The organism is Anaerobacillus sp. (genome assembly GCF_046314235.1).
Taxonomy (GTDB): Bacteria; Bacillota; Bacilli; order Bacillales; family Anaerobacillaceae; genus Anaerobacillus.
Genome location: NZ_JBKBWN010000023.1, coordinates 1 through 46577, shown reverse-complemented (window position 1 = coordinate 46577; position 46577 = coordinate 1). Strand labels below are relative to the sequence as shown.

At 35.4% G+C, this 46577-nt stretch carries 47 protein-coding genes, 1 tRNA gene, 2 pseudogenes and 1 other annotated feature; of the genes and pseudogenes, 28 read left to right on the top strand and 22 right to left on the bottom strand.

What is annotated here, in order from left to right; translation table 11 throughout:
- From ACK4M9_RS20610 to ACK4M9_RS20595, 4 genes are all read left to right on the top strand, one after another.
- Positions 1 to 1578, top strand: a 1578-nt coding sequence (locus ACK4M9_RS20610) for a type IA DNA topoisomerase (protein ID WP_409854627.1), incomplete at its 5' end; no start/stop codon positions are given.
- 103 nt (positions 1579 to 1681) lie between these two features.
- The gene (locus tag ACK4M9_RS20605) at positions 1682 to 2524 is read left to right on the top strand and encodes a DUF2268 domain-containing putative Zn-dependent protease (protein WP_409854625.1); all 843 of its coding nucleotides are present in this window, start codon (positions 1682 to 1684) and stop codon (positions 2522 to 2524) included.
- A 155-nt stretch (positions 2525 to 2679) separates the two neighbouring features.
- The gene (locus ACK4M9_RS20600; protein WP_409854624.1) at positions 2680 to 2889 is read left to right on the top strand and encodes a YuzI family membrane protein; all 210 of its coding nucleotides are present in this window, start codon (positions 2680 to 2682) and stop codon (positions 2887 to 2889) included.
- Between the two features lie 107 nt (positions 2890 to 2996).
- Positions 2997 to 3743, top strand: a complete 747-nt coding sequence (locus ACK4M9_RS20595; protein ID WP_409854622.1) for a DUF3603 family protein — start codon at positions 2997 to 2999, stop codon at positions 3741 to 3743.
- Between the two features lie 98 nt (positions 3744 to 3841).
- Here the strand turns inward: ACK4M9_RS20595 and trpS are convergent, their stop codons facing one another.
- The gene (trpS, locus tag ACK4M9_RS20590) at positions 3842 to 4828 is read right to left on the bottom strand and encodes a tryptophan--tRNA ligase (RefSeq protein WP_409854621.1); all 987 of its coding nucleotides are present in this window, start codon (positions 4826 to 4828) and stop codon (positions 3842 to 3844) included.
- A 54-nt stretch (positions 4829 to 4882) separates the two neighbouring features.
- Positions 4883 to 5138: a binding site (T-box leader), on the bottom strand.
- A 169-nt stretch (positions 5139 to 5307) separates the two neighbouring features.
- Here trpS and ACK4M9_RS20585 point away from each other — a divergent pair.
- A complete protein-coding gene (locus ACK4M9_RS20585; protein ID WP_409854620.1) occupies positions 5308 to 5880 on the top strand; it encodes a TlpA disulfide reductase family protein in 573 nt (190 codons plus the stop codon).
- Positions 5881 to 5979: 99 nt separating this feature from the next.
- On the opposite strand, the gene ACK4M9_RS20580 is transcribed toward ACK4M9_RS20585, so the two are convergent.
- On the bottom strand, positions 5980 to 6519 hold the full coding sequence (locus ACK4M9_RS20580; protein WP_409854631.1) for an HD domain-containing protein: 540 nt from the start codon (positions 6517 to 6519) through the stop codon (positions 5980 to 5982).
- 330 nt (positions 6520 to 6849) lie between these two features.
- Here ACK4M9_RS20580 and ACK4M9_RS20575 point away from each other — a divergent pair, with 330 nt between their 5' ends.
- The 3 genes from ACK4M9_RS20575 (at position 6850) to ACK4M9_RS20565 (ending at position 8755) form a co-directional block, all read left to right on the top strand.
- Positions 6850 to 7080 (top strand): excisionase family DNA-binding protein, encoded by a 231-nt coding sequence (locus ACK4M9_RS20575; protein WP_409854619.1) that lies wholly within the window; start codon positions 6850 to 6852, stop codon positions 7078 to 7080.
- 23 nt (positions 7081 to 7103) lie between these two features.
- A complete protein-coding gene (locus ACK4M9_RS20570; protein ID WP_409854617.1) occupies positions 7104 to 8303 on the top strand; it encodes a putative glycoside hydrolase in 1200 nt (399 codons plus the stop codon).
- A 323-nt stretch (positions 8304 to 8626) separates the two neighbouring features.
- Complete coding sequence (locus tag ACK4M9_RS20565) at positions 8627 to 8755, top strand: hypothetical protein (protein WP_409854616.1); 129 nt, start codon at positions 8627 to 8629, stop codon at positions 8753 to 8755.
- A 124-nt stretch (positions 8756 to 8879) separates the two neighbouring features.
- Here ACK4M9_RS20565 and ACK4M9_RS20560 read toward each other — a convergent pair whose 3' ends face one another.
- Complete coding sequence (locus ACK4M9_RS20560; protein WP_409854614.1) at positions 8880 to 11942, bottom strand: efflux RND transporter permease subunit; 3063 nt, start codon at positions 11940 to 11942, stop codon at positions 8880 to 8882.
- A gap of 1 nt (position 11943) precedes the next feature.
- A complete protein-coding gene (locus ACK4M9_RS20555; protein ID WP_409854613.1) occupies positions 11944 to 13158 on the bottom strand; it encodes an efflux RND transporter periplasmic adaptor subunit in 1215 nt (404 codons plus the stop codon).
- 347 nt (positions 13159 to 13505) lie between these two features.
- On the opposite strand from ACK4M9_RS20555, the gene spxA reads away from it, so the two are divergent.
- Entirely contained in the window at positions 13506 to 13904 is a 399-nt protein-coding gene (gene spxA / locus ACK4M9_RS20550) for a transcriptional regulator SpxA (protein WP_409854611.1), read from the top strand.
- A 187-nt stretch (positions 13905 to 14091) separates the two neighbouring features.
- Here spxA and ACK4M9_RS20545 read toward each other — a convergent pair whose 3' ends face one another.
- On the bottom strand, positions 14092 to 14769 hold the full coding sequence (locus tag ACK4M9_RS20545) for a TerC family protein (RefSeq protein ID WP_409854610.1): 678 nt from the start codon (positions 14767 to 14769) through the stop codon (positions 14092 to 14094).
- A 404-nt stretch (positions 14770 to 15173) separates the two neighbouring features.
- Here ACK4M9_RS20545 and mecA point away from each other — a divergent pair, with 404 nt between their 5' ends.
- From mecA to pepF, 4 genes are all read left to right on the top strand, one after another.
- Entirely contained in the window at positions 15174 to 15836 is a 663-nt protein-coding gene (gene mecA / locus ACK4M9_RS20540) for an adaptor protein MecA (RefSeq protein WP_409854609.1), read from the top strand.
- Positions 15837 to 15986: 150 nt separating this feature from the next.
- Complete coding sequence (gene cls / locus ACK4M9_RS20535) at positions 15987 to 17498, top strand: cardiolipin synthase (protein WP_409854607.1); 1512 nt, start codon at positions 15987 to 15989, stop codon at positions 17496 to 17498.
- A gap of 84 nt (positions 17499 to 17582) precedes the next feature.
- The gene (locus tag ACK4M9_RS20530; protein WP_409854606.1) at positions 17583 to 18770 is read left to right on the top strand and encodes a competence protein CoiA; all 1188 of its coding nucleotides are present in this window, start codon (positions 17583 to 17585) and stop codon (positions 18768 to 18770) included.
- Positions 18771 to 19000: 230 nt separating this feature from the next.
- Positions 19001 to 20818, top strand: a complete 1818-nt coding sequence (gene pepF / locus ACK4M9_RS20525; RefSeq protein ID WP_409854605.1) for an oligoendopeptidase F — start codon at positions 19001 to 19003, stop codon at positions 20816 to 20818.
- A 712-nt stretch (positions 20819 to 21530) separates the two neighbouring features.
- Here pepF and ACK4M9_RS20520 read toward each other — a convergent pair.
- The 4 genes from ACK4M9_RS20520 to ACK4M9_RS20505 form a co-directional block, all read right to left on the bottom strand.
- On the bottom strand, positions 21531 to 22370 hold the full coding sequence (locus ACK4M9_RS20520; protein WP_409854629.1) for a ClpXP adapter SpxH family protein: 840 nt from the start codon (positions 22368 to 22370) through the stop codon (positions 21531 to 21533).
- Between the two features lie 91 nt (positions 22371 to 22461).
- Entirely contained in the window at positions 22462 to 22845 is a 384-nt protein-coding gene (locus tag ACK4M9_RS20515) for a globin domain-containing protein (RefSeq protein ID WP_409854603.1), read from the bottom strand.
- Positions 22846 to 23119: 274 nt separating this feature from the next.
- Complete coding sequence (locus ACK4M9_RS20510) at positions 23120 to 23770, bottom strand: lytic transglycosylase domain-containing protein (RefSeq protein ID WP_409854601.1); 651 nt, start codon at positions 23768 to 23770, stop codon at positions 23120 to 23122.
- Between the two features lie 30 nt (positions 23771 to 23800).
- Positions 23801 to 24385: a CYTH domain-containing protein gene (locus tag ACK4M9_RS20505; RefSeq protein WP_409854599.1), complete on the bottom strand. Its 585-nt coding sequence runs from the start codon at positions 24383 to 24385 to the stop codon at positions 23801 to 23803.
- 156 nt (positions 24386 to 24541) lie between these two features.
- Here ACK4M9_RS20505 and ACK4M9_RS20500 point away from each other — a divergent pair, with 156 nt between their 5' ends.
- The 4 genes from ACK4M9_RS20500 to ACK4M9_RS20485 all read left to right on the top strand — a co-directional run bounded on the left by ACK4M9_RS20500 (position 24542) and on the right by ACK4M9_RS20485 (position 27557).
- Complete coding sequence (locus ACK4M9_RS20500; RefSeq protein ID WP_409854598.1) at positions 24542 to 24928, top strand: UPF0738 family protein; 387 nt, start codon at positions 24542 to 24544, stop codon at positions 24926 to 24928.
- Positions 24929 to 25057: 129 nt separating this feature from the next.
- Entirely contained in the window at positions 25058 to 25690 is a 633-nt protein-coding gene (gene yjbM / locus ACK4M9_RS20495) for a GTP diphosphokinase (protein WP_409854597.1), read from the top strand.
- 87 nt (positions 25691 to 25777) lie between these two features.
- Positions 25778 to 26569, top strand: coding sequence for an NAD kinase (locus ACK4M9_RS20490; RefSeq protein ID WP_409854596.1), 792 nt, complete (start codon positions 25778 to 25780; stop codon positions 26567 to 26569).
- A 103-nt stretch (positions 26570 to 26672) separates the two neighbouring features.
- Entirely contained in the window at positions 26673 to 27557 is an 885-nt protein-coding gene (locus tag ACK4M9_RS20485; RefSeq protein WP_409854595.1) for an RluA family pseudouridine synthase, read from the top strand.
- A 34-nt stretch (positions 27558 to 27591) separates the two neighbouring features.
- Here the strand turns inward: ACK4M9_RS20485 and ACK4M9_RS20480 are convergent, their stop codons facing one another.
- Both ACK4M9_RS20480 and prpE read right to left on the bottom strand, forming a co-directional pair.
- Positions 27592 to 28038, bottom strand: a complete 447-nt coding sequence (locus ACK4M9_RS20480) for a hypothetical protein (protein ID WP_409854593.1) — start codon at positions 28036 to 28038, stop codon at positions 27592 to 27594.
- Positions 28039 to 28109: 71 nt separating this feature from the next.
- Positions 28110 to 28850 (bottom strand): bis(5'-nucleosyl)-tetraphosphatase PrpE, encoded by a 741-nt coding sequence (gene prpE, locus ACK4M9_RS20475; RefSeq protein WP_409854591.1) that lies wholly within the window; start codon positions 28848 to 28850, stop codon positions 28110 to 28112.
- Between the two features lie 244 nt (positions 28851 to 29094).
- Between prpE and ACK4M9_RS20470 the strand changes: the two genes are divergently transcribed.
- From ACK4M9_RS20470 to ACK4M9_RS20455, 4 genes are all read left to right on the top strand, one after another.
- Positions 29095 to 31164, top strand: coding sequence for a cation:proton antiporter domain-containing protein (locus ACK4M9_RS20470; RefSeq protein WP_409854590.1), 2070 nt, complete (start codon positions 29095 to 29097; stop codon positions 31162 to 31164).
- Positions 31165 to 31200: 36 nt separating this feature from the next.
- Entirely contained in the window at positions 31201 to 31344 is a 144-nt protein-coding gene (locus ACK4M9_RS20465; RefSeq protein WP_409854589.1) for a hypothetical protein, read from the top strand.
- A gap of 141 nt (positions 31345 to 31485) precedes the next feature.
- Positions 31486 to 32271, top strand: a complete 786-nt coding sequence (gene fabI / locus ACK4M9_RS20460; protein WP_409854587.1) for an enoyl-ACP reductase FabI — start codon at positions 31486 to 31488, stop codon at positions 32269 to 32271.
- A 252-nt stretch (positions 32272 to 32523) separates the two neighbouring features.
- Positions 32524 to 32880, top strand: coding sequence for a DUF1360 domain-containing protein (locus ACK4M9_RS20455; RefSeq protein WP_409854585.1), 357 nt, complete (start codon positions 32524 to 32526; stop codon positions 32878 to 32880).
- A 34-nt stretch (positions 32881 to 32914) separates the two neighbouring features.
- Here the strand turns inward: ACK4M9_RS20455 and ACK4M9_RS20450 are convergent, their stop codons facing one another.
- From ACK4M9_RS20450 to ACK4M9_RS20440, 3 genes are all read right to left on the bottom strand, one after another.
- Entirely contained in the window at positions 32915 to 33724 is an 810-nt protein-coding gene (locus ACK4M9_RS20450; protein ID WP_409854584.1) for a glycosyltransferase family 2 protein, read from the bottom strand.
- Positions 33725 to 33810: 86 nt separating this feature from the next.
- A complete protein-coding gene (locus ACK4M9_RS20445) occupies positions 33811 to 34443 on the bottom strand; it encodes a hypothetical protein (protein ID WP_409854582.1) in 633 nt (210 codons plus the stop codon).
- Between the two features lie 274 nt (positions 34444 to 34717).
- Entirely contained in the window at positions 34718 to 35428 is a 711-nt protein-coding gene (locus tag ACK4M9_RS20440) for a BMQ_0737 family morphogenetic spore coat protein (protein WP_409854581.1), read from the bottom strand.
- 184 nt (positions 35429 to 35612) lie between these two features.
- Here ACK4M9_RS20440 and ACK4M9_RS20435 point away from each other — a divergent pair, with 184 nt between their 5' ends.
- Together ACK4M9_RS20435 and ACK4M9_RS20430 are read left to right on the top strand one after the other, a co-directional pair.
- Positions 35613 to 36176 (top strand): hypothetical protein, encoded by a 564-nt coding sequence (locus ACK4M9_RS20435; RefSeq protein ID WP_409854580.1) that lies wholly within the window; start codon positions 35613 to 35615, stop codon positions 36174 to 36176.
- Positions 36177 to 36603: 427 nt separating this feature from the next.
- A complete protein-coding gene (locus ACK4M9_RS20430) occupies positions 36604 to 36792 on the top strand; it encodes a hypothetical protein (RefSeq protein ID WP_409854579.1) in 189 nt (62 codons plus the stop codon).
- Positions 36793 to 36921: 129 nt separating this feature from the next.
- On the opposite strand, the gene ACK4M9_RS20425 is transcribed toward ACK4M9_RS20430, so the two are convergent.
- Both ACK4M9_RS20425 and ACK4M9_RS20420 read right to left on the bottom strand, forming a co-directional pair.
- A complete protein-coding gene (locus ACK4M9_RS20425) occupies positions 36922 to 37380 on the bottom strand; it encodes a 3'-5' exonuclease (protein WP_409854577.1) in 459 nt (152 codons plus the stop codon).
- A complete protein-coding gene (locus ACK4M9_RS20420; RefSeq protein WP_409854575.1) occupies positions 37381 to 39201 on the bottom strand; it encodes an ATP-dependent helicase in 1821 nt (606 codons plus the stop codon). It lies immediately after the preceding gene.
- Between the two features lie 197 nt (positions 39202 to 39398).
- Here ACK4M9_RS20420 and ACK4M9_RS20415 point away from each other — a divergent pair, with 197 nt between their 5' ends.
- A complete protein-coding gene (locus ACK4M9_RS20415) occupies positions 39399 to 39653 on the top strand; it encodes a hypothetical protein (protein ID WP_409854573.1) in 255 nt (84 codons plus the stop codon).
- A gap of 23 nt (positions 39654 to 39676) precedes the next feature.
- Here ACK4M9_RS20415 and ACK4M9_RS20410 read toward each other — a convergent pair whose 3' ends face one another.
- From ACK4M9_RS20410 to ACK4M9_RS20395, 4 genes are all read right to left on the bottom strand, one after another.
- Positions 39677 to 40810, bottom strand: coding sequence for an MGDG synthase family glycosyltransferase (locus tag ACK4M9_RS20410; RefSeq protein ID WP_409854571.1), 1134 nt, complete (start codon positions 40808 to 40810; stop codon positions 39677 to 39679).
- Positions 40811 to 40998: 188 nt separating this feature from the next.
- Positions 40999 to 41427, bottom strand: a complete 429-nt coding sequence (locus ACK4M9_RS20405) for a GNAT family N-acetyltransferase (RefSeq protein ID WP_409854569.1) — start codon at positions 41425 to 41427, stop codon at positions 40999 to 41001.
- A gap of 5 nt (positions 41428 to 41432) precedes the next feature.
- On the bottom strand, positions 41433 to 41942 hold the full coding sequence (locus ACK4M9_RS20400) for a YjcG family protein (RefSeq protein ID WP_409854567.1): 510 nt from the start codon (positions 41940 to 41942) through the stop codon (positions 41433 to 41435).
- Positions 41943 to 42003: 61 nt separating this feature from the next.
- A complete protein-coding gene (locus ACK4M9_RS20395) occupies positions 42004 to 42726 on the bottom strand; it encodes an alpha/beta hydrolase (RefSeq protein WP_409854566.1) in 723 nt (240 codons plus the stop codon).
- Between the two features lie 167 nt (positions 42727 to 42893).
- Between ACK4M9_RS20395 and ACK4M9_RS20390 the strand changes: the two genes are divergently transcribed.
- Entirely contained in the window at positions 42894 to 43451 is a 558-nt protein-coding gene (locus ACK4M9_RS20390; RefSeq protein ID WP_409854565.1) for a phosphatidylglycerophosphatase A family protein, read from the top strand.
- 119 nt (positions 43452 to 43570) lie between these two features.
- Positions 43571 to 43747, top strand: coding sequence for a hypothetical protein (locus tag ACK4M9_RS20385; RefSeq protein WP_409854563.1), 177 nt, complete (start codon positions 43571 to 43573; stop codon positions 43745 to 43747).
- Positions 43748 to 44049: 302 nt separating this feature from the next.
- Here the strand turns inward: ACK4M9_RS20385 and ACK4M9_RS20380 are convergent.
- A tRNA-Val gene (locus tag ACK4M9_RS20380) sits at positions 44050 to 44124 on the bottom strand.
- Positions 44125 to 44591: 467 nt separating this feature from the next.
- On the opposite strand from ACK4M9_RS20380, the pseudogene ACK4M9_RS20375 reads away from it, so the two are divergent.
- A pseudogene (locus tag ACK4M9_RS20375) lies at positions 44592 to 44726 on the top strand (ATP-binding protein); the annotation flags it as partial.
- Between the two features lie 237 nt (positions 44727 to 44963).
- Here the strand turns inward: ACK4M9_RS20375 and ACK4M9_RS20370 are convergent.
- Positions 44964 to 46018, bottom strand: a pseudogene (locus tag ACK4M9_RS20370) (YheC/YheD family endospore coat-associated protein).
- A gap of 192 nt (positions 46019 to 46210) precedes the next feature.
- Between ACK4M9_RS20370 and ACK4M9_RS20365 the strand changes: the two are divergent.
- On the top strand, positions 46211 to 46577 hold a 367-nt coding region (locus ACK4M9_RS20365; RefSeq protein WP_409854562.1), incomplete at its 3' end, for a collagen-like triple helix repeat-containing protein.

The following is a 46577-nucleotide window of genomic DNA, read 5'->3' as shown; positions in this document are numbered from 1 at the left end:
ATTAGGGATGTTTTTTCGGCTGGTCGAGTGCAAACGCCAACACTAGCACTTATTGTCAAACGAGAGATCGAGATCGAGAAGTTCACTTCGAAAGATTTCTGGGAGGTTGTTGCCACATTTTCGATGAATGGGAAAGAATATGAGGGGAAATGGGAGTTAGATAATAATTCAAGGATTGACGAAGAGGTACTTGCAAAGAAAATTGCTGCGTTTTGTGAAGCAAAACAAGCAGAAGTCACTCAAGTTGATAAAGACCGAAAGAAATTTGACCCACCTCTATTGTTTAACCTTTCGGCACTTCAGGCAACGGCCAACACTATTTATAAATTTTCACCGAAGAAAACGTTAGATATTTTACAAAAGCTATACCAGAAAGGAATTGTCTCTTATCCACGTTCAGATTCTAATTATGTAACAGAAGGAGAAGCACTAACATTTCCGCAAATTTTAAATAAGTTAAGTGAATTTGCCCAATACAGCGAGTATTTTCCAACACCAACTACTTCAATAATGAACAATAAAAGGTATGTAAATGAAAAAAAGGTAACAGACCATTATGCGATTATTCCTACAGAACAAGTAACGGATCCTAGTAAACTACCAAGTGATGAAGCGAAAATTTATGACTTAGTCGTTCGTCGTTTAATTGCAGCCCATTATCCAGCGGCTATTTTTGATTATTCGACGATCACAACTTTAGTAGATAAGCGAGCAAGGTTTATCTCGAAAGGTAAACAACAAATCAATGAAGGCTGGAGAAAAATTCTTTATAAGCAAGACGATGACCAGGATGTTATTTTACCTAATCTAGAAGAAGGCGAACAGGGAAAGGTTACAAATGTTAAAGTGAAACAGGGCAAGACACAACCACCGAAACGATATACAGAAGGACAATTAATTACGTTAATGAAAACCGCAGGCAAATACTTAAATAATGACGAGCTAGAGAAAGTATTAAATAAAACTGAGGGCCTAGGAACTGAGGCGACTCGAGCCGGTATCATTACGATGCTCCAAGACCGAAAATACATTGAAGTAGAAAAAAATAAAGTGTTTGCGACGAAAAAGGCGAGAATTTTAATTGAAGCTGTAGGAGAAAATATTTTAGCTTCACCTGAGATGACTGCCAAATGGGAGCAACGTTTAGCTGAAATTGGTCAAGGAAAAGCGTCCCCTGTAACCTTCATGGAACAAACGAAACTCTTATCAAAGAAGATCATTGAAGATGCTTCTAGGAAAGCAAGCGACTGGAACTTTCAAGAGCTTCAATATGAGGTCGAAAATAAATATGCAACAAAATTTACCTTAGGGAAAAAGCTAGGGAAATGCAAATTATGCAGTGGTGATGTTGTTGATAAAGGGAAGTTTTATGGATGTTCTAATTATAAGAAAACAGCCTGTACTTTTACAATTTCAAAGTCAATTCTTGGGAAGAAATTAACTGAAACGACGGTGACCAAATTACTTAATACAGGAAAAACAAGTGTCTTAAAAGGGTTTAAAAGAGGAGATAAGACTTTTAGCGCTGCCCTAATTTGGGATGAGAAAGAGCAAAAGGTCAGTTTAAATTTTGAATAATATTAATTAATTTTAGTAGTATGGAAAAAGTTTTCCTTATATAGTGGCATTGCCTCCAAGATTACATACGTATAATGTGTAGGAAAAGTTGGAGGTGTCACATTTGGGTGTTTCGAAAACGAATATATTGTTAAGGGATTTTATTAAACGTCGAAAAGAAGTCTCGCCTAAGCATTACTTTCAAGTTCAGCAAGAGTTGTTATGTGAGCCGATCGCTGAATATTTTGAAGAGTTTGGGGCTTCTCAACTCCATAAATATTTTTTAGAAAATGGTTTGTTCTATCCAGATTCCAAAATATTAAATGAATTAAAGCAATTAGAAAAAAAACAGGTTTGGAATCTAATTAAAGGACAATATGAAAAATTAAAGAAAGCGTGGGATGGCGAGGAAGCAGAAATTTTTATCTTTCCTGTCGAAAGAAGAAATGAATTTATCATGAAAGAACTAAAAGGGAAAATGGGAGTTAGCTTTCATCATGTTATCATTATATTTTTATCAAAGGAAAGCACTCCAAAAGAAATCGAGGCATTATTTACCCACGAGTATAATCATGTTTGTCGACTTTCTAGATTGCAAAAGGAATTTCAAGAATTATCTTTATTAGACTCGATGATCATTGAAGGGATGGCTGAGGTTGCTGTAGCAGAAACAGTAGGCGAAAAGTTACTAGCACCTTGGGTATCACTTTATTCAAAGCAAGAATTAATACCTTTTTGGATTAAAGCGAAAAGTTACCTCGACCTAAAAGGAAAGATGGAGCATGACCGATTTTTATATGGTGATAACACTAGTCGTGGATTTCCGAAATGGTTTGGATATAGTGTAGGATATTTAATTGTTAAAGCCTACTTAGAGAAAAATAAAGACATTTCAATGAAAGAGTTACTGAAAATTGAAACTGCAGAAATACTAGCAAAATCCGGATTTGATTCTAATATAAAATGAACAATGCCTGAGAAGTAGTTTACTATTACTTCTCTTTTACTTTTTTAAAGGATTTTTGCCTTTTTAGAAGAAGTAAATAATATAGAAACTAGAAAATGAAGTGGAGGACTACATATGCAGACATTACAACTTCATAATCGTTGGTGGGACAAGCTATGATTTTCCGCTTTTTTCTTTTACTCATTGGTTTTGGACTTGCTGTAACAGGGGGAATCAGCATAATTGCTTATTTAAACTATGTTACAGCAGGGTACACGTTTATCTATTATTTGAAATTTATTGGTTTAAGAGTGGAATTCCATCTTTTTCTGATTGGCATTATTATGATAATTGTCAGTATTTACACACCATTTTCAAAGCGTTAGACGAATTCAATATAGGAAAACTTATCCCGAATACACAGAGGGTGGAATAAATTTCCTCAGCTATGCCCATACTGTTTGTACAAGATTTAGTGCAAGGGGGCTTAGTAATGGTCCACATTCGGGACGTATGGATTAACTGGTTTGAAGGAGAAGAAAATGGATATAATGTCTGCGAATTTTTTGAGTGGCGAAAAGATGATAAGATTGAATTACTTGATCAGGTTGTGATTGTAAAAGTCACAAGTAAGCTTTTCGATTATATCGAAAATAATTTAGCCGAACTACCGGAAGAGCTTTTAAACGATGTCCACCAGCAAAGTTTTCAACGGAAAAATAATCAACGTATTCAATTAGACTATTGTTTCATAGCTACTGATGGTAAAAAGGTACTTGCAGTAGATACTTTAGGGTATCAAACACCAATTAGAAAAAGTCGATTAATGCCAAGACAAGAAGAACTCGTTTTAGAACTGTCAATGAACGAGTATAAAAAAAATTATTATGTCGAGTATATTGATTTGCCACGAGAGTACCACATTTTGTCACCAGAACCTGAGCTCATGAGTGGCCTTATCCGTAAAGAACGGCAACTAAAGCAGCTATTATTTATGGTTTTGGATCAGTTACATTCCACTAATAATGTAGCTGAAGTTCGCTATTGGTACACTGAATGGGCGCCTAATCATTATGAAAGAATTCAAACAATGAATTTTGAAGAAGCTTGGCAAGGACTTTTTAATGAGTTGAAGTTTGGTTGGACAACTTTTCATTACCAGCTTTGTGAGCGAATGGTTAAAGGCCAGCCTTTTTTTGAAAAGCTTTGGGAGCTTCAACATGCTGAAAGTGTAAAATAAGAGGCTGGGACAGAAGGGGTCTGATACCTTCTGTCCCAACCTTTTTCTTCGTTTACGCAAAGGAAAAGGATGAGGTAAGGCTTCGATCGTAATCTAGATTATCTTTTTCTTCCTAGTCCCATGGCTCTTTTGGCTTTTGCTAATGTTTTTGTTGCTACCGAATTTGCCTTCTGGGCACCTAAGTCTAAAATGTCATCAAGTTCTTTTGAGTTAATAATTTCGTTGTAACGATCATGGATTGGCTTCAATGTAGCAACTACTGCTTCACCAACAGCTTGCTTAAATTCTCCGTAACCAATTCCAGTAAAGGCTGCTTCCAATTCTACAATGGATTTCCCAGAACATAGTGAATATATTCCTAAAAGGTTGGTTATGGCTGGTTTATTTTCTTTGTCATATTTTACGATGCCATCTGAATCTGTGACTGCACTTTTAATTTTTTTCAAAATCGTTTTTTCGTCATCTAGCATCGAAATATAACTCTTAGGATTAGGATTTGACTTGCTCATTTTTTTAGTTGGATCGTTTAATGACATGATCCTAGCGCCTACTTTTGGAATGCGGACTTCAGGTATTGTGAAGATGTCATTGAACTTTTTATTAAATCGCTCAGCTAAATCACGTGTTAATTCTAGATGCTGTTTTTGATCTTCACCGACTGGAACAATATCAGTATTATATAGCAAAATATCGGCTGCCATTAAAGGTGGATAGGTAAGTAGTGCACTTGAAACCGCTTCTTTCCCATCTGATTTATCTTTAAATTGAGTCATCCTTTCTAATTCGCCAATATATGCGACACATTGCATCATCCAGCCTAGCTGTGTATGTGCTCCTACTTCTGATTGAATGAAAAGTGTCGACTTATTCGGATCAATTCCAGCAGCAATATAAAGAGCAGCTAAGCTCCTAATGTTTTTTCGCAGTTGGATCGGATCTTGAGATACGGTAATAGCATGTTCATCAACAATACAGAAGTAGCAATTGTGATGATCTTGTAGCTCTACAAAATGTTTCATTGCACCTAAATAATTGCCTAATGTTAATGTTCCGCTAGGTTGAATACCTGAAAAAATCGTCTTCATTTCTTTTACTCCCTTTCTAAAATAAAATACAAAAAAGCCCACTCGTCCCCTATCAATAGGGACGATGGACCGTGGTGCCACCCTAATTATTCTAAATTGTTTAGAATCACTTATGCCGTACAGCTAATGAAGCGATACGGTGTCCAAGATAACGTTAGGACATACGCCAAAGCCTACTAATAATACTAAGAGCTAAGTTCGGTTTGGATGCTCAAAAGCCCATTCCACCTTGCATTACTATCTGTGTCCCAGCAATCACAGACTCTCTATAAGCTAAACAAGGTGTACTCTTCTTTATCATCGCGATGAAAATACCAAATTTTTTCTAATTATACTCAATCAAAACAAAAAAAGCAAATTGTATTTAGTTTTCATCTTAGCGCAATGCTTTTTCTCTACATAGTAATTGAATAGACAACCATGCATATACATGTACTATTAATTAGTATTAAATTTAAACTTTAGAGGTGGTGCTCGTATTGTTTATTAGAAAGAAGTTCTTTTACTTGGCAATCATCTGTTTCATTTATTTGTTTTTGGCGATCAATTATGAACGTTCAGATAGTACTTTAAAGCAAATGGAGCAGGAGGTAGTAGCTGCAGCAACAAAAACGGGAGTTTATCAAGGGAATTTAGCTGAAGATTTCCAACTAATTACTACTAGTGGTGAAAAGCGCAAGCTATCAAATTTTCGCGGGAAAAAGGTAATCGTCAACTTTTTTGCCACTTGGTGCGGACCTTGCCAAGAAGAGATGCCGATTTTAGTGGAATTAGATAAACGGACAAGTAAAGAGCAGATGATTATTTTAGGTGTGAACGTAACGAAAGAGGAGTCTAGTCCGACTCAGGTTCGTGATTTTATGAAACAGTTTCAAGTACAATTTGATGTTCTATATGATGGTGACGGAGAAGTGATGAAGACTTATCAATTAATTGGAATACCTACAACAATTTTTATTGATGATAAAGGGAAAATTGTTGAGCGTCTCAATGGCATAATTACGATGGAAATGATTGAAACTCATCCTTTTTTTAAAGGCATGCCTCATTAATTAAAGATAACCAGCTCATTTTTTTCAAATTAAAAAAGCTGCAAAACAGCTTTTTAAAGTGATAAGTCGTGTTCAACTCAAGCTTTGGGTTAGTTCTTTCTATAATGAAGCTAAACGGTTCTTTTGTTCGTACAACTCGTTGTCGATCATTTGGTCTAGCTTGGCAATGAGTCGTCTAGCTCTTTCATCTGCGATTTGTCTGTAATGATGGTTACCACTCGGTTCTTCATCCATTTCGTCTGCAAGGGCAACGATTTTTTGGAGGGGATCTAAATAAATTTCCCCTTCTGGTAAATAAGAATCGGTGTGTAATAAAATCGCTAAAGCAATTTTTTTTGCTTTTTGAGGATGTTCACCTAGCCTAATTAAGAGTTTATGTGCTCTTTCTGCACCTTTAATTGCATGGATATCATTTTGTTTATAAAGCTCGTAATCCCATTTTCCATTTCTATACCAAGTATAATGACCGATATCATGCAAGAAAGCGGCTTTTGTAGCTAAATCTGGATCAACCTTATAATCTTTAGAGAGGTTAAATGCATGATAAGCTGCAGCAATTGCATGGGCCATCCCGGATCTTTTAACGTATTTTTGGGTAATCCTGTGTTCAAATATTGATAATAAAGTAATTTCTCTCATCATGATTCCCTCCTTTTTTTATTATATCTAATAACAGTATTTTTGGATATTTAGACGATTATACACACATTTCAGAAGAGAGGCAAGTATGACGATTTTTACGACAATAGAAATTGCTTGAATGTTTTTTGCTGGGCTTATTTGGTTATGATCACTTATCTTGCACGATACAAAGTAGGTTGAAGCAATGTTAAAAGGGGAATACTAATTGTAGAGATTGTTGAATAAGCTCAAAGGATGTCAAATAAATATTATGAAGTTATTGGTATTCATCGTGAACAAATGTATAATCCTAATTATAGGATTGCTGAGCGGATAGGAGGGGTATAAATGTATGTAACAATTAAAGAATTGGCTGAGTATTTACACTTGTCACCTGACTTCGTTTTTCAGCAAATAAAAGCAGGGAATATACGCGCTGTACATGATGGGGACCAATATTTAGTGAATAAAGATCAGTTTACTTCAACTAAGGACAAAATTGAAAAAGAAATTTTATTATGGCGTGAAGAACAACTACAAGAAATACCTACAGATATTGATGTGAAAGATGAAGATTAATAGATTATGAATTGAGGTGCAAAATGGGGAAGCCGTTACTAAAATGTTTAACAATTTGTTTCATCATGATAATGACACTAGGAGTACCCGAGGCAACCCATGCAGAAAAATTAGCTTCGGCGCATTCCATTAAAATAACAGAACTACGAAAACTTGAAATTCCTGCCAATTTTTTAAGGTTTACTTTTCAATCAGGCTATCATTTTGAATATCCAGATGCAGTTCGAGGAATTTATGTAACAGGACATTCCGCAGGTGGCGAACGATTTAATTCACTCATTGACTTACTTGATAAGACGGATTTAAATACAATGGTTATTGATGTGAAAGATGATCATGGGTATTTGACTTATGTTCCAGAAAGTGACTCTCCGTTTAAAGATATTAGCCAGCGCTATATAAAAGATCCAGAAGCAATGATGAGACGGTTGGAAGAACATAAAATATATCCGATTGCCCGGATTGTTGTTTTTAAAGATTCTGTACTGGCAGAAAAACGTCCAGATTTATCATTCTTAGAAAATGGAAGAGTATGGAAAAATCGAAGGGGTGAAGCGTTTGTTAACCCTTTTCTAAAGGAAGTTTGGGATTATAATATTGCAATTGCTGAAAAAGCTGCAAAACTAGGATTTAAAGAAATTCAATTTGACTATGTACGTTTCCCAGAGGGGTTCGAGCGTAGAGATGAAGATTTAATCTACAGTACAGGCGAGTATAAAGATGGAAACAAAGATAATGTTCAAAAAAGAGTTGATGCAGTAACGGATTTTGTAGCCTATGCTAGAGAAAAGCTACAACCATATGATGTTGATGTATCTGTTGATATTTTTGGTTATTCTGCAACAATATCAGAAGCGCCTGGGATTGGTCAGAACTTTTCTCGAATAGCTGAAAACGTCGATGTGATCTCGTCGATGATTTACCCAAGTCACTGGACATCATATTTTGGGATTGCAAAGCCAGATCTACATCCATATGAACTCGTTACTGCTTATGCAAAAGTCGAAAATGAGGTTTTAGGAAAGTTAGAAAATAAACCAACTTCAAGACCATGGCTTCAAGATTTTACCGCATCTTATTTAGGGGCAGGAAATTATAAAGTTTACGGTAAGGAAGAAGTAGAAGCTCAAATTAAGGCTCTATATGAAAACGGCATTAATGAGTTTCTTTTATGGAACGCTGGGAATCGTTATACACAAAATGTAAATTACAAAATGGAATAGGAGTAATATGCACAAATGGTGTCGATGAATGTTCTTACTAGGGAGCAATTTATCTTGCCGTTTGTGCTTTTTTTAATACATTTCTTTATGGAAATGTCTATCGTGTCTATATAATTGGGCTACGCTTTCTGACTTTAGTAACATCTTTTCGAAATCGACAAGAACATAGTTTAACAAAGAACGAAAAACGCATATACTAATAGTAGAGACATGTTGGTTTTTAGGAGTTATCAAAATGTTGATGAAGTTCTTTCTTTTGACGAAGATTGAACTTAGCAATAGAAGTTCCTTAATTGAAGTCTAATGTGAGGAAGGTGTAAAAGATGAAGGAAAGAGATAAGAAACGCAAAAAGAAAAGAGACATTTTAAAAGAACTAAAAAAGAAATTGCCTGGTTGGCAGAAACTACCTGGAAGAAACCCGGTTTCTTCTAACTCGAAAACAACTGCATAATATTAAAAAGATGTCCCAAAAGTGACTGTTTATCAAAATACCCTATAAGTATTTTGTAACTGATCTTGTTTTTGGGACATCCTTTTTTTATTAAAGCAATAATTTTAGGAACCTTGCTGTAATCTTAAACTTCAATAACATGTTTTTTCTTTGCTCTTTTATCCCGCCATTGATCAAATAGGAGGAATATTGAAGGTATTAACACAAGAGTAATAAATGTAGCAAAACTCAATCCAAAAACAATAACGATCGCCATCGGTTGTTGAATTTCTGTTCCCTCGCCAAAGCCGAGTGTTAATGGGATTAAGCCTAGGATGGTCGTTAATGCTGTCATTAATATAGGTCTTAGTCGAGTAGGTCCTGCCTCTAAGATTGCCTCGTACGTGTCTATACCTTTAGATTTCAAAAGGATAATATAATCGATTAAAACGATAGCATTGTTAACGACAATCCCCGTTAAAATTAAAATTCCTACTAGTGAACCAACACCTAAGGGTTGGTAAGTGATAAAAAGTCCAACTAAAATTCCTATGACAGTTACCGGAACTGAAAACATAATGATGAACGGATAAAAGAATGATTCGAAACGAGCAGCCATTACCATATATACAAGGACAACTGCTAGTGCTATTGCTCCACCCAACTTGAAAAACGCATCCTGCATTTGCTCGTTTTGACCGCCGAAGGAAATTCTGTATCCAGCTGGGAGTGTCATATTCGTTCGTAAAGTTTCTTCAATATCATTCGTAATACTACCTAAATCTCGCTCTACGATCGAAGCTCTAACCGTAACTTCGCGTAAGCGATCTGCTCTTCGAATTTGGTTTGGACCTTGATCTCGATCAATTGATGCAATCGCGTGTAGAGGAACTTTCTCTCCTGTTGGAGCATCAATTAATAATTGAGATAAATCCTCAATGGAAGTAGTGAAACGATCTTCTACAATTAGACGAACGTCAATTTCATCGCCACTTCTAGCAAGTCTAGTTGTAATTAACCCCCTAGTAGCGTCGTTAATCGTAGCTGCGATTTGGGCACTACCAATTCCGTAAGTTGAGGCTCGATCGCGATTTATATTTACAGTGATTTCTGGATTTCCAGCCGTAAAGTTAGATGCCGGTTCTCTTACACCTTCTACTTTTGAAATCAATTCAATTACTTCATCGGAAATTGTTCGTAACACTCCCGTATCAGATCCTTTAATCGTGATCGACACTGGATCTCCGGTAAAACCTGAATCACTAGCAGAAACTCGGATCTCTGCGTTTGGAATACCGACTAATTTAGTACGAATGTCCTCAGCAACTTGAACATCACTTCGATTTCGGTCAGATAGCTCTTTTAACAGAACGTTATAATTGGCTCTATTTGTTTGAGTACCTGCGGCTAACGAAAAATTATCGGATCCACCAACAGTAACATAAGACAATTCAATATCACTGATATTCTCTAAAACCCGATCAATATCTTGCACCATCTCAAACGTTGCATCAAGGGAGCTTCCGGCGGGTAATCTTGCATCTATACCAACAAACCCCTGATCTTGAGCAGGTAAAAACTCCTGACCAATAAATGGCGTAAGTGCGAAAGATGCTAAAAACGTGATTAAGGTAACGATAATTGTTAGCTTCGGACGTTTTAACACTTTTTGTAAAATCCCTCTATACCAATCGGTCATTCTAGTAAAACCATGTTGGAAAGAGGAAGCTTCATCATTCACCTTCAAAAATGTTGACGATAGAAGGGGAACGATAATTAAAGCTGTAAAAAGACTAGCAAGTAATGAAAAAGCAACACTTAGTGCTAGCGGTTTAAATAATTGTGCGGCTAACCCTTCAACGAAAACAATTGGTAGAAAAACGACTACGGTTGTTAAGGTAGATGCTACAATCGCTCCACCAATCTCACTTGTTCCTTCAATTGCTGCATCTTTTAAGGAATAGCCTAATTGTCTAAGGCGATAAATGTTCTCTAAGATGACAATCGCATTGTCGACCATCATTCCAATCCCTAATGCTAATCCTCCTAGAGTTAACACATTTAACGTTTGACCACTAAAGTACATGAATAGAAACGTTGTGATGATCGAAATAGGAATGGAAAATCCAATAATAAGCGTACTGCGGATGTTTCTTAAAAACATATACAGGACTAGTGCAGCTAGGAAACTTCCCAATAACATGTTCCAAGCAACCGCTCGAATCGATTGTTCTATGAATTTACTTTGATCAAAAATCGCTTTTATTTCTACTCCTTCAGGTAAGTTCCTTTTTATCTCATCTAATCGTTTATTAATCGCCCGCGAAACTGTAACCGTATTAGCTCCAGATGCTTTTAAAATAGACAAACCAACGCTAGGCTCACCATTTAAATAGCTTTCTTGTAAGACAGGTTTTGTAGTGTCTTTAATCTCTACTAGTGTCCCAAGAGGAATTGTTCCTTGTCGTGTTGGAATTGGCAATGTTTCTAAATCATAAATAGAAGTAAATTGACTTGTGATACGAATTGGTAAGTTTTGATTTTGATCCTGTAATGACCCACCAGGAATATTTAAATTTTCACTACCAATGATTTGTTGTAATTGGCTTAAGCTAACGCCAAAACTATTAAGTCTATTTGGATCAACTAAGAGTTGAATTTCTTGTTCTGTTCCACCCTCTACGGTTACTGCAGCAACACCATCAACTGAGTCAAGAAACGGTTTAATCTCATTTTCAACAATTTTTTTAGCGGTAATTAAATCTGCATTTGGCTCAGTAATTGCTAACTGCGTAATTGGTAGTAAACTTGGATCAAAGCGAAGAACCATTGGCATTGGAACCTCACGAGGTAACCCATCTCTTATCAAGTCAAGACGCTCCCGCATGTTCAGGGTAGCAAAGTCCATATCCGTCCCCCAACCAAATGAGACAAGAATTAAGGCACCTCCTGTTCTAGAGGTAGAAGATACAGATTCGACGTTTGGGATACTTGACATAATTTCTTCAATAGGTCTTGTAATAAGTTGTTCAATCTCTTCAGGACCAGCCCCATTATAGGTTACGGTTACTGCAGCAACTGGAAACGTTAGTTCGGGAAACAAATCTACTGGTAAATCACGTAGTGAAACTAAACCTAATATTAGAATTAATACGATCACCATAGACATTGCTACGGGTCTCAAAACGGATAAGCGTGCGATTTTCATTTTAGTCCTCGTTTCGTACAGTTATTTCTGCCCCATCAGTTAAACGTTCTTTGCCCTTATTAACAACTAAATCATCTTTTGAAATACCTTCATGTACTTGAATAACATTCCCACTTCGAATGCCTAATACAACATCTTTTCGCTTGGCAATTCCATCTTTAACAATAAACACGTAAGGGGAGTTTTCATCATAAAGAATAGAATCAATTGGGATGACATTTGCTCTCTCAATTCCCCCTAAATTGATAAAAGCAGTAACTCGCATCCCACCTTTGATACGCTCATCATCATTTGGAATCGGAATCTCTACTTTAAAAAGGTTGGTTTGAGGGTTAATTGTTGGTGAAACAACATCAATCTTACTGTTGATTTCGTTTTGCAAACCTTCGACTAGTATAGTAGCTTGCATTTTTTCTTGTAGCTGGACTACTTGAAAGCTATTTACATTAAATGTAGCGATAATTGGATTTAAGTTTACGACTGTAGCTAGAGCGTTATTTGGTGGAGCAATTTGATTTTCAGTTACATTTAGTTCAGCAATTGTTCCGTTAATAGGTGAGGTAATGCTAGTTGCATCAACAGCCATTTGAGCTTGACGCGCATTTTGTTTAGCTACTTCGAGTTGCATTTCTAATTCACCTACATTTATTTTCGGTAAACTACCCATTTGACCAGCCGCTTGTGTAAGTTCGGCCTGTTTCAGAGAGGTTTCTAAAGATTGCTGGATGACCATTAATAGGGAAACCTCTTCAGTTTCATCGGTTAATCCAGAAATAAGCTCTCTCGACTTTTCTAAAGATCCTTCTAACTCCCGTTGTAGTTTTTGTATTTCAGCTAAGCCAGATTCAGTATTTTTTTGTAGTTGTTTCGCAGCTGAAATCCCTTTTTCAAGTTCCGATACTGCTTTTTGGGCCTGCCTTACTTGATTTTTTAAGATTTCATCATCCAACTTTAGTATTTGCTCACCTTCATTGACGATATCTCCTACTCTTTTGTTAACTTCAATCACATTAAACGGGGTTGAAGTAAAAAGTGGGATGATTGCATTAGGTAAGGCTTGACCAGTTATTTCTAACTTTTGTTCTAAGTTGATTTCTTGAACATAAGTTACGTCAACCGGGATTTTTTGACCGACCGCAGTTTCACTTGTGATGTCCTCAGTTGAACATGCACCTAAAAGTAGTAATGAAGCAATAAAAAATCCGAAACGTTTCAAGGTTTTTTCATCTCCTAATTAATCGACTATGTTTAATATTTGTTAAGCACCTGTATCTATACAATATCAAGTCTAAATGTACTATATTTTTATAGATTAGACAAAGAAAACAACTGTAAACTTTTAGTCCTATTTTGAAAAGAAGTTTAACAAAAAAATATGAGGGTATATAGTTTAAGTAATGGATAATTAAGTTATTCCTATGTACAGAGTGTATAAACTTTGTTTATTTTTTTTCTAATCAGGGGTGTTCAAATTAGAATTATTATTGTATAATTTAGCTAACAACTAACATTTCACATAATAATTATAGATTAGATAAAGAAATTTGAAGGGAGAATTGGAAAATGGTAACTCTATTTACATCCCCAAGTTGTACATCTTGTAGAAAAGCAAAAGCATGGTTAGAAGAACATAACATTGATTTTGTAGAAAGAAATATTTTTGCTGAACCTTTAACGATTGAGGAAGTTAAGGAAGTAGTACGGATGACAGAAGATGGAACTGATGAAATTATTTCCACTCGTTCTAAAGTGTTTCAAGAGTTAAATGTAGAGGTAGAATCTTTATCCTTACAACAATTGTTCAAGATTATTAGTGAAAATCCTGGTCTTTTACGCAGACCTATTATTATTGACGAGAAACGGCTACAAGTAGGTTATAATGAAGCTGAAATTCGTCGTTTTTTACCACGTAAAGTTCGAACATTTTTCTTACAAGAGGCGCAAAGAGCTGCAAACGAATAATATAGCTATGTAATGAACAAGTTGAAAGAGGCAGTCGAGACTGCCTCTTTCTGGTTTCTGTAATCGTTTTTATCAGCCACTCAGTAAGCCTTCCATACAAGAACGAACTGGATAACTGGGAGGCAAAAGCAGCGACTGGTATTTAGATTATGGATTTAGATAAAACTAATTTATGTTTTTTGTTGACCTAAAATACAATGCTATTTTTTCTTAGCTTTTTCATGAACCAACCAGAGAAAAGTACTGCAATTATTAAACTGATTTGCAGAAAAGTGGAGATGAAAGGATGACTAGAGAACAGTTGTGTTAACATTGGTTCATGGATAATCATCTTTGTAGCTGTAAAAGCAAGAATTGCTGCACCACCATAAATAATAATTGGAAATCGATCCATGGCTAATAGAATAATTTTACTTCCCCAAATAATGATGGGTACAGATACTAATAGGCCGACTATAACGAATGTATTGTTCCCATGTGCGGCTCCAGCAACAGCTATTACGTTATCAAATCCCATGACAATATCTGCTATTATAATTGTCTTTATAGCAGCAAGCATTGTTGTTTTCCCTTCTATCTCACGTTCATCCTCCAATTCGGTTATTAGGTGATAGGAAATATATAATAGTAAGGCTCCACCAATAGCCATCAGCATTGGGATTTTAAGTAGATGAACTGCAACCAATGTTAAACTAATTCTAGCGATAATTGCGATACAAATACCAAAGAATATTGCTTTGTTTCGAAGCCTATCAGGTAAGTTACGACATGCTAATGCTACAACGATTGCATTATCCCCACCTAAAACAATATCAATACTAATAATGGTTAACAATGGAATGATTAATTCAAAATCTAGGCTCATGGACACACCTCTTATTTCTTTATTGAATAAATAATTATTATTACCAGTTTCATCATGGCGACATTTTTTAATAAATAATATGACAAAGGGACAACTTATTAACTAAACATATCGCTATCACAAGTAATTCATTCCATTTTTCGAAAAAAAGTTTAGGGAAAATTTCTGTATAAATTTGCTTAGCATATAATTTCCATTCTTAATTGATTTATCATAGAATAGAAGTATAATATATGAAAAGGAAATGCTTTTTAAAGAATAATCTAGGGAATATTGCTTAGATAGTTAGAGAAATTCTAAACCGTTTAACTCTTAAGGGAAAAAGATGACGGGACTGTTACGGTTAAATTTTGAGGGATAATCATCCCTTCCGCCATTGAAATTCGCCAGAAGGGAGAAAAATTATGGAGATTGAAAGATTAAACGAGTCAACGATTAAATTTTATATTACGTATAAGGATATTGAAACTCGGGGCTTCGATCGTGAGGAAATATGGTATAACCGTGAGCGCGGTGAAGAGCTATTTTTTGAAATGATCAACGAGGCAAACGATAAGGAAAATTTTGAACTTGAGGGACCTTTATGGATACAAGTTCAAGCTCTTGATAAGGGATTAGAGATAATTGTTACAAGAGGGCAAATTACCGATGGGAATGTTAGATTGGAAATACCAGTCTCAAATGACCAAGAAAACAGTCCAGTTGATGAAAATATCGTTGACATGCTAGATGATAATTTTATAAAAGATAAAAAACAAGAGGATGAAGAACCGGAACTATTAGATCTAGTTATCGGTTTTGATGACTTCGAAGATATCATTTCATTGAGTCACCATCTTGAAGTAAGAGGCTTTCAAAATGCTCTTTACCACTTTAGTAATCGTTACTTCTTATTTGTAATGTTTACTGATGAATTCCCAGAAGAAGAACAAGACAATATTTTGAGTCAAATTTTAGAATTTGGATATGAATCGGAAATTTCAATTCACCGCATCCAAGAGTACGGTAAAGAAATTATCGCAGAAGAAGCACTACAAGGACTTCGGAAATTATTTACCAAAAAATAAGATGTTGATTTAAACGTTGGGGTCAGACACTTCCTAGAAAAGATAAACTTTGAAAACCCTCAGTATGATGGTCTCAATTATGTGTTATCTTTACGGAAGGGTCGACCCTTTTCTTTGAACAATTCTTCGGTCGGAGTGAGCAAAAACAACATGAAAAAGAAAATACACGTTTTACTGTTTATAGGTCTTATTGGAGCCATATTGTACATAACGAAAGATTACTGGGAAGGCTGGATCGTTGGTGTTGTCAGTATTCTCTTTTCCTTATCTGCTTTTTTTATTACCATCGTTATATTCTTAGAAAATCGTCATCCTTCGAGAACAGTTACTTGGATAATCCTACTGGCTATTTTTCCGGTACTAGGTTTTTTCTTTTATTTAATGTTCGGGCAAAATCATCGGAAAAAGAAAACCTTTACCGAGAAAGCAATAATGGACGAACAAGCGTTGGATCGGATAGAAGGGAATAAACCTCTTAACGAGGATGAGATAGGGAAGATGGGGGAGGACCAACAACTTTTATTTAGACTTGCGCATCATTTAGCTAATAGCCCAATATCGTTTGCTACAGAGACAAAGGTCCTGACCGATGGCAAAGAAACCTTTGGTCATATTTTAAGAGCATTGAAGGATGCTACTAATCACATCCATATGGAGTATTACATTGTTAGAAGTGATGAGATAGGCAACGAGATAAAGGATATATTAATCGAAAAAGCACAGCAAGGTGTCAATGTTCGATTTCTTTATGATGCAGTAGGATGTTTCCAGCTTTCTAAGCATTATGTTCAACAGTTAAAGGCTGCGGGAGTACAGATGGTTGCCTTTGCGCCTGTAAAAATCCCGATATTTAACCACCGTATAAACTATAGGAACCATCGGAAAATTATTGTAGTTGATGCTAATGCCGCTTTTGTTGGGGGCCTAAATATTGGGGACGAGTATTTAGGTAAGAACGATTATTTCGGTCATTGGCGCGACACCCATTTATTTGTAAGAGGTGAAGCTGTACGTTCATTGCAACTAATCTTTCTTCGAGATTGGTATTATATGACGAGAGAAACTTTATTAAAGCAAAGTTATCTTTCCCCAGATCTACCTACGTCTGATCGTCTAGGGGGCGTTCAGATGATCGCCAGCGGTCCAGATACAAGATGGGAGGTAATCAAGAAGCTTTTCTTTTCGATGATTACGTCAGCAAAAAAGTCAATTTGGATTGCTTCACCTTACTTCATTCCAGATGATGATATTTTATCAGCTTTAAAGATAGCCGCTCTCAGCGGTGTTGATGTTCGTATCCTTGTACCAAACCGACCAGATAAACGGATTGTCTTTTATGCTTCACGCTCCTATTTTCCTGAATTACTAGAAGCTGGAGTGAAGATTTATGAATATAACCGCGGGTTTATGCACAGTAAAATTATTATTGTTGATAAAAAGATAGCCTCAATTGGAACAGCGAATATGGACATGAGAAGTTTTCATTTAAATTTCGAAGTTAACGCCTTTTTATATAAAACACAAAGTGTTCATACGCTTGTAGGCGATTATATTTATGATATGGAACATTCTACAATTATTAGTTATGAACTCTTTAAAAAGCGTTCAATCATAAAGCGTGTAACAGAGTCAACCTCGAGGTTACTGTCACCGTTACTTTAGTAGTTATGAGTGTTAAGTATATGGATTGTCTTCGATTAATTAAAACTTGGCACTCATTCTTAATAATCTTAAGGAGGGAGTTTTTTGTTAGTTGCATTAACAGAGAATGACAACATTATTTCTTTAGCTAGTCTTAGGCTAGAAAAGGAAGAGCTACTTCAACTTCGACACGAATGCACTTTTTTATGCCCGGCTTGTCGCAATGAAGTGATTTTAAAACTAGGAACGAAACAGGCATGGCACTTTGCTCATAAGAGTAAACAAAGTTGTACAGATGAATTGGAAGGTGAATCTCCATACCATATTGAAGGAAAGAAACTTCTTTTTGAATGGTTACAAAAACAAAAATTAGACGTTCGCTTGGAACCATATTTACAAGACATAAAACAAAGACCTGATTTATTAGTTACTACTACCAAGCAAACATATGCGATTGAATTCCAGTGCGCAAAAATTTCCCCGCAGTTGTTCAACAAAAGGACATTTACTTATCAAAAAAACAACTTGATCCCTATTTGGATTTTAGGAGGCAACCAGTTAAAACGCCAGCATCGAAATATATATAGGCTTACTAGCTTTCATTGGCTATTTAGCAATAACTATTTTACGAAAAGTCCACCACAAATCCTCTCATTTTGCCCACTAAATAAAACGTTTATTAATCTAAAAAATTTAACTGCAATCTCCTCGAATAATTCAATAACTTCACCATCTTACATATCTTTAAAAGACCTTTCATTACAGAAATTATTTGATTTCGATAAACCATTCCCCGACATAGGAGCATGGCTTGAAGCAAAGAAATTATGGCGAAAGCAACGACTCCATCTTAGCCAATCTCAACAGTTTCTTAGACGACTTTATTATGAAAAAGGACAATCTTTATGGTTATTCCCAAGTGAAGCAGGGATCCCTGTTAGCTTTCATTATTTTATTGAGACACCAACATATATTTGGCAAAGTTGGTTGCTTGAAATTTTTATAAATACAAAAAAGATAGGTGATACATTTCATTGTACATTAGTAAGACGAGCATTTTATACTCTTGTAAAGAAAGGGATATTCCCACTGCGGATGCTTCCGTTATTGGAGAATGGTAGCTACTTTTTGGCGATAGATGGCTACTTAAAATTTTTATGTCATGTAGGTATCTTAACTACAAGAGATCAAGTTATATATGAAAAAACGGCTGAGATACCAACTCAAAAAAATCTAGCACAGGCAATCATAAATGATCGGTACTTATTCTTACGATATCTGCGGATGAAATAGTCATATATTTATTTCGGAAATAGTAATATTTTTTATGATATAAAAAGGATTAATTCTTTTTCATGGCGAACAATATATATGAATATGAACCATTATACTTAAGTGTAACAAGAAGTTTTGAGTATGAAACTTAAGGATACCACTAAGCAATTTCAGCTATTCTTAGGAGAAGGTTCACGAACATTATCTAAACAGATAGTAGTATTTGAGAAATTATGGAGGTGCTAATTTTGGCAGAACAAACAAAAATGAAACAGCTTCCTAAGCGTGAAGAAATACCAGTTGAGCGAACATGGAATGTGGAAGATATTTTTGCAACAACTGAAGCATGGGAAGCAGAATTTAAATCGTTAAAAGAAGAACTACCTAAATTACAAAAATTTAAAGGAACACTGGGAACAAGCAGTGATCAACTGTTCCAATGTCTAAAGTACCAAAATGAACTAAGTATGCGTATAGGGAAACTTTATGTTTTTGCCCATCTAAAAAGTGATCAAGATACAACCAATTCTTTTTTTCAAGGTTTAAATGATAGAGCTTCAACACTAGCATCAGAATTTAGTAATTATTCTTCTTTCATCATTCCCGAATTATTGAGTATGCCAGAAGAGAAAATCAATGAATTTGTTTCAGATAATGATGATTTAAAGACATATAAACATGCCTTAGATGAAACGAATCGTGGTCGTCCACATGTTCTATCAGAGAAAGAGGAAGCTATTCTTGCACAAGTAAGTGAAGTTACTCAGAGTCCTGCGAACACATTTGGAATGCTTAACAATGCTGATTTAAAGTTTCCAACAATTAAAGATGAAAACGGTGAAGACATTGAAGTCACCCATGGCCGCTATATTCGTTTCTTAGAAAGTAGTGACCCTCGTGTTAGGGAAGATGCATTTAAAGCGGTTTACGAGACATATGGAAAATTCAAAAATACATTGGCAAGTACCTTAGCTGGCAATGTAAAGAAAAATTTATTTAATGCGAAAGTTAGGAATTACGAATCGGCTCGTCAAGCTGCTTTAGATAAAAATAATATTCCAGAGATTGTATACGATCAATTAATAGATACAATTAACGAGCATTTACATTTATTACACCGCTATATTTCTTTACGTAAAAAAGCATTAAAGTTAGACGAAATTCATATGTACGACTTATTTACACCTATGGTAAAAGATGTGAAAATGGAAATTCCATATGAAGAGGCGCAAAATTTAGTTACAAAAGGTGTTGAGCCGCTTGGTGAGGAATACGTAAATATTATTAAAGAAGGCTTTCGAAAACGCTGGGTAGATATTGATGAAAATGTGGGGAAACGAAGTGGAGCTTACTCATCTGGTACATATGGTACTATGCCATATATTTTAATGAATTGGCAAGATAACGTTAATAATCTATTTACGTTAGCCCATGAGTTTGGCCATTCGGTTCATAGTTATTACTCAAGAAATGCACAACCATATCATTATTCAGGTTATTCCATTTTTGTTGCAGAAGTCGCATCGACTTGCAATGAGGCATTGTTAAATGATTACTTATTAAAAGTAACAGAGGATAAAAAGAAAAAACTTTACTTATTAAACCATTTCTTAGAAGGATTTAGAGGTACAGTTTTCCGTCAAACAATGTTTGCTGAATTTGAGAAGCTTATTCATGATAAGGCAGCTAGCGGTGAGCCGTTAACACCAGAACTATTAACAGCTACTTATTATGATCTGAACAAAAAATACTTTGGTGACGAAATTATCATCGACGAAGAAATTGGCTTAGAATGGGCAAGGATTCCGCATTTTTATTACAACTTTTACGTTTATCAGTACGCAACAGGCTATAGTGCGGCAACTGCTTTATCTAAGCAGATACTTGAAGAAGGAGAGCCGGCAGTAGCGCGATACATTGAGTTCTTAAAGGCTGGAAGCTCCGATTATCCAATTGAAGTGTTAAAACGAGCTGGAGTCGATATGACAAGTGCTGATCCAATTAAAGAGGCTTTAGCAGTATTTGAGAAGACACTTAATGAAATGGAACAATTGCTTTTTGAATAGAAAAAGCTGACCTAAAAGTTATCAATTCATCTCGTCTACTATTTATAGTGAAGATAATTAATATACATTTACTATAGATGTAGTATTTAGAGGTGAACTGATACTTATCCGGTAAGCCTAAGTTGCCCTTAGCTTAAGTCGCTTAGGGCAACTTAGGCTTTTATTCATGAAAATCCACGAAATCTCCTTTTTTCATTAAAACAGTGAATCGTAAAAATAATCGAAACTAAAAGTAGTGGGGCGGAAAGCAGGATTGGAAAAAACTTCATTAAACTTAAAACAAAAATCCAAAACGATACAAAGATGAAAAGAAGACCAATTAAGAACATACTATGATACATTGTCTGTCCTCCAATTTTAGTTAGAATTTTACTTAATCGTATGTTAAATAAGGACAACTTATTCCAAATGGCTAAAATGTCTAAACATAAACTTTTTTTAGATATTATCAATTCTTGACTTTTTTGTGAAATCATTCACATAGTTATTGAAAATTCTTAAGAGAGTTGGTATATTATACATGTGAAGAAGATCACATAACTCCCCCTAGGTTCATGTGAAAACAGCTCACAAACCCCTTATTTAAATGTTTTAATCCTTACTTTTTGTATGAAACCTTGACAATCAAACGTAAAAAAGGCTAGGTCTCCCCACCAAGCCTTTTTTGCATTTTAGGAAGAAAAAAAGAAAAGAGAACTAGTAAGTATTCTTGCTAGTCCCCGATATATCGCCAAAAAGTTCCGTATTTCACAGGCACACGTTCTACAATTTGTCGTAAAACTAATTTTTTCATCTCTTTTTCAACTTCGTCAATGGTTAAATCATAAGTAACGGCAATCTCTTTAGACGCAACAAAAGAATAGTGCTTTAGAAAATCTTCTAAGAAAACAGGAGCAGAAGCGATAGGTGTTTCGCCAAGCATTTCCTCTAACACTTTTACGTATACATCATAGTCGTAGAGGCCAGTTACTAAAAGTCCATCATCGTCAGCATTGTCATTAAACACTACAATAGTAGGAAATAGCTTAATTCCCATTTCTTTTGTTGTTTTTAAATCAAATTGCAACGTTTTGATGGCACCTTCTGAATGAAGGTCTTTTTTAAACTCTTCTAAATCCAAACCTTGAACACTTTCTGCACACTCTATTAAGATTTCTTCTTTTGAAATGTTTTGCTTGTCTAAAAAAAGTAGCTCTCTTAATTTACGTAAGTATCTAATCCCAATTTGCTTTCCTTGTAATTCAGCTGCCTTAATAGCGATAGAAGCTGCAAATGGAGTCGAAATTGGATTTTCAAGCCAGATGTCACCATCGCAAGACATCCCCGTTTTAGTTGCAGTTCTTTCCCATGCCTGTGCCATATCTTTATGTGACTTTTTTTCATTGCAACATGATAGTTTCCCACCGATTAAATAGCGAATTTTAAAGTATTTACAATAATACATTTGGAGCTTTTTTAAAATAGGCTCAAGTGCCCAACACTCTGGACAGAGGGGATCTATAAAAGTATATATTTCTAATGGCTTTTTAAAAATTGTAGAATTTTCAGTCATAGGCTCATCAAAACTACATAATCCTAACTCATCATTACACGTTGAAGAATTCGAGTCGTTAGAAGACAACTAGATCCCTCCTTTCCATAACTTAATTATTGTGATTTATCATATGATAAGCAGTTTGGGTTAATCGCTCATAAAAATAGTCTCGTATTGGTCCATCGAGTTTTACTTCATCCATCGCCTCACTCATACATTGGAGCCATGCCTCTGCTCTTTCCCTTGTAATAGGAAAAGGCATATGTCTTGCTCTTAACATTGGATGACCATGTTCATCACTGTAAAGGCTAGGTCCGCCAAGAAATTGTGTAAGAAATTGTTTTTGTACCCTAGCAGTTTCGGTTAAATCATTTGGAAAAATCGGAGCCAATTTAGGGTGTAGTTTTACTTTAGCGTAAAAGGTGTCTACTAGCTCATCCAATACTTTTTCTCCACCTATGGCTATATAAGGATTTTTGGGCTGCGAATTCATGATAAGTCTCCTTTAAAAAAGTATGTAGCCCCATTTTAGCAAGGCGAAACATCTATCGCAAATAATTAGCCTACAACTATCGTTCTTATCATGTGCTTTAAGAAAGTTAGTTATGAAACTCAAGAACTCGACCGGAAAAAATTTCATACAAAAAAGCTGCCCCATAAGTGTCAGTTTCCCTTCGAAGATATACTACATATAGAAGTGTATCTTTGTACACGATCTAATGATAGCAGAAGAGGTGACTAATACTTTACTTTGGAACAGCCTCTTTTTAGGCACTAAAAAAGGTGTTTAAAACTTTCGGAACATAATTTCTCGTTTCTTTAAACGGCGGAATTCCACCATGTTTATCAACATTTCCTGGTCCGGCATTATAAGCAGCTAAAGCCAAAGAGACATCACCTTTATAGCGATCTAACATTTGACGTAAATATTTTGTTCCACCTTCGATATTTTCTTTCGGATCAAAGATATTTTTGACGTTTAAACTACGCGCAGTTGCTGGCATTAATTGCATTAGTCCAATTGCTCCTGCATGACTTTTTACGGTAGGGTTAAAGTTAGACTCGTGTTTTATGACTGAATAAATGAGTTTTGGATCAACGTCGTATTTTTTAGCGGCGTCTTCAATATAACTTCGGTATTTTTCAGCTCTATCAGCCATTTTAGTAGGCAAAGGTTGATGATTGATATTTATAGATAATTGCTCATTGTTCATATTGAATTGTGTTTGCAATGGATTAAACCCTAAATCTTTAAGGCTACTTAAGTTTGTTACGAGTTGTGACATATTTTTATTAAATTCATCTTCAAGTACATTTGAAAACACTGATTCGAACGGCGAAGATGTTTGAGTTTGGTTCGCTTGTAAATTACGCAATGCTTGAAGTTGGAATACTTGTTGATAAGATGAGATCTTCAAACAATCACCGCCTTTTAAAAATAAATGTTGTTATTGCTTTTTTTGTTTCATTAAGAAAAACCGTTTAATTTTATTATCGGTTTGTTTTATAGGAATTTTATACTTTGAGAAAATATTTTCAAAAATCTCTTTTCCTATTTTCTCATTTTTTACCTCATACTCTATTTCATAATCATCGACATCAAAATAAAAGCTGTGATCAAAAACAAGCGTGCCTCCTAAATATGGAATCTCAGCTCGATTGGTTTTTAATGACCCTAAATATAAACATTTGCTTAAATCGATTTGAAAGGACTTCTCAAGTTGGGAAGCGATCGATCCAATAGGTATGTTTCCAAAGTTTAATGCTTCTTGTCCTTCATCAATTGTAAGGGATTGATGCGTTTCTAATAAACCGATTTCATTAGGTTGCTTTAAAGTGAGTGTAAAAGTATTATTTTTTTCTCTAATCCTTAAAGCGCTCCCGTGTTTTTTTAATTGAAAGTCGTCTGTATCAAAATAATGATTTATTTGCTGTTGGAAAGCTGTTTTTTCAATAGAGAATCCCTCACATAACAAATTGAATTCAGCTTCTGTGACAATATTTTTAAATTCAATTTCGATTTCCTGATTCACAATAAAACCTTCTTTTAATAGTAGTTTTTTCTTTTGAGTTTAGCTAAGAGCCTCTTTATCATACTATTTTTCATGTTGATTTGGTAGTTGTATATTATCGGAAATTGTTTTTTTGTGATAAACTTAGGGCGTAAAATGTATTTTGGAGGAAATCAAATGGCTAAAAAAATTGAAGTTACAAAATTGATGATTACAGAACGAGACGTAAGCGTATTTGTAGACGATAATTCGGCTCTTAAGGATAAGCATATCCAGCCTGAGGGCAGGATGCTCGCTGACTCTGATCATTTAGCGTTTATCTACATACTTGATGTTGAAGAAGATTTTATTTATGTTAGCTTTCCAGAAACGGTTTGGTCTCATTTAAACATCGCTCTTAATAAAAACTTGCCGTTATTCTTATATACCGACGATGATATTAGAATCCCATTATTACAATTTCAAGAAGAACTACTATATTTTATTTCTAATATTGCAGAAAATAGTAACTATGGTAAAAAAATGGTCGATGCTGTTAGTCATGTATTTTCTATAGAAATGTAACTTTTTGAATTAAATAGGATACTTAAACTATAGTTTTTTTATATCGTATGTTTCATGGGGATGATCCTCTAGCGTGACTTATGCTTATCTTAAAGCTAAGTATCGTTCTACAATAATAGGGGGAAAGATATGAATTGGGATGTTTTTTTAACACCATACAAACAAGCAGTAGATGAAATTAAGATAAAATTAAGAGGGGTACGTAAACAATATAATATGTCGTCGACAAAGCATACCCCTATTGAATTTGTGACTGGAAGAGTTAAACCAATTTCTAGCATTTTAGATAAAGCGAAAAGGAAACATATTCCTATCGAAGAATTAGAATCTAGAATGCAAGATTTAGCTGGAGTTAGAGTCATGTGTCAATTCGTAGAGGATATTGATGCGATCATTAAGTTAATTAGAATGAGAAAAGATTTTGAGATTATTGAAGAACGGGATTATATTTCAGATAAAAAACGAAGTGGCTATCGCGCATACCATTTAGTCATTAAATACCCAGTCCAAACAATTGATGGAGAAAAAAAAATACTTGTGGAAATCCAAATTAAAACATTAGCAATGAACTTTTGGGCGACAATAGAGCATTCGTTATTATATAAATATAGTGGGGAAATTCCAGAAAATATTATCGATCGCTTACAACGGGCTGCAGAAGCTGCATTTCGTTTAGATGAAGAAATGTCTAAAATTCGCGAGGAAGTATTAGAAGCCCAAGTCATTTTTAGAAGAAAAGAAGAGGAACAAAGAAATCATTAAATAACTGTAGTATAGGATTGCTTTGACTGCTCTTGCGCTACAAAAATATTTTAAAATATTTCGTTTGAATAGGAGTTGTTCTGCAAAATGAAGTTTGCAGTAATATCACGGGGCGATGAAACTTCAAATGCCCTGATGCAAAAGATAAAAAACTATTTATTAGAATTTAATCTTACGTATGATCTTGACGAGCCCAATATTGTTATTACTGTTGGTGGCGATGGAACACTTCTTTATGCTTTTCATCAATATACGCACCGTCTTAATGACACCTCTTTTGTTGGAGTGCATACAGGACATCTCGGCTTTTATGCAGACTGGAAACCTGAAGAAGTTGAACGTTTAGTGATTCATATCGCAAAAACCCCTTTTAAAATTGTTGAATATCCACTACTAGAAGTTATTGTTAGACATAACAACTCTACAAAATCTGAGCGGTATTTAGCTTTAAATGAATGTTCTGTAAAAAGTGTCGTTGGTTCTTTAGTAATGGACTTAGAAATTAAAGGTGAATTGTTTGAAACATTCCGTGGCGATGGCTTATGCATATCTACACCATCGGGAAGTACTGCTTACAATAAAGCACTAGGTGGTGCAATTTTACATCCTTCACTAGCATCAATCCAAATAGCTGAGATGGCTTCAATTAATAATCGAGTTTATCGGACGATCGGTTCACCACTCGTTTTGCCGCAGCACCATACATGTTTGTTAAAGCCACTAAATGATGTTGATTTTCATATTACAATCGATCATCTATCAATGGTAGAGAAGAGTGTAAAGTCAATTCAATGCCGTGTTGCTGAAGATAAAATTAAATTTGCTAGGTTTCGCCCTTTCCCATTTTGGAAAAGAGTAAAAGAATCATTTATTAAATAAGGCTGTTAAATGAATGATTACAAGTAATAAAACTTAGAAATGTTGCTATTTATAAACCTCTCAATGTCAAAGAGGGGTTAATAAACTTTAAGAGGGTAAAATTATGCAGGAAATAATCATTCAATGGCATGTATCAGCTACGTTTCATAATTGCTTATTAAGAGATTTTTTAAGAGAAAAAAAGTTGTCTCGGCAAGCTTTGACAGATGTAAAGAGAAGCGGCTCCTTGCTAATTAATAGTAATCACGTTACTGTGCGGGCTCTAGTAAAAAAAGGGGATCAAGTAACTGTTGTTTTCCCTCCTGAACAACGGAGCGCTAGCTTAAAGGCAAGAGAGATTCCTTTAAGTATATTATACGAAGATGAACATCTTTTAGTTATTAACAAACAACCAGATTTACCAACGATCCCATCAATTTATCATCCGGAACGCTCTTTAGCAAATGCCGTTCTCTTTCACTATGATAAAAATAAAATTCCTTGTACTTTTCACGCAGTAAATCGTCTTGATCGTGATACTTCTGGCCTACTCATAGTTGCTAAGCATCGCTTTGCTCACGATTTGTTAACAAAGCAACAAAAAATGGGGAAGATTAATAGGACTTATCTTGCCATTGTTCACGGGCATTTAGTTAATGATTGTGGAATTATTAACCTACCTATTGGCAGGAAAAAAGAAAGTATTATTGAACGGGAAGTTCGTACGGATGGGCAAGAGGCAGTTACCAATTATCAAGTTATTAAGCGATTAGAAGAAGAAACAGTAACGGAACTTTCCTTAGAAACCGGGAGAACTCATCAAATTCGCGTACATCTGGCACACTTAGGGCACCCATTACTTGGTGACGATCTTTATGGTGGTAAATTAACAAAGATAAAACGTCAAGCCTTACATAGTTGGCAGTTACGTTTCTTTCATCCTTTTTTAGAGAAGGAAATGTATTTCTCTGTAGAACCACCAAATGATATGTTGGAGATTATTAAGTAATCATGCCGTGCAATCTAAAAAAATACGAAGCAGGCTATTGCGTCGCTTCGTATTTTTCGATATTTGAAATCAAAAACTGCAATATTTCCATTTCATTCTCATCGCTAATAACCACTTCAACTTTGTTTACCAACTCTTCCTGATCAATTTCTGCGTTGTACACGAATGATTCGGAAATGAAGTAACTTTTGTTGGCGTCAATATAGAAAGGTTGTTTCTCTCCGTTCGTATAAGCAAAATCAACAGTCGACTCAGTGCCAATCGCCTCCTGTAAAGTTTCATCATAAATGATAAATTTAGCATAAAGTGGCCCTACTTTTTTCCGATTTTCATTTTCAAGTAAAACATGGAAATTAATTAAGGAACGTTCCTCATCGATAATCACCACACTTTCATCAGAGTTAGGAGAAATCTGTGACTCGTTGCCGCAGGCCGAAAGAAAAAATGTAAAAACTAAAATAATGGGCATTATAGCTTTCATGACTTTCATCCTTTCAAATAGATGTATTTGTCAAAACCTTTATAGACACGCCTTATTTTTGCTAATTGGAGTTAGTCAGCAAAGGCTCTAAACTTTTCAGGGACCATTGCTTGTTTTGATGGAACAGAGATCGTTTCTTTTTCAGGGTAGCGGAAGGCAGTAAGTTTTCCACCGAATACGCAGCCAGTATCAATATTTATTGTTTCATTAATGATACGTGGCTCCCTAACGGGTGTATGTCCATAGACGATAAACGATTTTTTTTCGTGATAGTTTTTCGCCCAGTCGCGGCGAACAGGTGAACCATCTGGATGTTGCTCTCCCGTTATATCGCCATATAAAACAAATGTTTTAACCTTTTTATCTGTTCTGCCTATGTAGTCAGATCTTATCCCAGCGTGAGCAATCACAAGTTTTTTTTCATCTAAAGTAAGGTATAGTGGTGCATTTTCATATAATTCGATGTACTTAGAACGAATTAGCCCGTACTGTTCTTTAGACAATGACTTTAGTTCGGCGACAGTTGTTTCTAGGCCATGAGTTTCTTGAACCTTACGTCCTAAAAAATATCGATATAATTTATCACAATGATTACCAGGTGTATAGTAGCCAACTTGCTTTTTTACGGTCTCAAAAACAGTCTCAATAACTTGTAAGGAATTCGGGCCACGATCTGTTAAATCACCTACAAAAGCAAGCTTACGACTATTGGGATGGACCGGGTATGTTTTAGACCAATCGTAGCCTAGTTTTACCGTAAGCTCTTTAAATTCCTCATAACAGCCGTGAATATCACCAATTACATCAAACATTTTAATCACGTCTTTCTATAGTAAAGTTTAAGTAAAATCATTCATAGCATTTCAGACTATGCCAAAACATATACTTTGAACATAGCGGATTTCCCCAACTAAAAGTTAGAGTAAAGTAGTCATATGAAATGGTTATTGATGTTATAGAAAACAAAAAGAAGCTTTTATTGACAAAATTATACTGTTCTCTTATGATTGTAAAATGTTTTGGCTAATTAAACAATGAATAAAGGTGTGTGAAGTTTTGTTTACTTTAGACCTACCTGTTACTAATCCTGTGCTAATCTTTGCATTAGCAATGGTTATTTTCTTAGTGGCCCCAATGTTAATGAATAAATTAAAAATCCCTGGGATTATTGGTTTAATAATTGCTGGTATCATTGTTGGGCCTAACGGTCTTGGTGTTTTAGATCGTGATCCCACTATTGTATTATTAGGTACTGTTGGACTTTTATATATTATTTTCATTGCAGGATTAGAAATTGACTTAGAAGGATTTAAGAAATATCGAAATCGAAGTATCACTTTTGGGTTGTTGTCTTTTACGGTTCCATTCATCTTAGGGACGGTATTAGGAGTTATTTTGCAGTATTCTATGCCAGCTGCAATTTTATTAGGATCTATTTTAGGCTCACACACATTATTAGCTTATCCTATTGCTAGTCGTCTTGGGGTGGCCAAAAATAAGGCGGTCACAACTGCGGTAGGCGGTTTGATTATGACTGACACACTAGCACTATTAATATTAGCAATTATTGCTGGCATGAAACAAGGGGAAATTACAGCTTTGTTTTGGGTTCAATTAGGAACCTCATTATCCCTTTTCGTTTTTGTTGTGCTAGTCGGAGTACCTATACTAGGAAAGTTTTTTTTCCGAAATGTGAGTAGTCAAGGTTCTATGGACTATTTATTTGTTATGTCAATTTTGTTTGTTTGTGCTTTCCTAGCTACTGTTGCTGGAGTCCAACCAATAATCGGTGCTTTTTTAGCTGGTCTTGCGTTAAATCGATTAATATTTGAACAAGGACCGTTAATGAATCGGATTAAATTTGTAGGAAATGCCCTATTTATTCCTTTTTTTCTTTTGTCAGTAGGTATGCTAGTTGATTTTCGAGTTCTGATTGAACATCCACAGGCACTACTATTCGCCTTTTCTATTGTCGTTTTAGTTAACGTCGGGAAGTGGTTTGCAGCTTGGCTCTCAGCAAAGATTTACAAGTATAGTAGGGATGAATTGAATATTATGTACGGTTTAACAATTCCGCAAGCAGCAGCAACGCTAGCTGCAACCCTTGTGGGATTCGAATTAGGATTGTTTAATTTAGCTATTGTAAATGGGGTCATTATCATGATTTTGGTTACTTGTTTAATTGGACCATACATGGTGGAAAAATATAGTCGAAAAATTGCTGAATATGAAGAAGAACAGCCCTATGAGCGAAATACGGCACCAGAAAGAATATTAATTCCTCTTGCTAATCCTAATACGATTGAATCCTTATTAGATTTGGCCTTTATAATAAAAACACCTACTTCTTCAGAACCTTTATATCCTATTTCTGTAGTAAGCTCTAGTGGTGGAGGAGAAGTAAGTAAAGTCGCAGAGGCAGAAAAAATGCTTGGTCATGCAGTAATGTATGCAGCCGGAGCAGATATTCCAATACGTCTTTTGACTAGAGTTGCCCATAATCCGGCAAAAGGAATTATCCGTTCCATAACAGACACGCGAATCTCAACCGTTATCGTTGGTTGGAACGGGAAAGCGGCAACATCGCGAAAAATTCTAGGTGGGGTCATAGATCAAGTATTAGAACAAACGAATCAAATGATACTCGTAACGAAATTAACTCATCCTCTAAATACAATGAAGCGGTTGATCCTAATCTTACCGCCAATGATCGTAAGAAAACCAGGTTTTAAAGAAACGATTCGGATTGTAAAAACGATAGCAAGTCAGTTGGGAGCTAGCTTGCTCTGTCTAGTGATAAAGGGAGACCAAAATTATTATAAAAAAATAATTGAGGAAGAAAAGCCTAAGTTGAGTTTTACGTTGGAAACAATTGAAAAATGGTCAGATCTTCAGGAAAATTATTTTCACCGCTTTAAAGATGATGATTTGCTAGTTGTTATTACCGCACGCCGTGGTACTATTGCTTGGCATCCGTATTTAGAAAAGCTACCGAGAGAAATTGCAACTGTTACAAATGAAAGTTTTATTTTTATCTATCCAGAAGAAGAAGAAAATATTGATTTGCGAGGAGCAAGAGGTACGACATTGCCCACAACAGTTCTTCCAGATAGAGAATATGAGTAATACACAAAGGCAAAACTAAATCATGAGGTGATACTAATGGATTTAGAGATCATTTGTCCTAGTTGCAATAAAAAAGAGGTTATTGAGCAAGTTTTAACTGCACAATCAAATCAAAATGTCATTTATGAATGTCCACATTGTCATTATTTAAAGCGAAATATAGAAACAAGAAAAGGATAAGTCTACTATGACTTATCCTTTTTGCATAATAAGTGAGGTAATTTAAAAAACAATTCTTTGCTAAATTTAAGGTCCATGCTATAATTATTAGGACCAAGTACTAATAACAACTATTACATTTAAATAAAGGAGGATTTTTTGATGAAAATATCGTTAGAAAATCGCACGTTTGTTGTCATGGGTGTCGCTAATAAGCGTAGTATTGCCTGGGGAATTGCCCAGTCTCTATCAAAAGCTGGAGCTAGGTTAATATTTACATATGCAGGAGAAAGACTGGAAAAAAATGTGAGAGATTTAGCGAATACATTAGATCGAGACGACTTTTTAATTCTTCCTTGTGATATTTCAAGTGATGAAGAAATTTCAAAAACATTTAATTTAATTAAGGAAGAAGTTGGCGTCATTCATGGGATTGCTCATTGTATCGCATTTGCAAACAAGGATGAGTTAGAAGGCGAATATTTAACTACGACTCGTGAGGGCTTTTTACTAGCGCAAAACATTAGTGCGTACTCGTTAACTGCAGTTGTAAAAGAAGCTAGAGGGTTAATGACCGAGGGGGGAAGTATAGTTACATTAACCTACTTAGGCGGAGAGCGAGTTGTAAAACATTATAATGTCATGGGTGTGGCAAAGGCTGCTTTAGACGCTAGCGTTAAATATTTAGCTAACGATCTTGGGCAAGAAGGAATTCGCGTTAATGCGATATCAGCAGGACCAATTCGCACATTAGCGGCAAAAGGAATATCAGACTTTAACGAAGTTATGAAAGAATTTGAAACAAATGCACCACTTCGAAGAGCTGTAACTCAAGAAGAGGTTGGTGATACGGCGCTCTTTTTAATGAGTGACATGTCAAGAGGAATTACTGGCGAGTTACTACACGTTGATGGCGGCTATAACATTATTGGTTTAATGAAAAACTAAAGACGAAGGGTGGTGACATATTTATGTCGCCACCTTTTTTTATGCCTTAGAAGATGTCTGAATTTACTTTGACGAACCTCTAAAATTCGTAGAGTTTTACGGCGAAGAGAAGGGAGAACTAGCGAGTTTACATAGGTGTTTTTTGTTTAAAAAAATTTCCACTAACCAAAATAATGCTTTACTCATATGTATACTAATATGATAGATACAGTCATGACTACAAAATATAAAATAGTGAAGGTGGGTATCATCTTGATCACCATTTCAACTTTTGAATTTATCTTGCTTTGTTTGGCTACGTTTCGTTTCACTAGGTTAATAGTCTTTGACTCCATTACCATTTTTTTAAGAAAACCATTTCATGAAATGATCGAAGAAACTGATGAAGAAGGCCAGGTTGCAACATATTTGCACATAAAAGGTGATGGCTTAAAGTATTGGATTGGCGAACTGTTAAGCTGTTATTGGTGTGTTGGAGTTTGGGTTTCAATTTTTATAGTTATATTGTACTTAAATTTTCCTTCTATAGTGGGGGGAGTAGTGCTCATTTTTGCGATAGCCGGTGTAGCCTCAATTATTGAGATGATTGTTAGTAGATTAGTTGATTGAAAGAAAAAAGGTCACTTTATTACGTGACCCTTTGTTACATAAAGCCTGATTTTTTACTAGCCATAGTCCGAAATATGAAAGACTTTGAGTTTTGTTTTTGTGCAACGGTTTTTATCCAATTATTTTTAATGTTCTTATTTGTGATTGGATTGTACAAATCGCCATGGGTGTTCATTAGTTGATTAATAATCTGGTGGTGATTTTTAACGGCGGTATCGATCATACTCTTTCCATGTTTTCGATAATGAAATAAAGGTTCTTCAATTGAAAAGCCATGCCAGCCATTCTTTGCTAAGTTGATCCAAAATTCCCAGTCTTCATATCCATAAATATAATTTTCGTTATAGCCCCCAACTTGCTCCCATGCTTTTTTTCTAAACAATGATGTAGGAGAAACGATATTACGATAAAGCAACGTGTAAAAATTATACTTTGGCGGAATATAAATATCGTTAACATCTCCGAAAAAACGCGTCCCCATTGATACAAAACCAATCTCGGCATTATTTTCTAATATCTTCACTGTTTTTTCAACCGTTTCTGGGTCTATCACGTCATCAGCATCTAAAGGTAGAATATACTTTGCAGCTGAAGCTTTAACGGCCGTGTTTCGAGTGGCAGATATTCCTTTATTCTCTTTGTGATGAATAATTTTTATTGAAAGTTGACTTAATTGCTCGAGTTTCTCTAATGTGAATAGGTCAGTTGACGCGTCATTAACAACGATGACTTCAATGTTTTGATAGGTTTGATTCAATGCCGAGTTGACCGCTTCCTCAAGGTAAAGACCATAGTTATAACATGGTATTATGATACTAACTAGCGGATTTTGGGTATTTTCCATCTACTCGACCTCCAAAATGATGCGTCATTCGTATTATCATATGAAGGAAGTTAGAAGTAGTGACATACCCAAGAGAATTGATTAATTTATAGTGTTATCGAAATGCTATTTAAAGATTTTGTACCAGAGGTTAACTGTTCAAAGTAACAATAGCCTTCAACAATTATTTGCTTTATTGAATTTAAGTTAGTAAAGGTAATGTCAAATCCTGAAAATATTAGCTTTTCTCCAGGTTTTATTTCTTTTGTTTGTTTTGGTTTCAGCCAAAGCTCCCCTTGGTTAGTCCACTTTACTCGCCAATCCTGATGAAGATATGACCATTCTTCAAATGAGTCTATTAGTTTATCACCGGCACCGCCAACTTCACCGATTTTTCCACCGATTAAAGTTAGTTTAGGTTCGTTAGCTTTTAAGCAAATAATTGGCGTAGATAAGGTTACAGTTCCGGTATTTTTCAAAATAAAGCTTCCATAGATAAGCGGGGTACCTTCCTTATCTTGAATGAGTGAGTAATTGAAATAAGCAGTAACATTAATTATATTTTCTATTTGTTTTTCTTTCACGGGTTCGTTATCTAGAGCTTTGGATTGTAGTGCTTGTGATAATAGAAGTTCATATTTTTCGCTAAGAAATTTATACTTGGCGGCTTCAGATTGATAATAAATAATTTTTTGCCTTAGCTCAGCTGAATTGAAGGATTTCCTTTTATTTGTTTCCAATCTTTCTCAACTCCCCTTAGAATTTCCTTTTACATTGATAGAGTATAAACAAAGGACTAGTGGCTAGCGCTTTCGTGATTACTAGCTATCTCTCTTATGTTATTGTTTTGAATTATTAAGAGTTTTCTTTGCAAAGAAGCTCAGTATAGAACTTGGAGAATGCATTTGCTTTTTAATATGTATGCACAATAGCTTGTCTGTATTTAAAAGAGCTAATGAAAACAAAAAAGTAAGCTAGATTTGGCAGATCTAGCTTACTTAATTGTTCAATGCTTTAGCATTTGTGTTCTGGTGGAAAAATCTCTGGGCATTGTGGTGGGAATGTGATATCAGGACAAACAGAAATTGGTGCAATAATTTCTTCTCTTGGCTTGCAAATACGTCCTTCAACCTCCACTTTAACCTCAGCTTCAACTTGAACAGATTGGCAAAGAAGTAACGTTAGAGCTAGTTGCTCAAACTCTCCATCTTCACAAGATAATGTTCCTTCACATTCGAAGTAATAAACATGAGCGTTGATTTCAGTACCTTCTGGAGCGCAAAGTAGATACTTATCGATGATGCAGAAAGAAATTGGTTGAGAAGTTAGAGTGCCAAGCACTTTACCACAATCAATTCCAATTACTTGAACAACAAAATATCCAGTCGTTTTTAAACGAACTAACTGTAATGTTGTGTCAAGTTCTTCTACAAAAACATCTTGACGTTCGCCAACTTGAGCCACTTTGATATCGTCAACATCAATTTTTTCACCGGCTGCATTAGTTGGGAAGCATTTTACTTCGAGAGTTGCATCTGGACCAAAGAATTGACATGGATCAATACCAGGGTATTTATTATTGTCTTTATCACAGTGACCTTTTGAAAATCCTAACTTCGCTAATCCCTCTGCTCCCTCGAAGCAAAAGTCTTTGTGAATTTCTCTTGTTACCCAGTCATACACTTTATCAACGCGAATACATAGTCTTTCTCTTTCCTTAGACATATACGTTTGACTCCTTTCAAAAATAGGTATTAACACTTGACTAATTCATACTATGTATTTTATATAGATGTGTGCGGATGTTAAGAAATAAAAATCGTTTTTTCAGAATTTAAATACAAAAATGGGCTGACGTTACATATATATGATATAAGCGGAACAAATTTGGTGAAAGGAGACGTGACAAATGTCCATTGATGGGGGTACAAAGGCAACTCGCAAACTTGATCATGTTCAACTAACACAAAAAATTATTCATTTAAAAGCAGAACTTTCTAGGTATAAACAAATCGTCGCTCAGTATCAAAATAATTATCATTATAGTCAGTTAGATGATTTAAATAATGAAATTAAATATTTAAAGGATATTATAAAACAGAAAGAAGAGGAAACATCATTATTGAAGAGAGCGAACATGGATATGGAAGAGAAAATGAGCATAATAATTGATGAAAAATCTAAATTCAGTATCACTAAAACAGAGTTAATAGAACAACTTAATTTAATGAAATCAGAAAATAATCGCCTTAAAGAAGAACATGAACTTGTCGTCCTAGAGAATACAAGTCTTCATAAAACATTAGAGCATCAAGAAGAGGAAGTTAAGAAGCTACGTGAAGCATTAGATTTAGCAGAAAGAGACCAAAGTCTCTTTAAACCGAAAAAAGAGACGTCTCAATCAAGTAAGGAAACCGACCCGTCTGAATCATGGTTTCTCCGTACGATAAAACAAAATAAAGGTGATGAGTAGTGAAACAGACAGTGAGATACGCCTAATGACGCATCTCACTGTTTTCTTATTTTAATCATTTTATCCGTCTTTTTCCGCAAGAACCGCAGCCGTTAGCTACCTTCTTAGATTTATATCCTGAAGAGACAACATGGACTTGAGAGTTATTAGTAACAGGTTTTTTGTTAGTTGGACCTATAGGAGTTACCTTTCTTTTTTTAGCCATTTTTCTTCACCTCTTAACTTGGACTTCTACTAATTAGAGTATGGACGAAATCTAAAAATGTGTTCAACATAAACCTAAAATTACAACTTTTTCTTTTACCTAAAAACGAAAAAGGACATATGCCCACACAAAGTTTAAATAAAGGCATAGGGTAATGTAGGCGCTGGTTTCTACTGATGTGAAATCAACTAACTTAATCATGATGTTACTAGGAGGGACACAATGAAGAAGAAAAGAGTAACAAAAGTTGAAAAAGTGAAACAACAAGAAGTACCTACTGATGAGGTTACTGCCCAAAAAACACCTCAAAAAGTAAATCCGTTTCAAGCTTGGGATAACCTTATGTTTATGAGAAGACCGCATCCCCAAGAAAATTCTAAGGAACATTCCTCTTCAAAAGAAGATAAATAAAGAGAAAATTAAAAAGAGGCCCTCCAAAGAGTGGGCCAACTCGTACTATAAATAGACCGCGTATAAACGTCCACTTCTATTTATAGTTTCACTTTGAGTTGAGCCGACACTTATGGGGGAGCCTACTCTTTACAATTTAATCGTGTTCATTTCCCTGATAAAACGAGAAGGGTTGGCCTTTTTGCCGCGCCTTTTTTGTGGAATTGAGAGGTACAAGCTATCCATTGCCCGTGTGACAGCAACGTACATCAATCTCCGTTCCTCTTCTAGTGGCGCTAAATTCCCTTCTCGAAACGCTTCTAATGAGTAGTCGTGAGGGAAGCCGCCCTCTACCACACTTAGAATGTAAACAGTTTTAAACTCAAGCCCTTTCGCACGGTGAACAGTCATTAATTGAATAGCATTTTCAGTCTCTCTCTGACCTCGATATTCCTTCGCTTTTTCAATCATATGATCAACGTGTTGAAGAAAATCACTAATCCGATCATGGCTAGCTGCCGCGACTTTTAAATCACGCAAATCATCGGAACCTTTATCAATGACATTCCCTTCATTGCCATGCTTTTTTATATAGTCGTTTAAAAACATTTATTTTTCAATCCAATCAAGTGCTTCTTTTGGTGAAAATTTGCGAAGTTGTTGAAAAAGTGGAATTAGCTTCTTGAGCTTTTTTTGCTGAAATGGTTGAATGTCAGATAGCTTTGTTAACGCCTCTAATAAGGAACAGTCATGTAAAATTGAAAATGCTTTAATATCCCTTATACTAGATTGTTTAATAAACAAGGCTCCTAGCAATTCTTTAATGGCTTCTTGATCGTCAGGGTGATAAGCCAATTTTAAATATGCTAAAGCTTTTCGAACAGTTCGTCTTAAGTAAAAGGATTCACCTTCATGCTCTATGTTGAACGGGAGGCTAGAGGCGACGAGCCGTTCAAATATCGCACGTGCACTAGAGTTTGTCCGAAATAAAATCGCAATATCTCTAGGTTTTGCGCCACTAACAATTTTCTCTTTTATATCAGTGACGATCATCGTAGCCTCTTCTTCTTCGTCATATGGATAAAATTGAACAGGGCGTTTTTCACTTTCTTTTACAGCATAGATAGCCTTTTCTTTTCTCGTTTTATTTTGAGAGATTACGTTTTTTCCGGTTGAGACAATGGCATGATTAGAACGATAATTACAGCTTAGTGTCACGATTTTTGTGTTCGGAAAATCTTCTTGAAAATTCAAAATATAGGAAGGATCACTTCCTCTGAAACTATAAATAGATTGGTCGTCATCGCCAACAACACATAAATTTTTAGACTGTTTAGCTAACATTGAAATAATCTTATATTGAACTTTATTTATGTCTTGGAATTCATCAACTAGAATGTACGAAAATCGCTCTTGATACTTTTCAAGCAACCCGTCATTTTCTCCTAATAGTTGATAGCAACCGAGTAACATATCATCAAAGTCAAACTGCTGTGTCTGATTTTTCGTTTGCTCATAATGCTCATATAACTGTTTAACTTGTTGTTCCCACTCAGTTTCGGCTTTTATATGTGAAGGCAATAATAAATGGTTTTTCCAAAAACTTATTTGCGAGAGTGCTTGATCAAAGGCAAATTCCTTTTCATCAAGACCAAGTTGTTTTGATACTCCTTTAATGATTTGTTCACGTTGCCAGTCCCATTTCATTAGTTTGTCAGATTGCCAGAGGGAAGGTTGATGATGCATGAGCATTTTGAAAAAAATACTATGAAACGTTCCAACTACAAGGGCGTTCAGATTTTTAGTAGAAATCCCTTTCATTTGACTCATCCGGGTTTTCATTTCCTTAGCAGCCTTAGCAGTAAACGTCACAAGAAGGAGGCGATTAGCTGCAATTTCTTTTTCGGTTAACATATAGGCTGTTCGCGTAGTTAGTACTCTCGTTTTTCCACTGCCTGCTCCTGCCAAAACGAGTAATGGACCTTCAGTAGTTGACACAGCTTCCCATTGGCTTTCATCTAACTGGTAATCTGGATGGCTTTTATTTAAAGTAGTTAGCCGTTTAAAAGGAGGTATACTTTTCACTTCACTTGGATCCTGCCAACAATCAATCATGACTGGTGATTTTTGTAGTGTCGCAACATTTCCATTTATTTCTCGCTTCGATGGCAGCGTGAAGCTACCGATCGTTTTTTGTTCATTTTTTTCGGTGGTCTTTTCTAACTCTGCGATTGTCTCTTGGCAATTAAATGTTTGTGGTGGATGTAAGAAAATTGGTGGAAGATAAATACTTATTTTAAGTTTTACACTTTGACGACAGCATGGACATGAAAGCTCGTCTCTCATGCTAGCGAGAAAGTATTTTTGTAGTTCTGAACGTTCTATTTTCATTAAATTTATTAATTTTTCTTTATATAAGGCGACTCGCATAAAAAAACCTCCACTAACATAAAACTACTGAATAACAACTATAGCAAAAAAGGAGGAAACATGTAAGAGAATATAGCATAAAATATATTAGATGTTTTTTTATTTTTTTAGTTTTACTAGTTTCATAACTGAATTATTGGGGTATATAGGAAATATAGAAATGATTAATTGCAAAGTTAATTTTGGAGGTGAATGATTTGGGGTATATTCCACCTATTCGAGATGAACAAGCTATTCAATATGGGAATCGTTTCATTCATAGTTACCATGGAATTGTACCAATATCGCCAGTAATGAAAAGTGACTTTCATTCAGTTCTAGCAGATAAGCAAAAGCCTACTAAATTTCGTAACCATAATCAAAAAGGAAAAAACAATAAAACAGCAACCAAAAATCATAATATACTTCGTGAGATGACAGGAAAAGGTCATTATATTGATGAAGTTGTTTAGAGGGGCGATTAGCCCCTCTTTTTTTAGGAAGTATAATTGTTCATCATTTTTCTATTCGAGTTTATAGAAATAATCTCAGCTATATCACTAGCAGCATTAGGTTGTTTTAATTTCTTGGCATTTTCTGTCATTAAGCTATGATAATGCTTATTAAAAATAATTCGCTCTAATAAAACGGGAATTTCCTCAACAACCTCTGCTTTGATTGCTGCACCGTAGTTCATTAGAAATTGGCTGTTTTGTTCCTCTTGTCCTGGTAAAGGTTGAAAAATAACAATAGGTGTTTCGCAGACTAGTGCTTCTGACATCGTAACGCCACCAGCTTTTGATAAAATAACATCACTAGCCTTCAAATATTCCATAAATAAATTAGTAAAGCCTAAGACACGAAGCGAGTGTTTGGTTTTGTATCGCTGAATTTTCGCTCTTGCTCTTTTATTTTCACCTGTTGCACAGATAATTTGGAGCTTTTCTCCAAATGCTTCTAAACCTGCTAATATTTTCGTGAATTTAGCAAGGCCAACACCGCCACCAGCAACTAATACAGTTTTCATATTCTCATCCAAATGTAACTTTCTTCGTAATTGCTGTTTCGAATACTCATGTACCGTTTCTCTTTGAGTAGGAATCCCAGTCGGATAAAAAAGCTTTGTATCAACTTTATACATATTTGCATAATACCTTAAATGTTCAGAGGCAACAAAATAACCAGAAACCTCACGATGAACCGACATTGGATGAATCGCAAAGTCGGTAAGTAATGCGTAAAGTTTAATCGGTATATTTTTTTTTCGGATAACATTCGCAAGCATCGTAGTGGCAATTGGGTGTGTCGTAATGATCGTCGCTGCTTTTTTATCTTGCAATGTTCGATGAAGCTTGCTTGTTAAAAATGCATTAAACTGTTTTAAAAATATTGAGTTCGGATTTTCTTCAGAATATTGGTATAGCTTTCCCCAAACACTAGGGCGAAATCGAAGTAGCTGTAAATAACTATCTAATATTACTTTGTGAAAAAATTTGTTTATTGTATCGAACATATCGACAATCTCAATTTCAAAGCCTTTTTGCTTTAAATGACTAAGTAGTACTTTTGAAACTTGATTATGACCATTTCCAAACGAGACTGAGAAAATAATGATTTTCCTTTGATTCATGGTAAATAAAGCCCCTTTCATAAAGAGGATCATTAAGCAAAACGTATCATGATGTTAATTTTATTATTTCGGATAACCAGAAATTCATGCACATTAGTTTATTTATTAAGTCTATTGAAGCTAAAAAGCGACAAGCAATGAATGATCCTCTTTGTTTAGGACTTCTTCATTAGCTTGTCGCTATTTTTCTAGTTATTCTTTAGTTTTTTCATCGTTACGTGGGGGATTCCTGCATCAAGAAATTCTTCTGAGCAAACTTCATAACCAAGTTTGCTATAAAATTGTACTGCTTGTAATTGAGCATTTAGCTTAAAGGAATACATTCCCCGCTTCTTAGCTTCATTCTCGACAGCATTCATAAGAAGCTTGCCTATTCCTTTGGAGCGGTATCCTTTGTCAATGCAGATGCGTTCCACTTTACCAAAGTCCTCTAGCTGGCGAAGACGACCAGCTCCGATGGGAGTCGTGCCGTCATAAACAACGAAATGAGTAGCTAATTCTTCATATTGATCAATTTCTTCCTCAGGAGGCACTTGTTGTTCATCGACAAATACTTTGAGTCTTACTGAATAAGCATCTTTTTTCTGTTTTTCATTGGTAACTAATACTACATTCATGTTTATTAGTAGTCCTTTCCTAATAGAAACGTTTCATATACTGTCCAAGAGCCATTGTCTAGTTGATATAAGAGTTGGATACGGTCGCATACTTCTTCATGATTAATCGTTTTCATACGCAGTCTTCCTAGTACATCATGAAATTCATCATCGTCTAAATCTTGACCAACGGTAATATGTGGAACAAATTGATGTTTCAATTCTTGTTCAAAAAAACCACTATTTAACTTTTTTTGGAGAGTAAGGAGCTCTTCATTTTCTTGAATGCCCATATAGATTGTATTACTAACGGGGTTAAACGAGCTATACTTGTAGACGTTTATTGAGAATGGCTTTATTTCTTTGGTAATTTTTTTAATTTCATTTGCTAACGCATTAACATCTGTTGCTTCAAACGCTTCTTTTAAAGTAATGTGTGGTGGAATTTGCGCATAGTGAGAATCGTAGCGTGCTCTTAATGAATTGGCGATATCCTGTAAAGTTTTTGATGGAAAAATGGCTATTCCGTATTTCATAATAGTTCCCTCCTAAAGTTTAATATGCTTTTAAGATAAATTAATGCAATGTATATGAATACTACTTCAGCATCCAAATGAGTGCCTTTTTAAGATTTTCTTGCCAGTAAGTCCAAGTATGGTCTCCATTAAATTCGTCATAATAGACGTCAATTCCTTTTTCTTTAGCCAAGTGATTAAATGCTCGATTTTGTGTTAAAAAGTCTTTTGTCACTCCGTTTGTTGTCATAACATTCGTCTCTTGGTCACCAATGGAATGGAAGAGGCGCAGTAGCTCAGGTTGGTTACATGAGCTTAAGTAAGCCATTGTCTGTGGATGAATGTACGGTGATTGCGCGATAACTTGGCCGAAGGTAAAAGGGTATTCGCTCGCTGCGTGTAAACAAACTGTTGCGGCTAGAGAATCACCTAATAATGTTCGTCCACTTGCTAGCTCGAATGTATGATACTTATTTTCTAGGTGGGGAATAAGCTCCTCAGCTAAGAAACGGATAAACTCACGGTTTTTTGAACCATTTGGATGATATTTTTGATTGCGGTCCTCGATTGATAGAGGTGAAATCATGATGACCAGACAATTATTAATCTGTTTGTTGCCTAAAAGCTCACTTGTAACAGAAATGAGTTTTCCCTTTTGTAGATAATCATCTCCATCTAAAGCAATAAGTAACTGGTAAGTATAAAGTGGAGAAAAGTTATCTGGTAAGAACGTTTTTATCAAAATTCTTTCTTGTAAAAATCGACTATCTATGAAATCATCAATAATTTTTCCATTTAAAGTCACCCCAGAACCTCCTTTTTGTTAGCGCTTCCTTATGTAGCTATGCTTATAATATACCATTTTTCGTTTAGTAAAACGAAGCTTTAAACTTCAGATGCAAAAAATGTAGAATTTACGGATTTATGGTATGATGAAGGGGAGCTTCTGAAACGAACAAGGAGGGTAAATAGATGAAATATGCAGAACCTGTACATTGTCACATCGTGGAGAAGGCAGCAAGAGATTTACTTAAAGAACGTGGTGTAGAAATTATCGACATTGCTGAAATCGTTCATAAAATGCAAGTTCAATATACTGATACATTAACACTTGAGGAGTGTATTGAAAGTGTTGATAGAGTATTAGAAAAACGAGAAATACAGCATGCTATTTTAGTAGGTGTAGAGTTAGATAAATTAGCAGAGCAAGGAAGATTGTCGGAGCCGTTACAATCGATAGTCGCTATGGATGAGGGGCTCTTTGGTGTCGATGAAACAATTGCCCTTGGTAGCGTATTTGGTTATGGGAGTATAGCTGTAACGACATTTGGATTTTTAGATAAAGAAAAGACCGGGATTATCAAAGAATTAGATACAAAAGGCAATCAAATTAATACATTTCTAGATGATCTTATTTGCAGTATCGCTGCTAATGCTTCTAGCCGCCTAGCCCATCGAATTCGTGATCGGCAAGAGAAACTAAGGGAAGAAGAGATTATCAGACGTGATATTGAAGAGCGTATAGGATAATGAATGTAGTTTAATTATTTTTTCTTGGAAGTGGCTTTTTTCAGTCACTTCTTTTTTATTGTTTTAAAAAAATTTTTTGGTAATAATATGATTATCTTTTTTTGGGGAGAGATAAGCAAATGAAAACAACACGTTGGGTATACTGGAAGGATATTTTCCATTCGAAATTTCAAGCAAGTTGCTTAAAAGCAAAAATAGAGGAGAATTGGCGTGGAGGTTATGAACTGCCGCCTTGGGTGGAAATCAAAAAACTAGCCGAAGAAAAATATGTTGTTCGGTATACATACGACGAATAGGGTTTTAATAACCTATTATGTGTAGCAAAGAACGCCTGGAGAAATAATATTCTCTAGGCGTTCTTTTATGGTTTTTTAGTAGTTATTAATCCCGCTGCAAAAAACAATAAATAGTACATGATCCGATCAGTAGCAGCTAAGATTGGAACAGCATTTTCCTTAAATTTTCACAATCCCTTTAGTCCGCTAAAGGTTAGCAAAATGTTAGCAAATGCCCATTTTCAGCCGAAAAATATGGGGCGTGGTAAAAAACACCATAAAGAAAAACCCTTGTGTATCAAGGGTTTTAAGAGTTTTATGTATGGTGACCCGTATTGGATTTGAACCAACGACCCCTTGCCTGTCAAGCAAGTGCTCTCCCACTGAGCTAACGAGTCATGCGAATAAAAATATTATATACTTTTCCACGGGTTAATGTCAATATAATTATAAAAATATGAATGACAAAGAGAATACCTGAGTAAATATACTTCTCATGTAAGGGATCTCACTAATTAATGGAAATAAGGATGCTTCAGGAAGATTTTACGGAGAGGAATGGAAATAAGCCCCACTCATTTTTGAGACGATTAGAGCTATTATTTATCGACCAGTAATTAATTTCTTTCTATGTGATAGGATGTACCTTATCAATAGGAACGGTAAACTGAATGTAAAAGGGTGAACCACTCTAAGTGAAATTATTATCTTAGAGTGGTTCATCCTTTACAACGGTTACCAATGGTTTTCTCAAAATCTTGGTACAGCTTCTAGAAGAATGTAAGAAGTAGTAGTGTAAAAACGATTCAACCATCATGAAAACCATTTTATATGGTGGAGTAGGCACTGGCAAAACCCTATTTGGCAATTTGGCGAATGGAATGATGTTTTTGGGGATCCAATCCTCACAGAAGCTGTTATTAATAGGTTAATCAACCACTCTCATTTACTGGTTTTCACAGGAGGCAGCTTTAGTTACAAGCAATCATTACTACATTAATAATTAAGGAGGCAGGTCGCCTGCATTTTTAGTTGCCATTTGATACATTTTTAAATTGCCAAATACACGAAGTGAGCAGTAAATGAGGTTTTTGTGCTGAAACGAATGAAAGCCATTGAACGACTTTCATACCTCAAACCCCATAATATATATAATTGCAAACTAAGCCTGTCGTACAAGGGCTTTGCCGTAGTCGGTTACTCTCTCACCAACAATGCATTTATATACATTGACAATTCACAACTCATGTTTATTTGAGAGATAATAGGCATATTCTAATGGTCTACTAAAAATTATTTTATTGTCTTTAAAACTCTTAAGGTCTTTGTATATTTTTTTTTGAGGCTTCCCGTTAAGTTCTATAATCCATAGCTTTCCTTTTTCGTTTAATACAAATCCACACTCAATTCACCCAAAGAACCCATATAGATTTCTGTTTCTTGTGCGGCCTTAATACTTACCTCATTTAAAGAGTGGAGAATTTCATTTGCTTTTTGTGGTGAAAGGAATTGTGGGAGAATGTCTGCAACATCATGAATGGCTTCATATATACTCGTGTTAAAGTATTGTTCATAAGCCACTCTACATATTATAGCCGAAACCCTCCATTCTCCAACTATATCTTTTTGAACAAGAACTCGGATATCAAAATACTGATCTTCTAGTCGATTTATACGTAACCCTTGCTGAATAATGTGTTTTCTTCGTCCGAGAAGTTCATCCAATTTTTCCTGAATGCTCTCATTTTTTCTGCAAATATATCTTGGAGCAAAGCTGTCTAAAGAGATGTTAATTTCACCATTATCCATTCGTTCAACTCGATGTACAGACTTTCCCTTAAATCCATAAGTAGGCTTAATGTACACTAGTTTATATTTATCTAAAAGAGCGGATATATTCGACTTATTATATAAAAATGTGTCTGGCAAAAAGGCATTAAGATCTGAGTTTTTTAATATATTATAGACTTTCCATTTATTAAAAAAATTGATAGTGTTAAAACATTTATTCCTACCGATTACCTGCTCTAGGCGTTGAATGGTTATGTTTTTTTTGTTATAGCATCGGTTATAAACGACATCAGGAAAAGGGAACGACCTTTGTTTCCAGATACCCTCTTTGAGGTTAAGCCCTAAAATAAGTCGCTTGTTCCAAAGAATATCTGCCGGAGTAAAGGCGAAAAGATTCAGCTTTTGAGCATGGTAACTTTGATAAAGCTTTAAAATTCTTTTTCTGCTGCTTCTTTTAGTTACTGAAATACCAATTAATGGAGAAATTTCCAATTTTACCACTCCTAGCTCTCAATTCCTAATATTTATCTATATGCTGCAGCAAAAATAATTGATGAGACAATCGCATAGTAGGTCAGAAATTCAGCGAATATATTGGACATTTGCCTTTTTAAAGTTAAATAGATAGTTGCCGTCCCTGGATATTTATATTTGAATATGATGAATTACATTTAATATAAGGAGTTGAAAACTATGGGAAAAAGGAAATGTCCTCCAGGCCCACCGGGACCAGAAGGACCAGAAGGACCACCGGGACCTCCAGGTGAAGAAGGACCTCCAGGACCACCGGGAGAGCAAGGTGAACCGGGACCTCAAGGTGAACAAGGACCTCCAGGACCACAGGGAGAGCAAGGTGAAGCGGGCCCTCAAGGAGAAGAAGGACCTCCAGGACCACAGGGAGAGCAAGGTGAACCAGGGCCACAAGGAGAAGAAGGACCTCCAGGCCCACAGGGAGAGCAAGGTGAACCAGGGCCACAAGGAGAAGAAGGACCTCCAGGACCGCAGGGAGAGCAAGGTGAAGCGGGCCCTCAAGGTGACGAAGGACCTCCAGGACCGCAGG

What these genes read in the sequence shown, in the direction of transcription:
- cls (WP_409854607.1), top strand. Translation starts at nt 15,987, where the DNA reads ATGAAAAAGAAAATACACGTTTTACTGTTTATAGGTCTTATTGGAGCC.
- ACK4M9_RS20385 (WP_409854563.1), top strand. Translation starts at nt 43,571, where the DNA reads ATGAAAACAACACGTTGGGTATACTGGAAGGATATTTTCCATTCGAAA.
- ACK4M9_RS20515 (WP_409854603.1), bottom strand. Translation starts at nt 22,845, where the DNA reads ATGAATTCGCAGCCCAAAAATCCTTATATAGCCATAGGTGGAGAAAAA.
- prpE (WP_409854591.1), bottom strand. Translation starts at nt 28,850, where the DNA reads ATGTTTGATGTAATTGGTGATATTCACGGCTGTTATGAGGAATTTAAA.
- ACK4M9_RS20545 (WP_409854610.1), bottom strand. Translation starts at nt 14,769, where the DNA reads ATGAGCCTAGATTTTGAATTAATCATTCCATTGTTAACCATTATTAGT.
- spxA (WP_409854611.1), top strand. Translation starts at nt 13,506, where the DNA reads ATGGTAACTCTATTTACATCCCCAAGTTGTACATCTTGTAGAAAAGCA.
- ACK4M9_RS20390 (WP_409854565.1), top strand. Translation starts at nt 42,894, where the DNA reads ATGAAATATGCAGAACCTGTACATTGTCACATCGTGGAGAAGGCAGCA.
- ACK4M9_RS20410 (WP_409854571.1), bottom strand. Translation starts at nt 40,810, where the DNA reads ATGAATCAAAGGAAAATCATTATTTTCTCAGTCTCGTTTGGAAATGGT.
- fabI (WP_409854587.1), top strand. Translation starts at nt 31,486, where the DNA reads ATGAAAATATCGTTAGAAAATCGCACGTTTGTTGTCATGGGTGTCGCT.
- ACK4M9_RS20565 (WP_409854616.1), top strand. Translation starts at nt 8,627, where the DNA reads ATGAAGGAAAGAGATAAGAAACGCAAAAAGAAAAGAGACATTTTAAAA.
- ACK4M9_RS20560 (WP_409854614.1), bottom strand. Translation starts at nt 11,942, where the DNA reads ATGAAAATCGCACGCTTATCCGTTTTGAGACCCGTAGCAATGTCTATG.
- ACK4M9_RS20575 (WP_409854619.1), top strand. Translation starts at nt 6,850, where the DNA reads ATGTATGTAACAATTAAAGAATTGGCTGAGTATTTACACTTGTCACCT.
- ACK4M9_RS20485 (WP_409854595.1), top strand. Translation starts at nt 26,673, where the DNA reads ATGCAGGAAATAATCATTCAATGGCATGTATCAGCTACGTTTCATAAT.
- ACK4M9_RS20520 (WP_409854629.1), bottom strand. Translation starts at nt 22,370, where the DNA reads ATGACTGAAAATTCTACAATTTTTAAAAAGCCATTAGAAATATATACT.
- ACK4M9_RS20480 (WP_409854593.1), bottom strand. Translation starts at nt 28,038, where the DNA reads ATGAAAGCTATAATGCCCATTATTTTAGTTTTTACATTTTTTCTTTCG.
- ACK4M9_RS20405 (WP_409854569.1), bottom strand. Translation starts at nt 41,427, where the DNA reads ATGAATGTAGTATTAGTTACCAATGAAAAACAGAAAAAAGATGCTTAT.
- ACK4M9_RS20430 (WP_409854579.1), top strand. Translation starts at nt 36,604, where the DNA reads ATGAAGAAGAAAAGAGTAACAAAAGTTGAAAAAGTGAAACAACAAGAA.
- ACK4M9_RS20420 (WP_409854575.1), bottom strand. Translation starts at nt 39,201, where the DNA reads ATGCGAGTCGCCTTATATAAAGAAAAATTAATAAATTTAATGAAAATA.
- ACK4M9_RS20465 (WP_409854589.1), top strand. Translation starts at nt 31,201, where the DNA reads ATGGATTTAGAGATCATTTGTCCTAGTTGCAATAAAAAAGAGGTTATT.
- yjbM (WP_409854597.1), top strand. Translation starts at nt 25,058, where the DNA reads ATGAATTGGGATGTTTTTTTAACACCATACAAACAAGCAGTAGATGAA.
- trpS (WP_409854621.1), bottom strand. Translation starts at nt 4,828, where the DNA reads ATGAAGACGATTTTTTCAGGTATTCAACCTAGCGGAACATTAACATTA.
- mecA (WP_409854609.1), top strand. Translation starts at nt 15,174, where the DNA reads ATGGAGATTGAAAGATTAAACGAGTCAACGATTAAATTTTATATTACG.
- ACK4M9_RS20570 (WP_409854617.1), top strand. Translation starts at nt 7,104, where the DNA reads ATGGGGAAGCCGTTACTAAAATGTTTAACAATTTGTTTCATCATGATA.
- ACK4M9_RS20435 (WP_409854580.1), top strand. Translation starts at nt 35,613, where the DNA reads ATGTCCATTGATGGGGGTACAAAGGCAACTCGCAAACTTGATCATGTT.
- ACK4M9_RS20400 (WP_409854567.1), bottom strand. Translation starts at nt 41,942, where the DNA reads ATGAAATACGGAATAGCCATTTTTCCATCAAAAACTTTACAGGATATC.
- ACK4M9_RS20600 (WP_409854624.1), top strand. Translation starts at nt 2,680, where the DNA reads ATGATTTTCCGCTTTTTTCTTTTACTCATTGGTTTTGGACTTGCTGTA.
- ACK4M9_RS20595 (WP_409854622.1), top strand. Translation starts at nt 2,997, where the DNA reads ATGGTCCACATTCGGGACGTATGGATTAACTGGTTTGAAGGAGAAGAA.
- ACK4M9_RS20580 (WP_409854631.1), bottom strand. Translation starts at nt 6,519, where the DNA reads ATGAGAGAAATTACTTTATTATCAATATTTGAACACAGGATTACCCAA.
- ACK4M9_RS20425 (WP_409854577.1), bottom strand. Translation starts at nt 37,380, where the DNA reads ATGTTTTTAAACGACTATATAAAAAAGCATGGCAATGAAGGGAATGTC.
- ACK4M9_RS20500 (WP_409854598.1), top strand. Translation starts at nt 24,542, where the DNA reads ATGGCTAAAAAAATTGAAGTTACAAAATTGATGATTACAGAACGAGAC.
- ACK4M9_RS20490 (WP_409854596.1), top strand. Translation starts at nt 25,778, where the DNA reads ATGAAGTTTGCAGTAATATCACGGGGCGATGAAACTTCAAATGCCCTG.
- ACK4M9_RS20450 (WP_409854584.1), bottom strand. Translation starts at nt 33,724, where the DNA reads ATGGAAAATACCCAAAATCCGCTAGTTAGTATCATAATACCATGTTAT.
- ACK4M9_RS20440 (WP_409854581.1), bottom strand. Translation starts at nt 35,428, where the DNA reads ATGTCTAAGGAAAGAGAAAGACTATGTATTCGCGTTGATAAAGTGTAT.